The sequence below is a fragment of the Mesorhizobium sp. M0276 genome (genome assembly GCF_040321755.1).
Lineage (GTDB): Bacteria > Pseudomonadota > Alphaproteobacteria > Rhizobiales > Rhizobiaceae > Mesorhizobium.
In genome coordinates, this window is record NZ_JAMYSC010000049.1 from 1 (window position 1) to 42,936 (window position 42,936).

Annotated in this window: 19 protein-coding genes and 3 pseudogenes; 7 read left to right on the forward strand and 15 right to left on the reverse strand. The window is 59.8% G+C overall.

Annotated elements, in window-relative coordinates; genetic code table 11:
• From NKJ01_RS28540 to NKJ01_RS28560, 5 genes and pseudogenes are all read left to right on the forward strand, one after another.
• Nucleotides 1–293 (forward strand): annotated as a pseudogene (locus tag NKJ01_RS28540) (IMP dehydrogenase); the annotation flags it as partial.
• Nucleotides 294–343: 50 nt separating this feature from the next.
• The gene (locus tag NKJ01_RS28545; RefSeq protein WP_352733160.1) at nt 344–772 is read left to right on the forward strand and encodes a lipocalin-like domain-containing protein; all 429 of its coding nucleotides are present in this window, start codon (nt 344–346) and stop codon (nt 770–772) included.
• A 39-nt stretch (nt 773–811) separates the two neighbouring features.
• Nucleotides 812–1,993: an arabinose transporter gene (locus NKJ01_RS28550; protein ID WP_352733163.1), complete on the forward strand. Its 1,182-nt coding sequence runs from the start codon at nt 812–814 to the stop codon at nt 1,991–1,993.
• 414 nt (nt 1,994–2,407) lie between these two features.
• On the forward strand, nt 2,408–2,863 hold the full coding sequence (locus tag NKJ01_RS28555; RefSeq protein WP_352733166.1) for a hypothetical protein: 456 nt from the start codon (nt 2,408–2,410) through the stop codon (nt 2,861–2,863).
• Between the two features lie 479 nt (nt 2,864–3,342).
• Nucleotides 3,343–3,876: pseudogene (locus NKJ01_RS28560) on the forward strand (aldehyde dehydrogenase family protein); the annotation flags it as partial.
• 380 nt (nt 3,877–4,256) lie between these two features.
• On the opposite strand, the gene NKJ01_RS28565 reads toward NKJ01_RS28560, so the two are convergent.
• The 7 genes and pseudogenes from NKJ01_RS28565 to NKJ01_RS28595 form a co-directional block, all read right to left on the reverse strand.
• Nucleotides 4,257–5,900, reverse strand: coding sequence for an AAA family ATPase (locus tag NKJ01_RS28565; protein ID WP_352733169.1), 1,644 nt, complete (start codon nt 5,898–5,900; stop codon nt 4,257–4,259).
• A complete protein-coding gene (locus tag NKJ01_RS28570) occupies nt 5,897–15,829 on the reverse strand; it encodes an RNaseH domain-containing protein (protein ID WP_352733171.1) in 9,933 nt (3,310 codons plus the stop codon). The genes NKJ01_RS28565 and NKJ01_RS28570 overlap by 4 nt, the downstream gene beginning before the upstream one ends.
• 8 nt (nt 15,830–15,837) lie before the next feature.
• Nucleotides 15,838–19,251 (reverse strand): pPIWI_RE_Z domain-containing protein, encoded by a 3,414-nt coding sequence (locus tag NKJ01_RS28575; protein WP_352733174.1) that lies wholly within the window; start codon nt 19,249–19,251, stop codon nt 15,838–15,840.
• Nucleotides 19,248–19,676: a restriction endonuclease-related protein gene (locus NKJ01_RS28580; protein WP_352733211.1), complete on the reverse strand. Its 429-nt coding sequence runs from the start codon at nt 19,674–19,676 to the stop codon at nt 19,248–19,250. Before NKJ01_RS28580 ends, NKJ01_RS28575 begins: the two co-directional genes overlap by 4 nt.
• A gap of 207 nt (nt 19,677–19,883) precedes the next feature.
• Nucleotides 19,884–20,333: pseudogene (locus tag NKJ01_RS28585) on the reverse strand (hypothetical protein); the annotation flags it as partial.
• A 337-nt stretch (nt 20,334–20,670) separates the two neighbouring features.
• Nucleotides 20,671–23,973: a UvrD-helicase domain-containing protein gene (locus tag NKJ01_RS28590; protein WP_352733177.1), complete on the reverse strand. Its 3,303-nt coding sequence runs from the start codon at nt 23,971–23,973 to the stop codon at nt 20,671–20,673.
• The gene (locus NKJ01_RS28595) at nt 23,973–26,636 is read right to left on the reverse strand and encodes a PD-(D/E)XK nuclease family protein (RefSeq protein WP_352733179.1); all 2,664 of its coding nucleotides are present in this window, start codon (nt 26,634–26,636) and stop codon (nt 23,973–23,975) included. The genes NKJ01_RS28590 and NKJ01_RS28595 overlap by 1 nt, the downstream gene beginning before the upstream one ends.
• 999 nt (nt 26,637–27,635) lie before the next feature.
• On the opposite strand from NKJ01_RS28595, the gene NKJ01_RS28600 reads away from it, so the two are divergent.
• Nucleotides 27,636–30,782, forward strand: a complete 3,147-nt coding sequence (locus tag NKJ01_RS28600) for a class I SAM-dependent DNA methyltransferase (RefSeq protein WP_352733182.1) — start codon at nt 27,636–27,638, stop codon at nt 30,780–30,782.
• A 231-nt stretch (nt 30,783–31,013) separates the two neighbouring features.
• Here the strand turns inward: NKJ01_RS28600 and NKJ01_RS28605 are convergent, their stop codons facing one another.
• Nucleotides 31,014–32,450, reverse strand: coding sequence for a hypothetical protein (locus tag NKJ01_RS28605; RefSeq protein ID WP_352733185.1), 1,437 nt, complete (start codon nt 32,448–32,450; stop codon nt 31,014–31,016).
• Nucleotides 32,447–32,785, reverse strand: a complete 339-nt coding sequence (locus NKJ01_RS28610) for a hypothetical protein (RefSeq protein WP_352733188.1) — start codon at nt 32,783–32,785, stop codon at nt 32,447–32,449. The genes NKJ01_RS28605 and NKJ01_RS28610 overlap by 4 nt, the downstream gene beginning before the upstream one ends.
• A 706-nt stretch (nt 32,786–33,491) precedes the next feature.
• Between NKJ01_RS28610 and NKJ01_RS28615 the strand changes: the two genes are divergently transcribed.
• Nucleotides 33,492–35,015 (forward strand): winged helix-turn-helix domain-containing tetratricopeptide repeat protein, encoded by a 1,524-nt coding sequence (locus tag NKJ01_RS28615; protein WP_352733191.1) that lies wholly within the window; start codon nt 33,492–33,494, stop codon nt 35,013–35,015.
• A 304-nt stretch (nt 35,016–35,319) separates the two neighbouring features.
• Here NKJ01_RS28615 and NKJ01_RS28620 read toward each other — a convergent pair whose 3' ends face one another.
• The 6 genes from NKJ01_RS28620 to NKJ01_RS28645 form a co-directional block, all read right to left on the reverse strand.
• Nucleotides 35,320–36,243 carry an MBL fold metallo-hydrolase gene (locus tag NKJ01_RS28620; protein ID WP_352733194.1) on the reverse strand — a complete coding sequence of 308 codons (924 nt, stop codon included), beginning with the start codon at nt 36,241–36,243 and terminating at the stop codon, nt 35,320–35,322.
• On the reverse strand, nt 36,240–36,776 hold the full coding sequence (locus NKJ01_RS28625; protein WP_352733197.1) for a type 1 glutamine amidotransferase family protein: 537 nt from the start codon (nt 36,774–36,776) through the stop codon (nt 36,240–36,242). The genes NKJ01_RS28620 and NKJ01_RS28625 overlap by 4 nt, the downstream gene beginning before the upstream one ends.
• A gap of 33 nt (nt 36,777–36,809) precedes the next feature.
• The gene (locus NKJ01_RS28630) at nt 36,810–37,685 is read right to left on the reverse strand and encodes an alpha/beta hydrolase (RefSeq protein WP_352733200.1); all 876 of its coding nucleotides are present in this window, start codon (nt 37,683–37,685) and stop codon (nt 36,810–36,812) included.
• Nucleotides 37,686–37,711: 26 nt separating this feature from the next.
• Nucleotides 37,712–38,542: an alpha/beta fold hydrolase gene (locus tag NKJ01_RS28635; protein WP_352733203.1), complete on the reverse strand. Its 831-nt coding sequence runs from the start codon at nt 38,540–38,542 to the stop codon at nt 37,712–37,714.
• 140 nt (nt 38,543–38,682) lie between these two features.
• Nucleotides 38,683–39,663, reverse strand: a complete 981-nt coding sequence (locus NKJ01_RS28640; protein ID WP_352733206.1) for an alpha/beta fold hydrolase — start codon at nt 39,661–39,663, stop codon at nt 38,683–38,685.
• Nucleotides 39,664–39,740: 77 nt separating this feature from the next.
• The gene (locus NKJ01_RS28645; RefSeq protein WP_352733209.1) at nt 39,741–42,479 is read right to left on the reverse strand and encodes an ATP-binding protein; all 2,739 of its coding nucleotides are present in this window, start codon (nt 42,477–42,479) and stop codon (nt 39,741–39,743) included.
• Between the last annotated feature and the right edge of the window lie 457 nt (nt 42,480–42,936).

Sequence of the window (42,936 nt, forward strand, 5' to 3'; positions counted from 1 at the left end):
GAGAATCCTTCGACCAGGCGCTGGCCTGCTCCCGCCCCGGCGGCACCATCGGCTATGTCGGCGTGCCGCATGGCGTGAGCTTCGATGGCCAGAACCTCTTCTTCGGCCAGAAGCGCATGCTCGGCGGCCCGGCGCCGGTGCGCCGCTTCCTGCCCGACCTTATGGACCGTGTGCTCAACGGCAGGATCAAGCCCGGCAAGGTCTTCGACCTCAAGCTGCCGTTGGCCGAGGTCGCTGAAGGCTACCGCGCCATGGACGAGCGGCGCGCCATCAAGGTCATGCTTTCGGTTTGAGCGAAGATTGGGCGGACGGGCACCCACAAATCAGAAAAGGAACAACGCATATGACGATGAGATTGAAGATAGCCGCCCTTGCGCTTTCGGTCGCCACGCCGGCTTTCTCGCAAGAGTCCCCGATCGTCGGTGCGTGGCGTATGACGTCGCTCGAGGTCAGCGCAGGCGGAAATCTCAAGCCCGTACCGTATTCCGGTCAGGTCATCTTCACCGAGGCCGGCACCCTCTCGGTGCAGGCCCAGAACCCCGACGCCAAGGCGCCGGACACGCCTTACACAAAGAATGGCTACGAAGCCTATTACGGGCCGCTCGCCATCAACGACCAGGACAAGACCTTCGTCATCACGATCGAGTCCTCCCTGGTCCGCAACCTTGTCGGGAAGAGCATGAAACGCAAATTCGAAGTCTCGGACAACAAACTGGTCCTCACGCCGGACAATCCGGCCGAGGGCTGGCGCGTGACCTACGCACGTTACTGATCGGAACAGCCGGCTGTCAAAGTGTTATCGGTGGCGGCAATGGCGCGGACTTCAGAGCGAAATGGCGTGATGGCGGAACTGGTGCCAATCATGGCGGCTGTCTTCGCCGGCTTCCTACTGATCGGCTTGGCGCTACCCGTCCTGCCGCTGCATCTTCACCAGCAACTCGGCTTCGGCCCTTTCGCGGTCGGGCTGGTGACGGGCAGCCAGTTCGTCGCCTCGATGCTGTCGCGCATTGGAGCCGGAAATTATGCCGATGGGCGCGGCGGCAAGCGGGCCGTCATCGTCGGCCTCATTGCCGCTGCCCTGGCGGGGTTCATTTACCTAGGCTCGCTGGCATTGCTCGACCGGCCGGTAGCGTCCGCATCGGCGCTCTTCGCCGGTCGGGCCGTACTGGGCGCGTCCGAGAGCTTCATCATCACCGGCGGCGTCGCCTGGGGCCTCTCCCTCGCGGGCGGACAGAACTCCGGAAAGGTCATAGCCTGGGTGGGCACGGCGATGTTCGCGGCGCTCGCGCTAGGCGCGCCGATTGGATCTGCGCTTTACGCGGCGAGCGGCTTCGCCGCGATCGCACTCGCGACGGTCGGCCTGCCGCTTGCGACGCTGCTTGCCATCCTGCCTATGCGTGGCACCAGTCTCGCCGCGAGCGCCGCGCGACACTCATGGACGGGCGTGGCGCAAGCGGTCTGGCTTCCCGGAGTGGGAGCAGCTTTTAGCAGCCTCGGCTATGGTGCGATTCTGGGTTTCGGCGCCCTGCTCTTTGCCGAACGCGGTTGGCAGCCGGTCTGGCTTCCCTTCACCGCCTATGCCGCGTCGCTGATCGTGGCAAGGCTGTGCTTCGGTCACCTGCCTGACAGGTTGGGGGGTGCGCGCGTCGCCGCGATCTTCGTGGCGGTCGAGGCTGTCGGGCTCATGCTGATCTGGCTTGCGCCCGGGCCCGTTCTGGCCGCCATCGGAGCGGGCCTGACTGGCCTTGGCTACTCGCTGGTCTATCCAGGCCTCGGTGCCGAGGCCGTAAGCCGTCTTCCGCCACGCAGCCGCGGCCTGGCCATGGGACTCTACACAGTCTTCCTCGACGTGGCGCTCGGCTTCGGCAGTCCGGCGCTCGGCTTGGTGGCTGCGTCGGCCGGGCTGCAATTCGTCTTCCTGGCCGTCGCGACGGCGACGCTTCCGGCGTTGGGCATCGCTCTGCTGCTGAGTCGCCGCAACGCTCCACTATAGAGCCGGATAGTCTGGGCTCGAGATGTCGCGCAACCACGATCGTTCCCGCTTCGGGCGACATCTGCTTCCGAGCAATGCCAAAATCGACTTCTACGGCCGACATAGGCGCATTGCGGTCGAAGTGCGACGGGCACTTGAACGGCCGCTATTTCCAGCCTAGCTGCCCAGAAGTCGTCGGGTGGGATACCACCACACTGAGAAATTCGCGACGCCGGACACCTTGACTATGCCGAGCCGCGGCGGCGTTTTTACCGAAAGTCCCGTGGTTTAGGCAGCTTGATCGGCATAGTCTCCGAGTCGGGATAAGATCCCTACGAGCACATCGACCGCATCAAGGTGAAGACGCGGGATTTCCGATAAAGCTGTAGCGTTATCATGTGGTAGTCTCGCCCGCATGACGACGCTTTATGTCAATTGGCGCGCAAGACGGTGAGTCCTACAAAGCCGAACAAAACGCATCCGCCGAAATGGATCGAGCCCCAGCTCACGCGCCTCGTCGACGAAGCGCCCCACGGCCCGAACTGGCTTCACGAAATCAAGTACGACGGATACCGCATGCACGCGGGCCTTTTGCGCAACCCTCTAAAGGCGCTTTCATTTCCGGAGCCTCACACGGGCGCCGCCGCCATCCTAACCCGCTATCGCCATCACAAGCCCTACGCCAAGGCCGATTGCAACGCCCATCAGCAGCTTGCCGGCAAGATCAAGGGCGATGGCGCGGACAGGGCGCCACAAGTCCTGGCGGGGCTCTCTGAGGGCGGCAGCGATGTCATCGAATGCCCGTTCCATGCCGAGCAACATACATTGAAACCCGGAGGCTGTGAATCCCCACGAGATGGCGTCATCGCACCAGCTATTAGCGAAAGCTAAATTGGCGGACTGAGGCGTAGCGGGGTGGTGGGCATTTTAGCGCACACTAATGGAACAATCGGCGGCTTCTGAAGTTTTGAAGCGGGAAGCCCCCTTCGAGCTTCCGCAGCCCGTCTCGTCCCACCGGACAAAAGGTGCTTCGAGGCGGGCTGGAAGGCCTGCAGCGGGAGCGAAACCGCGACTAGAAACCGACTTTCGATCGAAGGGAACATTAGCGGCTTCTAAAAGTTGAAGCTTGCGTCAGTGGTGCCCCCATCCCCTGCCAAAGATCAGGCCTCGGAGAGGCGCGGGCTTCCTAAACCGGAGAGTGATCATGAACAATATCATTTGGATCGTTGGAGCGATTGTCATCGTGTTGGCGATATTGAGCTTCTTCGGGCTCCGATAGGTCACGACAAGCCGGGCCACGACCTATATCGTCAGGGTGTTCGACAAGCCCCGTTGGCGCACCATTTTTGACGACCAAGGACAAGGCCGAAGCGGACGAATTCGTGGAGCGTATCCGCCAGCTTCAGGTTGGTGACGGCTTCGATCCAGGTGTCGCCATCGCTCCCCTGATCGACAGGCACGCTCTGGCCAAGATCGAATTCCACACTCCCAAGCCCTCGCCCAAGGCGGCGCGATCCGATGCGGCGGAGGCCGGATCGGCGGTGAGGGCACTTTTTTCCAGCCGACCGTCCTCAGCGGTGTCGCAAGGGAAATGACCGTGGCGCAAGAAGAGACCTTTGGACCCTTGGCGCCGATCATTCGCTTTGAGGATGCCGATCAGGCCGTACGTGAAGCCAACGATACGATCTATGGCCTCGCCGCTTGCTTTTATGCATCGAACCTGAAGCGTGTCTGGCGTGTGGCCGAGGCGCTGGAATATGGCTGGTGGGGATCAACACAGGACGCATGTCCTCAGAAGCCGCGCCTTTCGGTGGGTAAAACAGTCCGGCATCGGGCGGGGAGGTTCCCGCCATGGACTTGAGGACTACCTTAAGATCAAATACCTCTGCGTGGGCGGAATCTGACGCGGCGTCAAACCGCGCACGGTATAGGCGAACACTTAAGGTCCGTTCAGCGCGATCGCAGGGTTCCGGACTGCCTTTTATGCGACTTTCGAAGCACAAATCATGAACATGGGATGACGGGGCATCGGATTCAAATTCGCCGCCGAGGGTCAGCTTCGCGCCCAGTATCAGACACTAAGACCAACTGCGCCCGTTCCTGGAAGCCGACATTAGACGATTAGAGACAGAACCCAATCAGAGTATTGAACGCGTGTGGTGGCAATTTGGTCCTGAGCGTTTCGACCGCGTTAAAGGTCACGGCCAAAAGCTAGTTGTTTCTAGAACCTATGCTTCCGCCCCTCCCGGTTCTACAGCGGACGCGCATACGCGACCCGGAAATATCATGCGGAATCTACTTCGTAGTAATCGATTAACCGCTTATCAGTTACCAGAATGTTGGGTCGTTGATCTCCGGCAAGAATGTCATTGATTTCGGCACCGAAGATGTCAGCGTGGCCCTCCAAAAGACCATTCCTTCCGTTGCGCCAGCCTCCGTCCCGCCTCTTGTCGTCCATGTCCCGGTCGAGGACGACATATTCGACTTTCATGTCTTCCGGTATCAGGTCCACGATTTTCAGGCGGTCGCGCTTTTTGATATTGGTCGCATCCAGGACCGCGCTTTCTCCTCGTGACAGTTTGGCGACCAGTCGCTGCGTGACGACTTCGAATATCTTCGCTTGAGGTCCGGCGACCACAGAGGTGCCGAAAAGCTCTTCCCTGACCGAGTCGGACGATACGATCTCATCTGGTGGATAGTTCGTTTTCGCATAAGTGCTTTTGCCAGCACCGCTTGGCCCGACCATCATAATGAGTTTCTGGCCACATCTCGGCCAATCCCAGCCGACCGTCTCCTTCTTGCTGCTGAAGGCGTAGGTTTTCCACGTCGCCGAGAGAGTGTTCAGCAACGTGCCTGCCGGGATTTCATTATGGGCGATGTCATTGCGCGCTTTTGCTGTTTGCCTGAGAAACGTCATTTCCCGGTATTCGAGGGTATCGCCGAGACAATCCCGCAAATATTTGTTTTCCATGTCATATCGATTGGTGATCATCTTCTCGCCGAACGGCAACGCGACGCGCCACGGCAGCTTGGCATCGATGGAGCTCGCATAGGTGTCGGCAAAGTGCCTGCACACGGTGGCGTTGAAGTCGAGCACGGGGCCGCTGACCGCGCGCCAGCGCCGGATGTCGAAGGCCTTTCTGTCGTCTGCCGCGATCAGACTTGCAGTGTGAACGAAGACATCTCCGTCAATCGTATCGACCAGTCCGTTGCCCCAGCACGGCCTGACGTCGGCATTCCCGCCATATGCCTTCTTCAACGTTTCCCATGGATCGATTGCCGAGACGGGGTCGAGGGTGACCAGATATTCTGCTAGTCTCGGATCGTAGCCGGAAAGCCGTATGGCGACCTCGATCGCCACCTTATCCAGAAGCGGCAGGGCCGCGAATCTGCCCGTCCGTCTGGAGATGTAGGTTCTCATGTCAAAAGAAGAAACGCGGCCGTTCCATTGGACAAATGCGCCAGGGAAGAGTCGGTCAAGGTCGGCCTTCGGGACATCGGGAGGAACGAGCGCTGCTAGAACAGGCTTCAGGGCCTCATTGGAGCGCCTGCGCCATTCCGCAGAATATGACCTGAAGAAGATGCTCCAGCTGTCCCATTCGTCGTTATCGATATCTTCGATGAAGAATCCGGCACCTCTGAACTCGGGTTTGTCGATCAAAGACCCGGCGGTGCGCATCGACACGCGCATTTCACCCGCAGCAATGGCCAGCCGATGAATGATCGGCCCGCCCGCTTTGCTCGGGACCGTGAAGACGGGAACGTAGCCGTCGTTTTCCAGCCTCTCGATGACAGCTTCGGCGAGGCCCGGCGCACGGTAGAGAGGTGCCTGGATGGCGACGATACCATGTTTCGTGACGGCTTCGGCGATGTCTTCGATGAAACCGGAGGGACCCGGAAGGGACCAGAATAAAGCCTTGTCGATCATTCTGCGGCCAGCAGCGTCATGCCGAGAAGTCCTGCCGTCAGGGGCGTCGGCAGGTATGAGCTTTTCTGGCGTTCGACCCCGGGCTTGGCAGGCGCAACGGCCAGCAAGCCCATCAGCGTGCCGTATTGAACGAGAGCCTCTCCGGTCATGCCACGGGCCCTGAGTTCGTCATTGAGGTCGAGGAACGCCTCGACGTCGTTGACGCTGAAGGCGGTCGGCCCGATCATTTCGAAAACTTTTCCGAGCACCTTTCCGTAATCCCCCGTCAGCCCGGTCGCCGCTGCATCGACGGCGTCTGGCATCTGCTTCGGTTTGACCCTTTGCGCGTAGCCGACATATTGCGACATCGGCTCATTCCAGCCGCCATATTGGGCGAGCAGGTCCTCGTAATGCTGGATCGAGGGACCGGGGTGTTCCTTGTCGACCATCTCGGTGAAGAATGCCGTCGACCATGGTTCAAGGATCATGATCTCGACATGGGATGTCAGCCCGGCCAGTTGGCCATCGGCGGCAACTGAGGCAGCGTGTTGCGGGCCGCCGACGAATATCACCCTGACATCCCCCTTGGTTACGGGTTTCGCGTTAATAGCCGATTTGACCCATTCGGCGGTCCACGGTGCCGATGGCTTGATGACGGCGATGGCCTTTTTGCCCTGAACTACGCGCTGGTCGCGAAGGGTGTTCGCCATTTCGGCCGCGGTGTTCACGGATAGGATTCTTACGTCGTAGTTGTCCCCGTCCGAGAAGGAGTCAGGAACCGTCTTCAGCACGGCGGGGACGATGTCGAAATCCGCGAGCTTGTTGCCGAGAATGACGGTCGCCCTTGAGCTGGAAAGCAGGATGTCGCGTTCCTGGCTCAATGTGAGCGGCGACACGGACCGCTTCTGCAGGACGTGTTTTGCAGCTTTGATCTCCCTCCTGTGCGATTTCGGATCGAAACCGACAGGGGCTTCCATCTCCGTGAAATCGAGCAGAACAGTGTCGATCTCGTCGCGGGTGCCGAGGAGGCGGACGACTGCGGTCGAGCGGAGTGTCCATCTGTCGGTGCCGATCCGTCGGACAATGCCCAACCCTTCCATTTCGTCGAGCAGGTCGTCGAAGAGGGAGAAGCGGTTCTTGTCCTTGAAGCCGGCTTCCCAGAAGCCGATCGAGTGTTCGCGAATTTCACGGGTCGTGAACCCGTCGTCCATCCGGCCTTCTGCCTCCGCCTCGAAGACGAGGCTCGCCACGACGTAGGCGATCAGCTTGTACCGTAGGTCGATGCCGAGCGTCATGTCGAAGATCGTCTTGATCTCCGATTTGGTCGTCTGGTCGTCCAGCACACTTGCGATCTGCTCCGACGGTATCTTGCGGATGGGCTTTTGTGTGGACTGTGTGATGTAGAGCACCTTCTTCAGCAGATGCTTCGCATAGGTTTGGATCAGGACAGGATAGTAGTTGGAATGAGACAGTATCCTCCAGATGTCCTGCCTTTCCAGTTCAAGGCCAAGAGCTGCGAAGGGGCGAAGCACGAGGTCCTCGGCCGCCGTGCGTCCTTCGCCAGTGAGGCTGCCGATGCGTCTCGGGTCGGCAGAAATCTGCTTGAGTGGCGGATTGCCCGTCTGAACGAGACGGGTGACGTTCGACAGTCCTGCCAGCACGAATTTGAAGCGCCTGTTGGTGTCGGTCATCAATTGCTGGAGCGCCAGGAACTCGGCATAGCCGTTCGCAGCATCGCTGACGATGAACTGGTCGCACTCGTCCAGCAGCAGGTAAATCCGGCGGCGGTTGTCATCGGCCAGCCACCTCTTGATCACCTGGGTTACCCGTGTTGCGTCGATCGGAGTATTGAGCTGGAAAATCTCAGGCAGCGCCCTCGCGATCTCCTGCCAGATAACCTTGGTCGCCAGATGCCCCTTGCCGATCTGATGGGCATCGACGAAGCCGACAAGTCTGCCCATTTTCGGGTCGTTGTTCTCCAGCTCGATATGTTTCAGGAGAGCGGTCTTGCCCATGCGGCGGCCGCCATAGACGATGTTCGAGCCGCTATCGAGGAGAATCGCCCGAATGTCCTGCGAGCGTCCGACGAACATTTCACGGGGCACAGCACTCCTCCCCCAGTCGGCATAGGGTTCGGCGAAGCTGTAGGGCTGAGCAAGTTCGATCAGCGTCAGCGCCCTGATCTGCGGTTCGCTGACAGCGTAGGAAATTGTTGCTGAATCGATCAGCAATATGCGGCGGTTGGCTGCCAGGTTCCTCATCAGGAACTTCCGGCGCTCTTCGGGTGTGACGATGTCGCTGACCATCAGGATCAGGCCGTTGCCCGTCGTCAGTTTCTGCAGCGTGCTTTCCGCAGGGAGGGTTTGGCTGACGGCCACACGGTAATTGCCCTCGGTTCGGGAGCCGAAATCAGGTAACAGCAGGCTTTCTGTGTCGGTCGGGATGTCGAGCTTAAAATCGCCGACATACATTTTTCCCTTGGCGATCGGAGGCACAGGGATGTTGGCTACGTCCTTAAACTCGGCCCTTATGCCGAATTTCTCCAGGAAACTTGCCGCGAAGGGGGCGAAGTCCTTGACATGGAACTTGCGGAACAGCTCCCGCCATTCCGTGACGATCTCGACAGATTCCTTCCGGCGGGTTTCCGAAAGCTGGTCGTAGGCTATCCCTTCAAATGCATCTCCGTTCATGATTGCGTGGGACACGTTGCTGGCGATGTCGCCGCGGTAATGTTCCAGAGCGGGAAGCACTTCATCCCGGAAGGTCTCGAACCTCCAGTTGCGGCGGCGCGATTCCGGCAGGCGGCCTTCGTTCCTGACTTCCTGGATGTGCTCTTCAGCTGTCAGGAGGTCGTCAGTTTCGCAAAGCGCCCGCAGCTTCTGGCAGATTTTGGGGTCAATGTCATTGGATGACAATTCGTCAATGTCTTTCTGGAGGCGGATGCGCGGTTCCTCCAGCAGTGCTTGGGCCCCTTCTCGAATCGTTTCGATTTCGTCCTGAGCCACGCTGACATCGAATATGCCGTCAATTTCCTCTTCGATGCGAGCGCCCGGCTCAAGGGTAATGGGGACGTCTACGGCTTCGATCTTTTCGAGACGGTCGAGGAGGGAGGCGGCCTGTTCGGCATCGGTGCCTTGCCGCAACGAGCCGAACCGCATGACGCGTTCGACAACTTTCCGAGCCTGGCCGATGTCGTCTTTCATTGATGTCTTCGCGGTGAGGATGTTTGCTTCGACTTCCTTTTCGAGGTTTTCAGCGAGTTCCTGGTTGATTTCGAGAAAATCGTCGGCATCGAGAAGCATGCGTGCGCCGACGAACGAGCCGCGGTCCATGCGTTGGCGGACGATGTTGTCGAACGCCTCGTCACGCTCCTGCCCCTTTTCAGGGAGCAGCGGGAGCTTTGCATTGCAAAGAAGGCCGACCATCTCCGCGGCGGAATACGGACTTGGAAACCAGGAGCGTCCGTAATCAAGTTCGGGAAGGAGGGCGATCTCGGCGTGGCAGGCCTGAAGGTATTCGTTGCTGTTGGCGGAGGGAACCTGTTCCCCGGAAACGATGGCCGACAGTTTCTTCAGGCGCAGAGCGACGTGCCGTGTGGCTGTTCCGATCAGGCTTTCGTCCTGAGAGGCTACTTCCACGGCCGCGGTCATATTGTTCAGGGACCGCGAAATCTTTTTCGCTAGGTCGCGGGCTTTCGGACGTTCAGCCGAGCTGGTTTCCCGCATTTCGGATTTGAGGTCGATATAGTTGTTGGCGGCATCCCGGAAATTCTCAAGGAAGGAAACCAGGCGGTTGCGCACGACGCCGTCCAGCCCCTTCGAGCGGTCCTGATGCATTGCATGCGTTTCGTCGAGCAGTTCGATGATGGCCGAACGGTCCTTGAGGCTCTCGGCAAAGCTTTTCACGACGGCCAGGGTCGTGTCGTCATCCCTGCCTTTGGTGATCTGGGTCCGCAGTTTTCCGATGAGATTGTCGTTGCGGGACAGCTCGATCTTGATCTTGTTTCCGGGCTGGTAGTTGAATCGCAGCGCCTGAAAACCTTCGATTTTTTGGAACAGGTGCGCCCGGCTTTCGCTCAGGGCTTTCGTCAGATCCATTTCATCGGCGACATTGGCGAGCATGGCCCGGGACAGGACGATCGTCGTGTGCTTGAGGGAGTCGAGGTTCTTGAAAACCTCACTCACATTTTTCCCGAGGTCTCCAGGCAACGAGTTTAAAGAACGCAGGATCTCGGCGCTCCCGTAAGATGGCGAGAAGATAGCCAGTTCGATCGCAAGGGGCATCAATGAAAGAAGCCGCGCCGCCGCGCGTTCCTCCTTGCTGTCCCGGCCGATTGCTTCGACCGAACTGAATGCCTCGCTGACCCATGACGAAACGAGAACGGGGTTGGACTGAAGGGCGGTGTGGTTGAGGTGGCCCGCGATTGCCGCAAGCTTCGCTTCCTTTGAAGTGATGACAAGCGGCCGTGACGGGTCTTCGGCCTCGGAGGCCCGTGCAAGATGGTAGGCAAGCGAATAACTTCCCGAAGCCATGAACCTGTCGAGGGACTGGTTTATCCTAAGGGTTTCGAGGTCTTCCGCTGGCGGAGTTTCAACCTCGGCTTCAGGAACCGCCACGACGGAACCGCCATCTTGCGGCAAAGGTTCTGCCATTGGCCCAACGTCGTGTTCGGCTGTTTCAGGGTCAAGGATGTCGTCTTCCGGGATGACTTCCGCGAAAACATCGTCCGCGTCATCCGGATTGTCTACCGCTTCCGTCGTTCCAGCCGCAACAGGTTCGGCGGCTGGAGCCGCTTCCCGGTCACTGTCTGCCGCCTCGGGTGTTTCTCTTTCCTGTTCCCGGACTTCGTCGGATTGAACCGTTCCTTTCCCGGAGCAGTTTCCACCGTCAGGGGACGGCAAAGCGGCCGGTGCTAGATAAGACAGGGCGTTCACCAGCGCTACGGCAATGGAGCCGATGCCAGATTCGGCTTTTCCGACCTCCTCGTTCATTGAGGGGGCGAGTAGGATTTTTTCAGCTGGCTTGGCCGCCGACATTTTCTCGTCGAGTTCTGTGTAAGCAGCTACGGCGAGCTTCGTGCCGTTAAGTGCCTCCTCCCCTTCACCAAGGCACATTTCAGCCAATTCAGCGGATGACGGCTCGATATTGCCCTCCTCCGGCAAGAGGAGCGCTGTATGTTCCGACCCGAGGAACTCGCAAATTTCAGCGGCTTCCTTGTCCAGAATCTGCACCCGGGCGAGCAATGCGGCATTCGACACCTGACGCGGCAAGGCGGCAACAGCCGCCTGTGCCTTGTCCAGAAGACCGGAAATGGCCGACAGAGAGGCTGAAAGGCTATCCCAATCGGGTTTATTCAGCTTTTCAACCCCGTGTTCTGCTTCCACCACAATAGCGCGCAAGATGTCCTCGATGCCCATGTCAGCCCCCCTTGCCTGCCCGGCTCCGGCTTCTTGTCCGGCGTCCTGCGACGCTATATTCCCGATCTCGATTTCCGCCTGTACTTCCGGCTCGCTCCGTACTTCCGGTGCGTTCCCGGTCGTGCCTGACTGGCTGTCTTCACCGGGGACGGCGACCTCTCCGTTTTCGAAACTATCGAGATAGGCTTCGTACAACGGATTGTCGGAACGGTCGTCATTGGCGAAGAACCAAAGCGACGCCTTGCGTCTCGCTTCGATAAATTCCGCAGCTTCCCTGAATTCCTCTCCGGCAGCTTTCACTGCCCGTTCGAGAGGAAGCGACGGGTTTTCGATCGCGCGGATTCTCGCGAACTCGTCGGCGAACTGCCTGTATCCGCCCTCAGACAAGCGTGCGAAGATTCCAGGTGAGGTGCCATCGTCCTCCCAGTTGGCTGGCGACAGCCGCTTTTCCTCGGGGCGGCTTTCGTCAATCGCCCGGACGGTGGTCTCGATCTTGCGGTAGAACGGCCTGAACAGGCTTTCCTTGTCCCGCCTCGATATCGCCGCCAGGATCGGCTCGGGAACCGAGAAGAGCTTCGCGACACAATCGGCAATCACTTCACTAGACGGCTTGTCTTCAGGCCATGCCTTCCCATCGCCAAGCGCTTCCCTGATCTCGGTGCGGTGGTTGTGGAGATGGCTTCTGAAAGCACCGCTGAGCGACATCCTGTCCCGCAACCAGGCTGCATTCACTTCAGGCGCGGAAGGGCGTACGGGTTCGGCTTCTTCGGCTATTGTCTGGTAGTCATCCATGCCCAAACGGCCGATACGAGGCGACGCCTTCTTCTGCTCCTGCTCCGCCAGGATCGATTTCAGGTTCTGGTAGTCTATCAAGCGCTCTTGGAATGCCGCCATCCGGTTGCAAAAGGCCTCGGTGTCGGCATATTCGATGTCGAACTCCTGCCTCAACTTTCCGGCTGCCTCGGCATAAATGGCAGCCTTCTCCGGCCTGAACATGGATTCGACGGTCATGAACTGCCTGGCAAGCAACCCGTCTCCGCCCTCATGCAATTTCTTCAATGTGTGGATCGGGGAGTCATAAAGCGTATCTACGATCGAAATCCCCGTTTCTGACTTGGTCCCGTTCTTACCTTTGCGGGCAATTTGCTCGTAGACAGGATTGAAAATCCATCTCCTCCTGTTCTTGTCGATGGTGCGAGGGATCGCCGTTTTGGCAAAAACTATTGAATCCCCCAATTGGAGCAGGGCCATCAGGAACCGCGCAAAAGACCGGTCGTCTTTGACGTCGGTCTCAGGCAGCACGACTTTCATCGGCACCTCTACCTTCATGGCCAGATCGTACAGTTTCTGCCTCGGCTTGACTGATGAATGGGCACTGAGAAGCAACACCATCCAGTCTTCCGTGATGCAGGAGGGCAACGGCCCCAGCCACATCATTTCCAGAAGAGCTTCGATTTTCGGGTCACCGTTTGCATTGGCGCGGAATTCAGCAGGAAGCGTCGTCGTTCTCGATTTCGAGAAGGAAGCTTTCGGAATGGCGGTAGCACCATGCGGTCCGTTTGTTCCGTTCATGAACGACAGGTCTCCCAAATATGCCTGCGGTTCCGGCCGCGTGTTGCCAGCATCATCCGTGCCGTCCCCGTCTTCAGGAGATGCAAGTCCATCAGACTCATCCGGCTCCTCCGGGTCTGCGGGTTCGACGGTTTCAGCCGAATCTTCGCGTTCGTCCTCTTCCGTCAGGATGTATGCGGGAATGTACTCGGCAACTTTCTTGGCGTGGAAAAGAGGTGCGGGCATCTTGACGGGCGAGCGTGTGTGGCCGAACCCGAAGCGCAGTCCATGACACAGAGCCGCTATCCTGTCCGGATCATCGCCTTCGAGGCAGTGGACAGCCAGAATGCCGATGGTGCCCGGCAGTTTGTATGGCTCTCCGGTGAGATCGCGCTCGCCTTCGATCTTGACATTCATGAAAGCCAGCGCAGGTGGAAGGTCCGTAGCCGCAGCTGCCTTCATCTGGGGGATCGGCCTGTAGACGGACAGCCCCTTGGGCAGTTTCTGGGTTCCGTCCAAATGCCCGGTGGAGATGTAGTTATCTGCAGGTCCGGCCAAGCGCACGAGGCGTCCAGGCTCGGTCAGGGTGTGTGTGTTCTGGGTCTTCGTTCCAGTCTCCGCGCCCGTTTCGGGGTCGAGAATGGCGAAGGTCTGCTCCTTGCGGGTGATGACGGTCGGCTCGATCTGGTCCTGGATGCGCACGATCCGCGCTCCCGGCCACTCGGACGGATTGAAATCTGTGCCGACAAGCTTGCACGGTTCGTCCCATCCCTTGTTGGAAAGGGCTGGCCAGAGTTTTCTGGCATGGTCTCCTTCGAACATGACAAGAGGCCTGTGGCCGCGGTCACATTCGTAACTCACGATCTCGGCGACGAACGTCTGGAAGTCCGATTTTTCCGTTTCACCGTTCCCGGTGTCGGCTTCATCCCAGCCAGCCACTGTCTTCAGCAGGTCGAAGAACGGAAGCGGATCGGTGATATCTATGGTGCCGTTGACGGGCCGCCCTGCCCTGGCTGTCGTGCTCCCGCTCTCGATATCGATGGAGACCGACAGGAAGAAGGATGACGCCTGCCGGGTGCGGGTCCGGTTCAGGGAAACGATGGAAATCCCGGTGATCGTCTCCGGCCGGATAGCAGGATCCGGGAATGCTTCGGCGACGTTGTCCCTGACCGGGGAAACAAGCGCGGAATGGCCGAACATAAGGTCGAGTACGGCAGCCTGTATGCGGAAGAACCAGTCATCCACTTTCGGGCCCTTGGTGTCGAGATACTGGACGTTGCAGTCGCCGTAGCGGGCCAGCGCCACGCGACCCGCGATCTTGTTCACGCCATCGTCGCCGAATTTGCGGGCGTGGACCAGTACGCGAGTCGGCCCGAACTCCTCGGCCAGCTTCTGCGCCAACGGCTTCCAGAGGGAAACCCGGTTTTCATACCTGTTCCGTGCTTTCCCGCCTGGAACGGCGAGAGACTTGCGGGGGCCGTGCACGCCTTCCGGCATCAGCCTGTATTCGATGCGCAGACGGCTGTTGAAGAGTGTCCGTACGGCCATCCCGATATGTTCGGCATCGGTTGCGCTTGCGGAAACGATGATCAGCACAGGCAGACTGCTGCCGAACACCTGACGGAGCCTCGCCGAATTGTCCTCCCGCAACGCATCGAAGCGTTCCCTTTGGCTTTCAAGATCGGCGGGGACTTTCACTGACGGAGGCAGATCGCCGTCGGCCAGCATTTTCCAGGTTTCGGCGATGGCCTTGTCGTCGATGTCGTTGTATCCGAGCGAGCGTGCGATCTCTTCGAGAACCATCACGGCTTTCATGGCCGGAATGTCTTCGTCGCGGCGCTTGACGCGCTTCGCCTTGTCGACAGGTTCGACAGAAAGCGGCTCGAGAACACCTTTCATGGCCTCGGCGATCCGGTCGAAGCAATCGACGCAGTCAAGCTCCGTCGCCCCCGTTGCCACGGAAGGCGTCGTTTCGTATGCCGTGGAATAGGCGATGCCGACGAATGCCCCGTCGCGCGGCCCCGACATCACGAGCTGTGCGAAGCCAAGGCCCGTATCGACGCCCGATTTGAGCGCGCCGAGCACATAGGCCGGATCTTCAGGCTCGCTGACGGCCCCTTTCAGGATCGGAACATGGAAGGAAACCGCCCGCCTTTCATCCTCGCCGAAGATGGCCGCCGTCAGTTTCCTTTGTCGGGGCAGGAATTTGGCAGGAACATCAGGCGTCCAACGCTTGCGCGATACATCGAGCCTGACGAAAGGTTGCGGCCTGCCGGGAAGCGTTTCGACGGCAAGCCGGGCCTGCATGGACCACGATCCGGCGGCGGCCGCCCTGGGGAAGGTCACGAAGCATATAGAGTTTTCACGGGAAGAAGACCGAATCAACACACGGACAGGCCCCATTCCCGGAAACAGCTCCGTCCCGGCAATGCGTCGGAATGCTTCTGCATGGATGATGTCCCGGACATCCGTGAAGTCCTTGCCCTTGCCATCCTCGGTCTCGAGCGTTTTCCGGAAAGCGATTGCGGCAGATCCCTCTATGGCGAGACGCGTGATGTCTTCGACGAAGTCGGCAGGAAGCCCTCGGGATTCCGCCCACGGAGCCAGCACTTTCGCCGCCCACATGCGGACTGCATTCGAAACGGCCTTGAGGCATTCTTCTTCAGACGCAACACATTCGGCAAAGGACTGCGGCCCCTTCTCGCTGTCGTGCCAGCCGATACCGCCCAGTTCGGAGTCCACATAGATCGGATCCGGAAGCCCGGCGGAGAGCAAGGCTCTCAATGTAGCATAAGGAAGGCGGTTTCCTGCGGCGTCTCCTGTGTTCCTGGCTGCCGTGGCCACAGCGGCGAAGGCCTGGGCCATGTCGGAATGCCAGCTTACCTTAACGCAATCCTGGGTGGGCATTTTGCCGCCAAGGAAGGACAATCCCATGACGGAGATACTTTCGGTCTTCTGTTCGGGCTTCGACAGATAAAACATGCAGCTTCCTATTGTCCGTCATTTCCCTTGACCAGCAGGCCCTGACATTGGGAAAGCGGCTCGAGGTATGGCCTGTAGAGGGCTTCATATATTTCGGCGTGCACGGCATCCTTAGAGTTCACGAGGCGGTCGAGAATGCGCTGCATCGCAACGAGGTAGCTTGTGGCGGCTGTGTCTTCGGAGGGGCCTTCAGGCCGGGTTGAGTTCGGTGCCCAGGCCGCATCCACGAACAAGACGCGTGTCTTGCATCCGTTGCGCATCGACCGCCCGATCGTCTGGATGACGTCAATCATGACATCGGCGACGAAAGCCTCATTGAGATTGCCCAGCGTGCCGAACCTGACTGAGTGGCGCAAAAGTCTGCGAACGTCGGTCATCGTTTGGCGACGGATGGTTCGCAGCCGTTCCGCCAGTTCTCGCGGATCTACGTCCCGGCCGAACCTTTCGTGGTCGAACTCCATGGAGCTTCGGCCGACCATCCCGGCAACAAAGTCGAAACTCTCCTGTGCCGGATGCGGCCTCGTCAGGAAAGCGACAGTGCCGATGGCCGCCTTGTCCGCCAGGTCCATTCCGGCATAGAGCGGCCCGCCGAAAACGATGTTCACACCGCGTGAGAGTGCCTTCATCGGAAAGACGACGGCATCCCAATCATCTCTTTCACCGAGCCGTTCGACCTGGGCGGCGGTGACATAATCGCCCATGTTGCCTTCGGGGACCGCATTGACGACGGCAATCAGCCTGCGTCCGTTGCGTTCGGAAACGGACATCGCGTGATCTTTGACCAGCCGCACCTGTTCGTAGCCGTTGACGACGAATGCAACTTTGCGGCCCTTGGCGAACGAATCCGCGAGCAGGCTTTGCAACAGGCCGCCTTCCCTCACGAAGTGATTGGTCATCGCACGCATGATGCGTTCCCGGTCTTCGTACGGCGCTCCGGAAAATCGGAGGGCCTTCTTTGGATTCTGCGGGTCTGGAACAGTTTTCAGGAGGTATCGGCTCTCTTTCCATGCGGTGTCGCTGTCCGCCCGACGCAGGATATAGTCCGGGCCGACTGGCACGTGGAATGCGGGACTGTCTGCAAGGAAGGATGTCGCACTGGTGAGCAGGACATTCGGCCCCCGCTTTATGCCGTCATGCCGCAGCAATTCGTGGAAGCGGTAGAGGAGCATTCTTGGTGCTCCCTCGAATGTTACATAATGGAGCTGGAGGCTGTTGCGTCCCCTGCGCTGCTGGAAGAGGAAGCGGACCCCGGCAAGCCGTCCGATAATCGAATCCGGGACGAGGCGACCGAAATCCATGCTGATGCCGTCAACGAATATCGGGGAGCGGTGGACCCCTTCCGCCGCCATCACATGCTGTGCCGGCAGCAGGGAAAGGAATTGCATGACCACGCTGGACACGTTGACCAGAAACGTGAACAGGGCCGCGGATCTGGCCATGCCGAGTTCGGGATTGGGAGAAACGAATGCCATCATGGCTTCCCGCGCCTGCTCGATGGCATCGGCTTTTTGGACGCTGGAGGGATAAGACAGCCAATCCTGCAGGAAATCGGCGATCTTGCGGAAGGCCTCTTGTACCTCCTCATCCGATTTCGATAGGGTGATTCCCGTGCGCCGGATGTCGAAATCCCTTTCTTCGCCGTCGGCGGTATCGAGCGTCCTGAACAGCACCTGCCTTATGCAGGCATCCCAGAATGCCATGATTGCCCCGACGCGTTCATCCTCGGCTGAACGTTCCGCATCGGTACCGTGGCTTTTGGCAGGGTCTCCGAAAAGATCGGCGACTACCCTGTTGCCTGTGACGAAGGCATCGTCGTAGCTGGCGAAGAATCGGTTGCCTGATGCCGCGCGATCGTTCTGCAGCAACCGGACCAGAAACCTGTTCAGGTCGATGAAACGGGTCGCCTTGGACGCGTAATCGGCGACATTCGTTCCTGTTCTGTCATTCTCTCCAAGAGCGATCGGCTTCAGGAGATCGTCGAGTAGCCTGTTTTCATATGAGGACTTCGCCCCGGATATCGTGATCTCGCCGACGGCCCGGCCGTCGAGGACGGATTGGATACCGTCCACCTCGTCTGCAATAACAACATCCGAAGCCCGGGCAACGGCTTCTATATGGCGGATGTGCTCTTCAGCGAAATGCGGCGGCATCCTTGTGTCGAGCGACATTACATGGCCGAGCCAGACATGGCGCTCGGCAAGTTGCCGTGCCGCCTTCATACGACCGCACCATGAGGAGACCGGGCAAAATGAGGTCGACTCCTTATCTCGCGGCGTTCCATCGGCCTTCAGCTTTGCCTGGGAAATGCGCGTGCAAGGTGGATCGAGATGCGGAAATGGCTGCTCGTCGTCGTGCCTGTCGTCGAATCCTGCCAGCGCGCAATTCACGGACATGAGGTCTGCGAACGGAACAGTGCGGCCGAAACCTCTGGCATTGTCCAGGGAACCGATGCGTTCGGCCAGCTTGCGGGCATGGTTGAGACGGGTGTCGGGAGATTGGCCCATCAGCAGGCCGACATCGACACCATAGCCTGATAAATCCGCCATGAGATTGAAGCTGACTTCAATTGACGGAAGCAGAACGACGGTGCGAAGTTTCCGTTCGTAGAGCCAGGCGATGATAAGAGTAACAAGCGTCGTCTTGCCTGTACCTGGCAGGCCGATCATGTGTTTGAGTCCGTCAAGGGTGATTGTATCGGCTGGCTCCAGTCGTGACCTGTTGGCCGCAGGGGTCAGAACCTCCACCTTTGCCGCCCCGTTGGCATCCAGAAGACGCCTCGACCATGCTTTGGATGTCCTGTTGGCATCGGCGGCATCAATGGCGTCGAAACGTTCTGCGATGGCCTGCAGATCGGCTAGCGGTATCAAAACAGGGCTGCGTTCGCGCGCGGAAATGTTGTGGTACGGGCGTTCCGGCAGGTGTTCCGCAGCTTCGGCGAGATCGACGGTAATGCGCCGCGCTCCTGCTTCGCGTGGGTCGACGCCCATCGACCTCCCCTCGCTCGCGGGCGACATGCCATGCAATCGGATGGGAACGCCTCTCTCAAGGGCTTGTGCCCATTTTTCGATCCTGGGATCGTTTCCGGCCCTGCGCACGAAGGTGATGCGTCTCGAGCGGGGGTCGATGTTGTATGGCTGGTCGACATAATTATTATCTTCCTCCCGCCTCATTTCCTCCCAGGTAAGGAAGTCGTAAACAGCCTGGCGGAGCTCGTTCTCTGAGGTGTAGCTCACACCGAGCTGGCGCAGCGAGAAAGCGGCCCTTGCGAAAGACGACAGCGAGGGATGGTCTGTTATCGAAGAAAAGCCGGAGAGAAATCCGGGCGTATCCGCCAGATCGTTGGTTCCTATGAACTGTTCGACCGCGGCACAGAGCCACTGGACCGCAATGACGTTTGAGTAGCCTTCGGGACGCTCTCTCACGAAAACGCCTCCGCCACCTGAGAAACGGACTTGAACTCTATGCCGTCCTTATTCTTGGACACGGCCGAAGCCGTACGCAGGTAATCGCGGTCGGACTGCAACCAGAAATCCGGCACGGCCACGATCCGGCGTCGGAAGGAAAGTAAGCCGCCTATGCCCGCAGAGAAGCGTTTCCCGAGAACGGCAGCGCTCGAATAGGACTTTACGTCGATCCCGATCTTCGTTCCGTCGATCCCGATGTCGGCGAGATCGCACATTGGATAAAGAACGACATCGGACCTCTTTTTCCGGAGTGCGTCATAAAGGGCGATCTCCGGCAGGCCTGGACCGACCCAGAAAGTCATGATGGCAGGGTTCGCCATGCGCCAGTCGTCGTGGACAGGAACGTCGTGCTCGTCGCCTACGGCAGTGTCAGGCCAGGACATTCGGCATTCCCTAACGGCACAGCGCCCCACTGGAAAAGTTGAGCGGTCGGCAGTGGCGAAAAGGGGAGCGTTGCAACGGGCGCACAGTCTCAATGTCTTGCCATGGAGTGCCGAAGCCGGAAGCGGAGAAAAGAACGACGGGATTTCCGAAGCAAGCTCGGGATTCTCGCTTGCGAAGGCCAGGACTTCCTTTCTTGTCCGGCAAGGTCGCCGGATTATGTTCTCGCGCACCGCTCGGTAAAGGGTGTCCGCATTCTTTCCGACTCTCGACAGGGCAGCTCTCAGCTTATCGTGAAAAACGTCTTCTACGATCGACCCCTCGTCTCCTATCCCTGCCAGATCGATACAGTCGGCGGTGGGTGTGCCGTATCCCTCGTCCACAAGGATGGCATTACGTTCTTCGCATCGCGCGAAAGAAACCGGACCCCACTCCCGGATGGGTCGCGTCGCGAGTGTCGTGAAATCGTTCACTTGGCTAGCGATGTCCGAAGGAAAACGGTCCCGCAGCGCCATTGCCGAGACAAGGGCCATTCCGCGCCGCAGAGCGGAAGACATTCCCGGACCTTGAGACAAGACCTCACGGCTGGTCAGGGACGCACGATGCGTTTCGACCAGTCCTCTCGCCGCCATGCGAACTGCGATGCTCGCTTGGTCCATATCCCCATTCACCGAATCGATGACACGCCACCCCCCTTTGTAGACTGGCGGTTAAACCCACCAAGTCAACACATCATCTGTGCAACTGAAACGGCCCTACAGACCCGAAAGTAGACTAAAAAATGCACTGTATTCGAACGTTCACCCAAGGGCGTGCAGGTCTCTTCCGGTTGTTAGCCCCAGATTTCGGTTCTGCTCCGGACGAACCAATCTGCTAGCGAACGAGCTATCAGCATCACCACTCTTGAAAACATCCGATCCGCAATCGGCGCCATGGCTCATGCTGTTCGACGCCTGCTTTTCGGCTAACAAGGGTTGTGGTCCGGGCCGGTGAGCTTCAATTCGCGGGTAGGACAGGCACGATTTCGCCGGTGGTCATATATACGATCGCGCCGCGTGGCGCCGACGCTGCCTCAAGGTAGCGCTGCAACTGATGGATATATGCAGCGCGGTGCAGGCGGGTGTCGCGATCGCTCTTCCAGTCCAGAACTTCCAGGACTTTGCCGTCCTCGATTGCGATCGCATCGACGCGGCCGGCGAGAAGATTGCCGGCCTCTATCTCGCCCCAGATAGACAGTTCCGGCACAAGCACAGGCAAGAGACGTTGCACATGCGGCAGCCGGTAGGTCTGCAGCGCGGTCGCCGCGAGTTCGCCTGGAGCCGGGAGCGGTCCCTCCGCGGGGTCGATGGCAAGAAGCTCGTCGAGAAGACGTTCAGCGCGTGCGGCAGCGTCATCCTGCGGTGAGAGTTCGCCCGTCAGAAGTTCCTCCATAAGCTTATGAAGAACCAGCCCGCGAGTCGTGCCGGCGCCAGTGGGCTCGATGTATTCGAATGCGCCGCCCGGTTCGGCCGCCACGGCCGGTGCGAGGATTTCGGCACGATCCGCATCGTGGGCACTGGGATTGACCCAGCGCAGTGGTGGTGAGGCTGCCTGAACGATGGCGGCTTGCCGTGCGAACGTATCTGCGTCCTGAGGCAACGCCGCTGAATCGAAATCGACGGTCGCGCGTGGCTCAAGCTGGTTGAACTGCAATTCCTCAAGCAGGTCGAATCTCAGATTGAGAAGTTTCGACCACGCGCCTGGCTTGGCCGACGAAAGATTGGGAACGACCAGCAGGTCGCGGGCGCGTGTGGAGGCGACATACCACATGCGTTGATGTTCCAGCGCCTGACGCTGCGCTTGCTCCTCGCGAGCACGCTTGAGCGCAGAGGAACAGACGCCGCCGATGATCCAGTGCAGTGTGTTGTCGGATTGACGATGAACGAAACGCTCGGAGGGTCTTGCACGCGTGCCCATGTTGATGGGGATCACTACCGGCCACTCAAGGCCTTTGGCGCTGTGAATGGTCACGATCTCGACCGCGTCCTTCGACGCATCGATCCGGCCCTCCTGCCGAGAGGCGCGACGGTCCCAATCGAGCTGAAGGTGACGGACGAAAGACCGGAGCCCCCGGACGTCAAATGGCCGCGCCAGTTCAACGACACGGTCAAGATTGGCAAGTGAGCGCGCGGCCCGGTTGTTGCCGCTGCGCGCAGACAGAGCGACGCGCAGCTGAAGCTGCTCGATGGCCTCCGCCAACAAAATTCGCGGCGTCGTGATATTCACCCGCGCGCGGAGTTTTTGCAGAATCTCGAGGATGGAGCCGGCGATGCGATGGGACACCAGAGCCGGAGGTGTCGTGATGTCAAAGAGGCCAGTCGGTGAAGCGTCCTGTCCGGCCTGATGGACCTCTTCGGCGATGTCGAGCAACTCTTCATCGGTTAGACCCACCATGGGTCCGCGCATGAAGGCACCGAAGGCAAGCCGGTCGCGCGAATCCGCCAGCGTGCGCAGCAGCGCCAGAACGTCCTGGGTTTCCTGCTGGAGCAAGAGCGTCTTGCCGGCCTGCGACGCGACGGCAAGCCCGAGCGCCTCCAGTGCCCGTTCGTAGCGCCAGAGGTCAGTGCCGGTTGGAGCAAGCAGGGCAATGTCGCCCGCTTCAAGGAGGCGGCGCCTGCCATCGTGCTCGTCTTCGATCTCGATAGCGCCAACGAGTTTGGAACATATCCGCGCAACGATGGCCGCCTCGTCGTCGCGCTGTTCGGGCATGCTCGCCGTTCGACCGTCGCCGATGGTCACATGGGACGCGGAAGGCAGGCCATGGAAGGCGCCCTCGCGTGTGGCGGTGAGTGCGCCATAGCTTGGCTGACCGTCGGCATCAAGAACCGGTTGGAACGCGGCGTTCACGTAGTCGATAATGCCTGGCTGGCAGCGAAAGTTGGCCCCGATATGAACGACGCGGTCGTCCCCCAGGCGTGCAATCGTCCCTTTCGCCTGATTGTAGCTGTCGATGTCGGCACCACGAAAGGCATAGATGGACTGCTTGGGATCGCCGACCACAAACAGCGCCCCGTCGCGAAGTTCGGCATCCTGCCAGCGATCGGGCATGGCGCGCGCCGCGATCGAAAACAGGATGCTGGCCTGGATCGGATCAGTGTCCTGAAATTCATCGACCAGGATATGCGCAAAGCGTCGACCGACAGCCTCGCGCACGACGTCATTGGTGGTCACAAGGGCATGGGCGCGCAGCAGAAGGTCGTCGAAATCGAGGACAGCTGCGTCGCCCTTGCGCTCAACGTAGACGTCGGTGACGGGGTCGAGGGCACGTGACATCTGATCGACCATGGCATCGCCGATCTGGCCGAGGAGCTCTGCAAATTGCGTCTCACAGCTAAGGGAATGCGTCTCGGCCTGCTGGTCGAGTTCCGGGCCTTCTTCCTTGCCATAGGCCGATTTCCAATAGCCGAGATTGCGCTGCTTCTTAAAAGCGAACTCGTTCCATTTCATCGAGGCAGTACGCGGCGGGTCGGCAAGTTCCCATAGCCGAGCAAAGCTCGGCTGCCTCTCGAAGCAGTTCTCGTAGAATGTCGCCAGGGTTTCGAACTCTCCAACCAGGGTCGCGGTGCGGCGTTCCTTGGGATAGTCCGCTTGCCAGCGTCGGAATGCACGGACGCTCTCGACAAAATCGATATCCTTGCGCAACGAGAAGTCGACCGAAACTGTGCCAGCCCCTGGGTGTTCAAGCTTGAGCTTGGCAAGGTCGACGCTGTCCTTGATGATCTTCAAGGGTTCGAACTTGGAAAGGGTCGCGACCGGATCCTCGCCTTCCCTCGCTTGCAGGGATAGGCGATCAAACAGCCATTTGGAGATGACGCTCTCGAACATCGCATCGGCCGCAGGCCCATCCATCATTCGCGATCCGGGGTCGAGTCCCGTTTCGACGGCATAGGCCATGATAATCTGCTGGCAGAACGCGTGAATCGTGCACGCGGTTATCTCGTCGAAGGCATCAATTGCCGACCTGAGGACAGCCTTCCTTTCATTGAGCAGCTCAAGGGTTACAGCGCCGCGCAGGACCTTCGGGATTTCTCCTGCCAGCAGTTGGCTTGCGTATTCGCGAATGCGCAGCGACAGCTCGCTGGCAGCCAGTTCGGTAAACGTAATCGCGGCTATGCTGCGGGGCGGCGCACCGTACAACATCAGCATGACGACGCGGCCGGCAATCAGTGACGTCTTGCCCGTGCCCGCGGCCGCTTCGACCAGCAATGTCTTGCCGAGTTCCGTAAGAACGCGACTGCGCTCGAGGGCATCGCTCAGCATCACCGCTCCCTCCAAAGGGGCGCCAGCTTGTGCTGCGCGGCGTTGAAACCTTCATCCTTGCGCCCCTGGTAGCGGTCGAGCGCCGCAGGCAGCGCGATCCTGAGTTGGTTGTAGCCAGCGAACGCATCTGGTCCGGGATAGGCGATCCCAGCTCTGAGCCCTTCGACCGCGATATCGATGAAGCGTAGCAGCGTCTCTTCCGCTTGCTCGAGCATGTCACCTTCAAGACGCGCCGGGGGTTCCATGGTGTCGAGGTAGACCAGGCGGGAGATGATCGTGCTTGCCTCGGGGATGAGCTGTTTGATCGTGACGGCGTAGAGCGCGCGCTGAACTTCCGCTCCGCCGCCCAGGATGACTTCGCGCAGATCGCGCGGGGTCTTGCCTGTCTTGTAGTCGGACATCCGGACGCCGCGGCGGTCGGGCTTCACGTCGACGCGGTCCATGCGGCCCTTCAAGAGCATGCCGGAACGGCCGATTAGGACCTCTTGGTCTTCGCGCCAGGGATCGGAACGATTTGCCTGCGATTCAGGCGTGCCGAACGGCACCTCGCTAAAGCTGTGGGTACCAGGACCGAAGCGGTCATCGACGGTGAGTCCGCGGCGGGCCCGTCGCCGAGCCTCTTCGATCGTGTCCAGCCAGAGCAAACTAGGCGGCACTGCCCGGGTCAGCGGCCAGTGCTCCGCGATGCTGGTGGCTGCTGCCTCAAGCGCGCTTTCGATCTCTCCTGGCGTTGCGCTGACAAGGTTGGGCATGCGCTCGACCGCGAGGCGCAGCAATTCATGCACCAGCTCGCCGAAGGTCATCGCATCGAGTTGGAGCGGCTGAATCGCGAGCTCAGGCGCGGTCATTCCCAACACTCTTAGCCACACGTAGCCCAAGGGATCACGCAATAGCCGCCGCAGTGAGGTAGCGGACTGCGGCAAGCTCAGAGCGCGCAGAACAGCCGGATGGTCCTTTCGGAACCCCCCGTCATGTGGCGTCGTCTCAAGCCTGCGCGTCCAGTTGGTCCAGCAGGAAATGGCGCTCTGGATGCGCGGCAAAGCGAGCGCATCCTTGGCATGAGCCAGCAGACGATCACCCTCGCTGAAGGCATGCTCCGGCGTTCGCGTCCGGGAAAGAGGACGCTCGGCAACTCGATGCTGCAGCAATCCGCTCTTGGCGAGGAACGCGCCTTCGGCCGATCGCCTGCTGCGCGACAGAGTGACCTTCGAATCTGGGTGGCCGGTCAGGATTTCAAAGGCCAGCCGATCGCGCTCGAGCCGAGGCAGGTCTACCAACGCGCGCTCATTGAGGACATGCTCGGGCAGGAGCGGATCCGCATTGTCGCCACGCGGCCAGCTTCTGCTCGAAAGCCCAAGCAGACGCATATGCTTGCGTGGCGCACCAACCAGGTCCGACGCCCTTGCCCAGACCACATTGTTGGCAGGGTCGCTCTCATCTGCGATGCGCAACGACGTCAGGGTCATCTCCATTGCTGCCGCCGGCGCCAGACGGAGGGCCTCCTGCCAGAGCCCAAGGCTGCTGCCGCGCAGGAGCAACTTTCCGAGTTTGACCGCAGCTTTTGCGCCGTCCACAAGGTCATAAAGCACCGGCATCACGATCGTTAAGATCGGGGGACCATCTGCAGGGGAGAGTGTCTCCAGACTTTGAGCCCAATGCTCCGGCTCAAACAGACCCGCCTCGGTAGAGATTCCTTTCATCCAGTCAGCCGGAAGCGCCTCCGACAGATAGGGGGACAGCAGCGACAGACGACGAATGCGATCCTGCGACAGACCGTTGATCATCGCATCGGCGAGCGCCGCGCAGGTCTGGCCGGCGCGCGTGCTCAGGGCTGAAACGCCGCCAGCGAAATGGATCGGGAGATCAGCGTCCGCCGCCAGGACCAGCATGTGATCATCCCACACGCTCAAGTCAGCACTGGCGATCGCGATGTCGCTGGCTTGTGTCACGCCATCGCTCAACAACGCGCGCACCCAGCGAAGCGCTTCAACCACCTCCGCGCGTGGATCGGCGCAAACCTCACAGATCAGCTGTTCGGGGCGCTGCAGGGGTCTTGCCAGGAACTTACCAGGAAACCAGCTCCGGTCGCGCGTGCCTGGCGCGTCCCACGTGATTTCGATGACCGAGGCGAGGGCTTCGATGAGGGGCCGCCAGAGCGGGTCGACGGAAACAAGACGGTGGAGATGGAGAGGGCCGACGACAGTGCGCGCATGATCGATGCGCGCAAGCGCCTGATCGCGCAGATCCACGGGCAACAGCGCGCCGATTGGAAGATGCTCGCGCAGGAAGGCTTCGATGTGACCAAGGTCGCTCAGCCTGGCGCTTGGATTGAGTGGATCGACAAGGCGAATTTCAGCGGCCCACACACGGTCCAGACTGGAGAGGACAGCCCGCGCCATGCCAGGCCTTGCCTTGACCTTTTCGAGTTCTTCAAAAGTAATCTCTGCAAGTGCTCGGGCAACGATTGGCACAAGCGTTGCGTGGTCGGCTGGTCGGCTGAAACCACCCGCGAGGCGCGCCGCGAGCAGCGGAACTGTGGCGACGTCGAGACCGTGGTCACCCGCTTGCGCGGCTGCGACACGTTGCATGCGAAAGGCTAAGGCGCCCTCGACGACGACGGTGTGACGTTCCATGGCGAAAGGACATTTGTTGCGGCGCTGCAAGCCGGTAGTCCGACGGTAGATTCGGACGTATCCTAGATCAGGGACCCCGAACTACAAGACTGCCCTGCACCAAAGCAGTGAGAAAATACGAGTAGCGGCGTGGAAGGTAGGAAGCCTTGAGTTCAGTCAAACAACACCCTCGTTGCCCAGGTGTGGCGATTGAGGAGCATTTGTGCCTGTCGAGTGGGTGGCATCAGTCCGCAAAACCGAGAAACAGACGTCCATCCTACAGCACTGTGACACACGTCGTTGTTGGCGTGGAAAATGATGTCACACTCTCCTTAAATTCAATGGCTTTGTCTGCATGTGAAAAACGTTGCTGCCTCTGTGAATTAATGATTGCCACTGCCCTGGCCGGCAGGTCGCTGTCGGTCAGATGTCTTCACGAAGTCCACTTAGGCTCCAAGTGCCGACCCGGACTAAAACTCAGAAAGGCGCCTCATATCTGATCGTAAAGCCTCGCTTTGCCAGTTCTTGGAGGCGGGGGTGCCGGTGTCGATGCTGGACGTCGCGATTGTGCCGCATCTCCGTCGTTCCGCCGGGTTCCGTCGTTGTCCAGAATCCGACATGGCTGGAGTCAATGGTACGAGCGAATCGCGTTGACCGGGTAAGCTTCAAGACCCGGCAAAGCGCCGTTCTAGCGGCCTGCCGTCCCAAGATTCTCGCGTGCCTCGATGCCCGACCGCTCAAGTCGCGATCCCCAGGTGCGAGTTTCGCGGCGGCCGCTTTCCGAGAGCGACAGCGGTGAAGGAACCAACGTGCAATTGCTCTATCTGTGCGACTTCAACGGCGCCTAATGGAACACGGTTCAGGAAATACATTTCCAGTCGCGTGATAATGGCTGCCACGATGCTTGGCGCGCCTGTTTCTGACGCTGCACAATAAATGAGGCATTGACGACCAATTTCTAATGCAAGGCTGCCTAATATTAACCAAAAATCAGAGTTTGATTGGCAGCCTCTTCTACTGAACCGATGCTTGTGTCGGCGGGGACGCGCAATGAGTCCGGGTGCCATAGGGCTCACGCCCATAACGCCGACTGCTTTCATCAAGAAGTGGAGAAAGTCGGATCTTGGCGAGCGGCAAACAGCTCAAGAACATTTCCTCGACATCTGCTCGCTGATCGGCCACCCATCTCCAATCGATGAGGACCCGAGTGGGGAATTCTTCGCGTTCGAGAAAGGCGCGAACAAGCTCGGGGGTGGCAAAGGTTTTGCTGACGTCTGGAAGAAGGGACACTTCGCATGGGAGTATAAACGTAAAAGAGGGAACCTCGACGAGGCCCTCCTGCAGTTGATGCGATACGCACCGGCGCTCTCGAGTCCACCGCTCCACATCGTGTGCGATATCGAGCGCCTTCGCATCCATACAGCTTGGACAAACACCGTCCCGTCCACCTACGAGATCACTTTGGATGATCTCGCAGAGCCTTCAGCACGCGACATACTGCGCAACGTCTTCTTCAATCCGGAAAAACTGAGGCCGACTAGAACACGCGCGGCAGTCACCAAGGAGGCAGCAGACAAGTTTTCTACGGTCGCACTCCGCCTTCAGGGCCGCGGCACTCCGGATGAGATCGCTCATTTCGTAAATCAGCTCGTGTTCTGTTTCTTCGCACAGAGTGTCAACCTGCTGTCTGATGGGCTGTTCACGAAGCTCCTAAAGCGATCCGCCCGAGCTCCGGAACGAGCCATGGGCTACCTCAACAAGCTGTTTGAAGCGATGGAGCGCGGCGGCGAGTTCGATCTAACCGATATCGCATGGTTTAACGGCGGTCTGTTCGACGGTCGCCGAGCGTTACAGCTCGATGACGGCGACATCGGCTTGATTATCGCCGCAGACAGCCTCGACTGGGGTCTCATCGATCCGACGATCTTTGGAACTCTGTTCGAGCGGTTTCTGGACCCGGAGAAACGTGCCCAGATCGGCGCGCATTACACCGATCCAGAAAAGATCATGCGCCTTGTCGACCCGGTCATTCTGAGACCTCTACGACAGGAATGGGAACAAGCAAGGCTGGAGATCGTCGAATTCCTGAATGGCAAGCGCAAGCCGCCAATGCGCAGGCAGCAATCCCGCCGGATGACGCGTGAGGAAGCGGCCGCCGAAGTGCGGTCCCGTTTCACGGAACGGTTGCGAAAGCTCCGCATCCTCGATCCGGCATGCGGGTCCGGGAACTTCCTGTACCTCGCTCTCCAGGGCGTGAAGGATATCGAACACCGCGCCAACCTCGACTGCGAGGTGCTCGGCTTGCCTGCGCAGCTTCCGCTCACAGGGCCGGAAATCCTGCGCGGCATCGAAATCAACACTATGGCCGCCGAGCTTGCACGTACGACCATCTGGATCGGCGATATTCAGTGGCAGATCAAGAACGGGATTCGCTCGAAATCGATTCCAATCCTGCGCAAGCTGGATGCTATCGAAAGGCGAGACGCCTTGGTCAGGCAGGCCGAAGACGTTGGTAGTGCTCTTGACGCACAGAAAGACCTTCTCACTGTCTTAGGGCCACCCACGGGAGATGGCGAAGCGGAATGGCCGGAAGCAGAATTCATCGTTGGGAACCCACCGTTTCTTGGCGTCCGCTTGATGCGGCAAGCCTTAGGCGATCCGACGGTTGATCGCCTTTTCGAGTTGTATGACGGCAGGGTCTCTCGCGAGGCTGATCTCGTCTGTTATTGGGTTGAGAAGTCCCGTGCTGCCGTGGCAGCAGATCGAACGCGCCGGGTGGGTCTGGTCACGACGAATTCCATACGTGCTGGAGCGAACCGAAAGGTGTTAGATCGGATCATCGTCGAAAACCGGCTATTCGAAGCCTGGAGTGACGAGCCGTGGGTTGTCGATGGCGCGTCCGTGCGGGTATCCCTAATCTGCTTCGGCCACGGCGAAGACCCATTGTGCCTCGATGGAAGGTCGGTTGCGCAGATAAACGCAGATCTTACCGCCGGCGTGACCGACTTGACCAAGGCGCGCCGGCTCTCTGAAAACCAGAACGTAGCGTTCATGGGCGATACGAAGGGCGGTGCTTTCGATGTTCCGGGTAGCTTGGCGCGGTCCTGGCTCTCCATGCCGATGAACCCCAACGGCAGGCCAAACTCAGATGTGCTCCGTCCATGGCGCAATGGAATGGATATCACTCGTCGCAGCCGCGACATGTGGATTGTGGATTTCGGCTGGGAGATTTCCGAGCAGCAGGCTGCCCTCTATGAGGCGCCGTTCCAACACATCAGAGAGCACGTGTTTCCGGAGCGCTCACAAAACAGGCGTGATGCATACCGCGAGCGTTGGTGGCGACACGTAGAGCCGAGGCCGGCTTTTCACGCTTCCTTGCAGGGCCATTCGCGCTACATGGCAACACCTCGCGTCGCAAAGCATCGGACATTCGTATGGCTTGATCAATCGATAGTGCCCGACTCCCGTATCTTCGCGTTTTCTCGGTCAGACGATGTTTTTTTCGGGATTCTTCACTCCCGATTTCACGAGGCATGGAGCTTGGGAACCTGCTCGTGGCACGGGGTCGGCAATGATCCGACCTATAATAGTGCGGGGGTGTTCGAGACCTTCCCGTTCCCGGAAGGCCTCACGCCGGACATCCCTGGAGCTCGATACGAAAAAGACTCACGCGCCATCGCCATATCAAACGCAGCCAAGAGACTTGATGATATACGAAACGCGTGGCTCAACCCGAGCGACCTTGTCCAGATCGAGCCCGAGGACGTGCCCGGCTATCTGGATCGTATCCTTCCTAAGGACATCGCGTCGGACATGATGCTGCGTGAGCGTACCCTGACCAACCTTTACAACCGGCGTCCGCAGTGGCTGGTCGACGCCCACTCGGACCTGGATGGCGCCGTTGCCGCAGCCTACGGGTGGCCTGCGGATATCTCCGAAGATGAGGCCCTGGCGAATCTCCTGGAACTTAATCTGGCGCGTGAGGCTTTCAACGCGCGCGCGGCGCCTGGTCTGAAGACAAGAAAGCCACGTCGTCATCCAACGCCGGAGGACGTTCGCCGTGCCCCGCAGTTGAAGTTGCCCATTGCAGGTGGCCGCAAGTCAGGTGTTGGTCCACAGCAATTGGCCACCGACGATCGCGAAAATCAGCCAACGTCAGCCGGGCGTCCACGAAGCACCAAACGCCGAGCAAGTTGATCCAGTCGGCCAAGTTTTGTACATGCTCCCTGCGCCAAGGTTGATGATCGACCCATCCAGTCAGCCTGGTGCACCTCATCAAGCACTGCTATCGCCCAATTTTGGTCATAGAAGCCTTCTCACGCCGTTCCTGACCGGCCATTCAAATTGTTCGCTCTCCTCCGGCCTGACCGGCGAAATGCGTCAAAAGATGTTCGATGACGCGCTGTGTAGCATCGATGTCTGCCATGCTCAGCCCTCGGCGATGAGCGCTAGTGCCTTTGCAAAGCTAGCATCAAGGGAGGTCAGCGCCTCAATCGCTCCGTCATATACGCTGTCGAGTGTCGCTCCCCAGCCGCCTGCTGCGCCACGAGTATCGATGCCAAAGCGGGCGAGCGCCTCCTCGATGCCGGCGTCGATCTCCTGCTTGCGGTGACCCTTGAGCTGCCTGAGATCGGAGATGGCGAAGAGCCGTGTAAGAGGTTGAGCCGGATTCGTGCCCTCCCGGTGATATCGGTTGACGATCTCCGGTCCCGCCCTCGTCAGACTTAGGCCGCCGGCGTTGGCGACTTGCGTTAGGCAGGCAAGGCGATTGAGTAACTTCAATCCCCGGAAGCTATCGATGTTGTCCTCGGGAGTCCCAATGGCGCGGACCATCGGGCGGAGATGTCGTTCCGCAAGCGATTCGATCGCGAGCTTGTCCAGGTCCAGGCAACGGTCCAGGAACGCATCGCGGCTCATGTCCATCGGCACATGGCGGGTGACTGGCTCGACGAAGAGACCGTTCCACCAGCCGTTGTAGTTGATAAATTCGCGATCCAGGCAGACGAACTCGGCGCCCGGGCGCTCCGTCAGCTTCAGCGCGGAGGTCAGCGCAGAAAGGTGCTCGCCTATCGCAACTAAGGCGTGGACAAGCTCGCTCGCCCGGATGGCGATATTGCGCGCGTTGGCTCCTGCACCTTGCAGGTCCGGGCCAGGGACGATGGCGTGCGCGTGCCAGTAGCGGATCACTCGGTCGGGCGTGCCCTCGTAGAGCTTCTTGAGCTCCACCCTAATCACGTCGCGACCCACGCGCTCACAACATCCCACGCTCCACTGCCCGCCGAACGCGACGCCGCCGCTTTCCGGATAGACTTGAAAGCCCGCGCGGCCTTCGTAAGCGGCCAGCACAGTGTCTCTGACGTAGACACAGTTGTGCAGGCGAAGTTTCCGCGCTACGTCATGCGTCACAGGTTCCGCGATGCCCGGCCATGCCAGTCCCACATTGTCCAGATCGTCGGCGGTGATCGGCATGGCGCCGGGTCCCGCGATGACGCGGGCGCCCCAGACTTGGGCCGTGTAGCTGCCGTCGCGGTTCATGGAGATGTCGAACTCGCGGTCAAGCAGACGCTCGGCCTGACGGTCCTGACCGTCAAGAACCCCTTGGATTGCACTGTCGCGGACGGCGGATCGGTATTCGTAGAACACGTGCACGAGGTGCATCCCGCGCAGGGTGAGGTAATCCTGTAGATGTGAGCGCGACACCCGCGCACGGGCGCGTGACACCTTGAGGTTCTCGTAGACCGAGGGCGGATCGATGATCGCAACGTCGAACTCGGGAGCTGCGGGATCGTCCCAACGGATGGTGCCGTCGCCGAGTGCCCGAGGTATCAGTCCATAGGTCATAGCAAACCTTGGATCGAGCATCATTCTGTTCGGTTCGCGTTGACCCATCCGAGGACCAGCGGCTCGCATTCGATCCGGCGGTCGTCCAGGTAAGCCGAGATGTGGAAGCGCGGGTTTACCGCACCGGCCATTCGCGGGCCGGGCCGACCGGTCGACTCGACCTCGTGGTTGAACGCCCGCAGATTTCCATCCAGCGAAGCCAGATCCTCCGGGGAGACCAGCGCGGACCAGAGAATCCTCTGACCGGGATGCATCGGATCGTCGTAGCCCGCCATCTCGGCGACCGTGACCAACTCCTCGCCCCACGGATCTTCGCTTGCGAGGTCGCTCATCATGTCAGGCCACCAGTCTGCTTCCATCGGCCGTCATCCTCTTAAGCTCGTGGTTATGCTGCCGTCCGATATCCGGTGAACCGAAGCGTGGGGTTTAATCCCGTACTACATGACACTCAACCTTCGCACTTCCCCCACCGACGGAAAAGCGGCCGGGCGGCTAAGGCCACAAATTGCCAGTCGGCAACGCGCCCATCTCGGTCATTCAGTTGACCGCGGCGGCGCTCCACAAACGGACATCCGGTCTGTGAATTGCCGCGGACCATTTGCGTCGGACAACGGACGCGTCACCCAACGCATGACGAAAGGTTCCTTGAGCCCGCCCCCTTTTCTAGGCTCTGGGCAGCCAACTGCTAATTTTGTAGAATCCGCCGTTCCAGAAATCGACGGAAGAGATTTCAGCAGAATTTCAGAAATCTGCCGGTACGCGCCCGTTCCTTGGCTCCATTGTTCTCAACAACGAACCGGAGGAGATCGAACATGTCACTGAATGAGAACACGCGCCGAGCCGCCCGGCAGGAACTCCTGGAATTTGCTTCCACCGTCATGGCTGGGTCCCCTTGTGCACCCATGCCTGGAACAATGTTCGAAATGCTGGAGATCATGGCCGTGGAGAGGCGCATGACTTCCAGCCAAAGTGAAGGTGGATCAAATTCTCCTAGTCCCTTGACGTCCGCGCCGATTGAGACCCCAATCAGGCAGCGTTTGGTCGAGCTGGTCAGATCGGCATTGAATGTCGCGAGAAAACCCAGGGCACGTACCACTGGCACTTGGCAGTTGCGAGCTTGATCTTGCCCGCGGGCTGCTGCTGCGCGACGGGAAACCCGTTGCTCTCCGCTCCAAGGCTTTTGATCTGTTGACCTATCTCAGCAGGAATGTTGGACGCGTCGCGACCAAGTCGGAACTGATGTCAGCGGTGTGGCCTGATGTCTTCGTGACCGAGGACTCCCTGACGCAGGCGGTTAGGGAGTTACGAAAGGCGCTGCAGGATGAAAGCCAAACCATCATCCGCACGGTCGCCAAACGCGGCTACATCCTCTCCGTTCTCGATACGCCGGAGCAAGAGCGCGCCGGACAGCCGAGCGTTGCGGTGCTGCGTTTCAGCAATGAAGGTGCGTCGGAAGACACCCCTTTGGTCGACGGTTTCGCCGAGGACATTGTCAATGCGTTGGCTCGCTTCGGAACGGTCGTCGTGCTGGCGCGCAATTCCGGATTTGCCTTTGTCTCGGATTCCGCTTCCGATTGGCGTGCCGTTGGCGACAGCCTTGGCGCAACCTATCTGGTCCGCGGCCGAGCGACGACGCGCGCAGACGGCATGCGGGTCACGATCAGCCTCGTTGCTGCCTCGACGGGTGGAGTCCTCTGGAGCGATACTTTTTCCGCGTCCGGCGGCGAGATCTTCGACATTCAGGAAGAAATCGCTCGCCGTGTGGTGAACCGGCTGGTCGCTCGGCTCGACGACGCAGGTATCAAGCAGGCAATCCCAAAACCCCCCGACAGCCTGGCCGCATACGAGCTTTTCCTGCGTGGACTGGCCCGGCTGCGCGGTTATGGTGATGATGACAATGAGGCTGCGCGCGGTCTTTTCCAGGCTGCGGTCGAAAAGGACCCGACCTATGCCTTGGCGCATTCCTACATCGCGCTGGCCGATCTCATTATCGGTGGCTATGCCGAGGCATCCCCGGCATTGCTTGGTTCCCTGATCGATCGCGCGGAGTGTGCGGTGACCTTGGCGCCGGAAGAGCCGCGCTGCCATCGCGTGCTCGCCCAGGCTCTAATCTCTGCCCGTCAGTTCGAAGCGGCTGAACATCACCTTCAGCGCGCGCTCGACCTCAATCCCTATGACGCCGATACGATTGCGCAAATGGGGTTCTTGCTCTCGATGAGAGGCAGGCCTCTTGAAGCGCTCGCGGCGCTCGACAGTGCGATACGGATCAACCCGATCCATCCTGATTGGTACCACTATGATCGCGCCATCGCGCTATACTCAGCTGGAGATTACAAGGCCGCGCTTGTCAGCATGTCCAAGGTCCCCTCGAAGTCGCCCTGGCGACTGACAAGGCTGGCGGGGTGCCACGCGCAACTCGGCGAACTGAAGGAAGCCCAGCGCATTATGGCGGAGGTCAAGCGGATAGCGCCTGACTTTTCGCCGATGCAGTTTGCGCAAACCGGGATTGCGTACGAACATGCAAGTGATGTGGAACATCTCGTTGCCGGCGTCGCCAAAGCACTTGCTGCGTATGAGGAGGAATCCTAAAGTAGTCGGAGATGGTCCTCGACGGGCACCATCCGGCCACGATGACCGCCGCTGACTTGCTTCAGCCCTTGCCGGTGCGATGGCACGCACACCATCATTTGCTGCTCAGCTAAGTCCGCAAATCGCCCAATGTCGGCCGTTAAAGTTAGATGTGCCAGCGCCTTACAGCGGACATTACCGGCGACCACGCTGGAGGTCGCGGTTGCGCCAGTTGCTGATGTTTGGTTACACACCGGAATGCAGACCTTCGGGAACGACGATGTAAGCGCCAGGACTTCAGGAGCCTTCCGAAAGTTGATCGCCTTCATTGCGCATTCGCGACAAAACGAAATGCATTGCCGATTCTCTCGACCGCGCCAAGGCCAGGATAGGCGAAATGGTAGCCAAGGAGCTGGAAGCGATCTGTCGCCGACCGGTCGACAAAGCGTTGGCGACTGGCGATAGCGGTTTGCTTGTCGGTGTCATTGCCGAAGCGCCAGGCCGGATGCTCGAACGAAACGATCTCGTTGGTAACGACGTCTCCGGTCACGACAAGCGTCTCAGATCCGGTGAGCGCATAGGAGAAATGTCCGGGAGTATGTCCCGGCGTTGCTATCGCATGAATACCCGGTAAGACTTCGTCCTTATCCTTCACGGTCAGTACACGCTCGCGGATCGCGGAAAGATCCCGTTGCGAGCCTTGCGCGAACGAATGTAGTACTTCGGGCATGGATGACGCGTAGTCCGGGGTCATCCAGAAGTCCCACTCCGTTGCGCCAATGTAGTAAGTGGCATTCGGAAAACGCAGCTTGCCCGTGGAGCCTAGCATACCCCACAGATGATCTGGATGCGCGTGGGTGAGCAGCACCTTGGTGACGGCGGCGGGGTCGTGTCCTGCGGCCGAAAGTGCGGTTTCCAGTTGTCCCTCCGTTGGCTGGAATTTACCGCCCCCGCCGATGTCGACGAGGATGAGGTCGTTCTCGCTTTGGATCAGCGGGATGTTGCATTTTGCCTCTATGGTGCCGCCGCTGCCGCCCAACCGCTTCTCAATGTGTGCCCATTCAGCGGGAGTGGCGTCTGGCGCGACGATTTCCGCCGGAAGCTTGAAATGACCGTCGCTAAGCACGGTGACATCGAAGGCGCCATGCCGGAAACGGTATGGCGATGCGGCCATCACATAACCCGGCGACAAGGTGCATCCGACAAATCCGGAGGCGCTTGCGAGAAAAGTGCGTCGATCTAGCTTCATGATTCAATCCTCCGGTTGTCGAATTGGGTAGCGGCGGCCAAGAGTGCTCCGACGGTGGCAATCGGCGGCCATTTGCCGTCACTGAGGATAAGCAAGCCATCAGCCGCGCCGGTCGGAGTGAAGTCGAACAGGCTGGGCAGGACGGCAATCGGCCTGCCGGCCCGCAGGAAGCGGGCGATCAGCGCCCCCACCGAGTCGAGATCAGCGGCGCGCCAGATTGCGCCGGGTTCACCAACGCAGAAGCCACCCTGGAAATCCTCGACAAAGAGCTGGCCGAACTGAAGTGTGTTTGCGAGATCATCGCGAGCGTGCCAGTCGCTCTGGAACCGGGCTGTGAGTTCGTTGTGCTCCTCGCCGCCTCGCTTGAGGCGCGTCGGCCATGGATAACCTCCGGATGCCGACGCCACCAGCACTTCCGCGCCAGCATCCAGCAGAGCGTAATAGACGGCAAGAAACTGACCAAACTCGATACAACCGGCGCCGGATTCGGAACTGACCATGACAGCAATACGAATGGGCGCTTTCGAAGACACGAACTTATGCTCCACCTCGGGCCTTTCAAACGTTCAACCCGCCGCGGCTGAGATATTCTCGACCGGCAAACGTGCGCCGATCCATTCCAGCACCTCCGCCATCACCTCTTCACGGGCAAAGTCGTTCAGGAGATCGTGAAAATGGCCTGGATAGAGCTTGAGCGTCTTGTCGGATGAGCCGGCGGTGTCAAAGAACAATTGGCTGCCGGCCGGTTTCGTCGCCTTGTCCGCCGTGCCGTGCAGAATGAAAACCGGCAGCGTGATCAAGGGAAAATCGCGCTTGAGCCGCTCATCGGCACGAACCAATGCGGCCACGGTGCTCGTTGGTTGGACTTCGTTGTCGATCAGCGGATCGTTGTTCATCGACGCGACAATCGCCGGATCTCGCGAAAAGTCCTCATTCTTCAGCCGAAGTACGTGCAGATGCGGCGCAACGTGACTGAGACCCTTGAGTACTGCGAGAGCAAAGTCAGGTGCATAGACCTGGAATGCGAAGCTCTCGCAAATGAAACCGGCCAGTTCGGCCTGATGTTCGAGCGTGTAGGTTGCAGACACCACCCCACCCGCGCTGTGCCCAAGTAAGAAAATCGGCAGCCCAGGCTCGCGACCCTTGGCAAGTTGCACCAGCATCGAGAGGTCATCGACATATTCGGCAACATTCTCGATGAAGAAGCGATCTCCGTCCGACATTCCTCGTCCGCGAAGGTCGAGAGCGTAAACGGCGTAGCCGGCTGCGACCATCTGCTCGGCCGCCCAGAAGTATTGCCCGCTGTGCGAGTTCACGCCGTGGCAGATCACCACGACCCCGCTCGGTTGGGACAAAGGACGCCACGAGCGGACGAAAATCCGCATGCCGTGGCCGCGTTCTAAGTACTCCTCCGTCACCGGAGTTGCGTTGGTCGAAATCATGGCAAGTCTCCGCTTTTCGCTGCCGGCTAGCCTTTGATGAAGGCGAGCAGTTCGGGATTCACAATCTCAGGATGGGTCGTGCAGAGGCCGTGCGGCAGGCCGGCATAGGTCTTCAGCGTGCCGTTCTTCAGGAGTTTTACCGACAGCGGTGCCGAGTCGGCATAGGGCACGATCTGATCGTCGTCGCCATGCATCACCAGCACCGGCAGGTCGATCTTCGTCAAATCCTCGGTGAAGTCGGTCTCGGAAAACGCCTTGATGCAGTCGTAATGGGCCTTGGCGCCGCCCATCATGCCCTGCCGCCACCAATTGTCGATGATGCCCTGCGAGACCTTCGCGGCCGGACGATTGAAGCCGTAGAAGGGGCCGGTCGGCACGTCGTAGTAGAATTGCGCGCGATTGGCCACGAGCGCGGCCCGAAAGGCGTCGAACACCTCGATCGGCAGGCCGCCGGGGTTTTTTTCTGACTTCACCATGATCGGCGGCACTGCGCCGATTAGCACGGCCTTGGCGACACGGCCCGGCTTGGCACGGGCGACATAGTGCGCCACCTCACCGCCACCGGTCGAATGGCCGATATGAACGGCATTCCTCAGGTCGAGCGCCTCAGCCAGTTCCGCGACGTCTGCGGCATAGGTGTCCATCTCGTTGCCGTGAGCGGTCTGGGTCGAACGCCCATGGCCGCGGCGGTCATGGGCGATGACACGGAAGTCGTTATGCAGGAAAAACAGCATCTGATTGTCCCAGTCGTCGGCGCTGAGTGGCCAGCCGTGGTGGAAGACAATCGGCTGGGCGTCCTTGGAGCCCCAGTCTTTATAGAAAATCTCGGTTCCGTCCTTCGTCGTGATGAAGCTCATGGTTTGACTTCCTCTGCTGGGTTGATCGGTGAATTCCGCTGAGAGCACTTGTGAGACGTATTCCGGGAGTAGAGCACCCGCACCGGCGGCAATGCCGGCCGCAAGCACCCGACGGCGGGTGAGAGGGGTGGACGAGACAGTCATGGCCGCGCCTCATCGCCCAGGAAGCGGATGACCTCGTCGCCGAACTCACGCGGGTACTGAAACAGGAAGGCATGGCCGGAGTCCGGATAGATGATCAGTTGGGCATTCGGGATTGCCTGCGCCAGGGCGTAGGATTGAAAAGTCGGGATCATGACGTCTTCATTGCCGTTCGCCACCAGGACTGGCTGCTGGATCGAACCAACTCGATTGAGCAGCGATGTTTCGGGGGTGCTGACGTCGCTTCCGGCGGACAGCATGGCCTTCCAGGTCTTTTCGCTCACAAGCTTGGCAAACGCGTCCTTGCGTTCCCGCAGTCGGGCAAGATGAGCACGTCCTGCGGCCTGGCTGGTCGGCGTGTCCTTGAAGAACAGGTAGAGAAAATCCTCATCCGAGTTGGTTGGCTTTGTCGCGACCTCGATCGCCTTGGCGCTGAGATTTGCGCCTTCGACATAGCCAGCGCCGCTGCCGACGATAATCAGCTTGCGTACCAGATCGGGGTGTTGAAGCGTCAGTTCCTGGGCGACGAGGCCGCCGAAGGAAAATCCCAGTAAATCGACTTGTTGGAAGCCCAGGCCATCAATGAAGGCCCCTGCGTTTTTCGCCCAGCCGCTCATACTGGGAGGCGCTTCTCCGGCGGAGCGAGCCACGCCGACATTGTCGAATATGATGACGTGTCGGTGCGCGGCAACGTAATCGAGGAACGCCGGGTCCCATTCGTCCATTGTTCCGCGAAAGCGGTTGAGGAGAATCAAGGGTGTTCCGGAGGGCGCACCGAGCGAGCGGTAGGCGTAGGCAACGTCTCCGACATTGAGTGATTGTGTCTCCACGCAGGCAGCGCCACATGCCGCAGCCTGATTTTTCTCCACAGGTGTTGCCGGAGCAGCCGGCACCGAAATGTTCAGAATGGAGAGCATTGCTGTGCTTGCAAACGCTACCACTGCGGCTCGACGAAAGGATGTGAAGCGCGGTGATTTCATCACTCGTTCCCTCTACGTTGTTTCGTTCGATGACGAGACAGTCGCGCAGGGGAGGAGTGTGAGCCAGTTAATCGTTGCTAAACGGTGCTAGCGTACCTGCTTAGCGCGGCCAGGCTGTCGGCTGAACGCTGTTCCCAGGCTGACGCGCATTGACCGTGTGCCATGGTCATGGCGCGCTCGAAGAGCGCTCGAGCTGCTCGTCGATCCGAAGGCCGCCTGGCCAGCAGTTCGCCTTTCTGGCGCAGCAGTTCCGGGCAATACCAAGCTTCGCCGCTGTGCTCACATCGGGACAGCGCACCATCCAGCAAAGCCATTGCTTCCGGCTCCTGACCAAGGAGCGTCAATCCCGAGGCCAAAGTGGACTGGAAGACCGTATGGTAGAGGTAGAATCCGGCGCTGCCCAACCGGTCGAGGGCTTCGCGGACGAGGGTAACGCCTGTCGCCGCCTCGCCAGTCCGGATCAGGATGTCACCCTCGAAGCATTCCGCATAGGAATGCCAGACATCGAGTGCATGATCCCTCGTACGTCGATGCAGCATTTCGGTGTAGCGTTCAGCGCGTGGCAGATCACCCGCCATCAGCGACACCGGACAAGCCGCGTCGGACAGCGCGTGGCAAATCGTGAGATTGTGGCCTGCGGCAAGCGCTGTTTCGACCATGTCGTCGATCTCGCGCAGGGCTTCCTCGGTCTTGCCGCGAAGCCAGAGCACACGCGCCAGCGTAATGCGTGCGGTAATGCGCTGCTCATATTGAAAGCGCGCGAGGTGCGCTCCGTTCGCCGGCGCTTCATAGGCGGCCAACATGCGTTGCACACGGTCCTCCGCGCCGGCTTGATCGCCAAGCAGGTGCAGCGACCTGGCCTTCATACGCTCGCCGATCAGCCGGTCGGCCGCGTCGCTCGAACGCTCCGACAGTACGCGAAAGGCTTCGGCCATCTCAAGCCCGGCACGGGATTCGCCGCTGTTGGTTCGATCCACCCAGAGGGCCCACAGAGCACGCAATTGGAAGTCCACGTCGTCAACTTTGCGGGCGATTTCGAGTGCGCGCGTCCACGCCTCAGCACCGCTGGGTCGGCCTGAAATCGCGCGCATGTGCGGAAAGCCCAATGCCGCGTGCAGCCGCATCAGGCTTCGTGCGTCTGGTTCCGGCTGTCTTTCCAGCCAGTCCAGCGCTTGCTGCACACGCGATAGGCATTCGTCGACGAGCGAAAGCTGATACCAGAACGGGATCGCCGCGACGGTCATCGCAACGCCCATCGCGCTCTCGCCTGCTGGCGAAAAGCACCAGTCGAGGGCGGCGCGCAGATTGCCGAGGTCGCGGCTATAGAATTCTAGGGATACTGCCTCCTGCGCGACCTGCCACTGTCGCGCTGCATCGTCGAAAAGCGTGCGGTAGTGGCTCGCATGCCGGTGTGACGCTTCGTCCCCCAAGCCGGAGATCGAAAGCTTCTCCGCCGCATAGGCGCGCGTCATGTCGAGCAGGCGGTAACGCACGGGATGTGCGCTACGATCGGCGACCACCAGCGATTTCGAGACGAGCTCGACGATACTGCCTTCCACATCGATCGCCCCTTCGCCCGATACCACGGCGCGGGCCGCTTCGAACGTGAATTCCTGGTTGAACAACGAAAGCTGGGCAAGGACGAACTGTTGTGTCGACGAGAGCAGGGAATAGCTCCAATCCAACGTCGCGCGCAGCGTCTGGTGGCGTGGAAGCGCCGTGCGCCGCCCGCGCGTTAGGATGTCAAAATTGTTCCGCAACGATTCTGCGACGCCTGCGATGCCGAACGTGTCCACACGTCCGGCGGCCAGTTCGATGGCAAGCACGATGCCGTCGAGCCGTCGGCAGATCTCGCCCACGACCGGCGCTTCGCGATCGCTCAGGACATAGCCGCCGACACTGGCAGAAACTCGTTCGACGAAAAGCTGGACTGCCGGAAAACGCAGCGCTGCCGGGCCGTCGAGCGCTTCGTTGGTACCTGGACAATCCAGCGGTGGCAGGCGAAGAACCCATTCGGCTTGAATACGAAGCGGCTCTCTGCTGGTCGCAAGGATTGTCAACTGCTGCGTCTCGGCGATCAGGGCCTCCGCGACCACCGCAACCTCGTCGATCATATGTTCGCAACAGTCGAGGACAAGCAGAACCGAGCGATGACTGAGCTGTCTGGCGAGTTCGGCAAGAGGATCGGACGATGTCAGCACACAGCCTGCCTTGGTCGCGATGAACGCGGTGAGCAGCGCTCCGTTCGTGATCCCAGCGAGATCCACAAATGCGATCCCGCCTGGATAGTAGTCTCTAAGACGGTCCGCAAGCGCGATTGCCACGGTCGTCTTTCCTATACCACCCGGTCCTACGAGAGTAAGCAGCCTTTGTTCCGGCAGCTGTCGCTCCAGCAGATCCAGCGTCGCCTCCCTGCCGAAAATTCGGTTGGCAAGACGCGGCACCGGGAGCTTGCCGCCAACGGCCGGTCGCCCGTTTAGACTGACAGGGGACGTCTTGTGAGAGACTGCGGCCACAAAACTGTAGCCGCGGCCGGGGATGTTGGAGATGTATTGCGGAGCGTTGCTGTTTTCGCCAAGGATCTTGCGGAGCGATGCGATGTGGACGCGCAAGTTGTTTTCTTCGACGAACGTGTTGCGCCACACCAGCGAGACGAGTTCATCCTTAGAGATCACTTCGCCGGCGCGCGACGCCAGGACGATGAGGATTTCCAGCGCACGGCTGCCAATCCTCAACTTTTGATCGCCCAGCAGGAGCAAGCGCTCGGCGGGCACCAGCGTAAACAACCCGAAGGAGAGTGCGGCGCTTGTCTTCAACTCAAAACTCAGATTGATGTCCGGATAACTTAGAATTCCATAATGCATAACGCGAGGAAACCGGCCAGCCTGTCTTTGAATTCCCCGCGATGTCCCCGCGATTTAGAGCGATCGCTCAAAGTGGAGGTGACCGGTTCGAGGCGGAAATCCGGTCCCGCCGGACGTCAGCTTTCGGGACGCTAGATAGCGCTTGGAATGTCCGGTTGGGGTCAGGAACGCTGGTTGCGGTTAAGGTCGGTTATCGAGCAGCGAAATGGGCTGATGAAGAGCGGCTCAGGGTCAGATCGCGTCGATGCATGGGGGCGCGTGAACGTCCGCTTCTCACATTCCAAGCCGCAAGTCCGCTTCTGATGCGGTGGACGGCTCTCCTCCCTCCTGCGGTATCATCGCGGGATTAGAGCTGGAGGAGCGCTATGATGAGCAACGTTACGACAATCGGTCTGGATATTGCGAAGTC

Coding starts and splice junctions, on each gene's coding strand:
- NKJ01_RS28550 (WP_352733163.1), top strand. CDS start 812: ATGGCGCGGACTTCAGAGCGAAATGGCGTGATGGCGGAACTGGTGCCA.
- NKJ01_RS28620 (WP_352733194.1), bottom strand. CDS start 36,243: ATGAAGCTAGATCGACGCACTTTTCTCGCAAGCGCCTCCGGATTTGTC.
- NKJ01_RS28565 (WP_352733169.1), bottom strand. CDS start 5,900: ATGATCGACAAGGCTTTATTCTGGTCCCTTCCGGGTCCCTCCGGTTTC.
- NKJ01_RS28605 (WP_352733185.1), bottom strand. CDS start 32,450: ATGATGCTCGATCCAAGGTTTGCTATGACCTATGGACTGATACCTCGG.
- NKJ01_RS28615 (WP_352733191.1), top strand. CDS start 33,492: ATGTCGCGAGAAAACCCAGGGCACGTACCACTGGCACTTGGCAGTTGC.
- NKJ01_RS28610 (WP_352733188.1), bottom strand. CDS start 32,785: ATGGAAGCAGACTGGTGGCCTGACATGATGAGCGACCTCGCAAGCGAA.
- NKJ01_RS28545 (WP_352733160.1), top strand. CDS start 344: ATGACGATGAGATTGAAGATAGCCGCCCTTGCGCTTTCGGTCGCCACG.
- NKJ01_RS28635 (WP_352733203.1), bottom strand. CDS start 38,542: ATGAGCTTCATCACGACGAAGGACGGAACCGAGATTTTCTATAAAGAC.
- NKJ01_RS28640 (WP_352733206.1), bottom strand. CDS start 39,663: ATGAAATCACCGCGCTTCACATCCTTTCGTCGAGCCGCAGTGGTAGCG.
- NKJ01_RS28570 (WP_352733171.1), bottom strand. CDS start 15,829: ATGTTTTATCTGTCGAAGCCCGAACAGAAGACCGAAAGTATCTCCGTC.
- NKJ01_RS28580 (WP_352733211.1), bottom strand. CDS start 19,676: ATGTCCTGGCCTGACACTGCCGTAGGCGACGAGCACGACGTTCCTGTC.
- NKJ01_RS28590 (WP_352733177.1), bottom strand. CDS start 23,973: ATGCTGAGCGATGCCCTCGAGCGCAGTCGCGTTCTTACGGAACTCGGC.
- NKJ01_RS28600 (WP_352733182.1), top strand. CDS start 27,636: ATGAGTCCGGGTGCCATAGGGCTCACGCCCATAACGCCGACTGCTTTC.
- NKJ01_RS28630 (WP_352733200.1), bottom strand. CDS start 37,685: ATGATTTCGACCAACGCAACTCCGGTGACGGAGGAGTACTTAGAACGC.